This window comes from Afipia sp. OHSU_II-C1, assembly GCF_000497575.1.
In the GTDB taxonomy this organism is placed as follows: Bacteria; Pseudomonadota; Alphaproteobacteria; order Rhizobiales; family Xanthobacteraceae; genus Afipia.
Genome location: NZ_APJI01000020.1, coordinates 1 through 57,671 on the forward strand (window position 1 = coordinate 1; position 57,671 = coordinate 57,671).

Below are 57,671 nucleotides of genomic sequence, written 5' to 3' on the forward strand. Positions count from 1 at the left end.
ATCAGCGATTTACTTGGGGAATGTGGGCTAAGAGGTCAAAATAGTTGTTCGCGCGTATCGACACTTCGAGGCGCGAGACGCGCGGCCTGCCAGTATCTCCCGCCGCGGTTGGGCTGGAGTCTTTCGACGACGACAATTCACGAGCATGTACAAGACGCAGTGATCGCGTCATCGACCGAAATAACGATAGCGCTCTGAACTTAGGGACGAATGAGGGCTGTTTCTGATAGCGCTATACGTTGTTCACTTGGCCGTCGCCTCATCGCGTTTGTTGGCTACACGGAAGACTTAGGACAAACTTAGAAGCCTCACCATGAATCGCATTTATTTTATCGATGGACGCCGTAGTTACGTCACCGAACGGGATCACTTTGGCTCATCTTGCAACTTGATCGAACACACGGAGACGGATCATGCGCATTTTTTCAGTGGTGGTGGCTTCACTTTGTCTGGCAGCGACGATCGGTGTCTCCGCCGCCCATGCCGACGACGATGGTTGGCGACGACATGAATGGCGCGAGCATCATTGGCGGGGCGAGCATCGCTATCGCCATCATTCGGCCGAGCCGGGTCAGATTTATGTGGAGCGGCCACGCGTCTACTACGCACCCCCGCCGGTCTATTACGAGCCGCTCCCGAGGGCATTCGGCTTCGCCATCGGTCATGAAGATGACGACGATGAGGAGTAGAAGCCTGGAACGTCAATCCTTCTCGCTGGCGCGTCCAATAGAATCGTCGGCATGGAAGGGACCTCGGGAATACGCGGGCGCGTATAGCGTCCGTATTAACGGTCGGCGCGCCGCGTGAGCCCGATTTTCAGCCTTCGATGAAATATCGAGGCGCGGTACTTTGGCACCACGCCTTTCTAGTTGAATCTGTCCTAACCGAAATGCACGCCAATCCGTGTCGCCTTACGCCAGGCGACACGGCAAGGTTTCTGGACGTGATCAACCGCAATGATCAGCGTGAAGTGATCGGGAATCCCCACCGAGCTGACGACATCAAGAGCCGCGCCGGTCTCAGACAGATTGCGAACAGTGCAGTCGACGACTGCCCCACTAAACGCAATTTTGCCGGCTTTCAGAACACGGTGTCGCGTTGATTTGCGCTTCTCGTCCATCGGAAACCTGCCCTGTTGGCGGCACAATGCGGGGCATCTCCAGGTTGTCACCCCATGATCGAGGTGAAGATGCCCTTGCCACCCGCAAGCCGGAAAATCGTTCTGGGTGTGGCGATCCATCTTGCACACCCGAACTTAGCCGGGACTTAGCGCGGATCATGGGCAGCGAGCGTCTGTCGCTGAACGCTGCCCGGCCGCCGCCGGTACGGATTATTCGTAGTGGGTTGCCGGTTCAGAACGTGAACAAAATCGCCGTATACCAGGAATACCGATTTGCGGTCCGTGCGTTCTGAATGCCCTTCGCGGCGTAGCCGAGAAGATGGATATTGTCATTCAGATCGTATTTCGCACCGATGCCGAGGCTTGTCGTTGCCGGGTTTCCGATACCGTCGGCGGTTTGGTGGAAAAGTTCGATGCCGAGCTGTAATGTCGGCGCGATCTGCCGCGTCACGGTGCCGCCATAGAGGCAGAAATCATGCGAACGCCCGGCGGCACTGATCTGGCAACCGCCGCCTCCGAAGGCCGACCATTTGCCCCAGTCCTTCTGCACCCAGATCGGCAACAGAACAGACGCCTGGCGATCGCCGACCGATCGGGAACCGCTTGGCAGAAAGACGCGCGGAAACACGGCGACGTCAAACACAAATGTATCTTGATGGAGGATCCGGTACTTTGCCGCGAGTTCGATGTTGCTGAGGCCGAAGGCAGCCGGCCCGTTCGAAGGAAAATCGAAGCCGACGGGCAGCGTTGCTGTGAGCTGCAAGTTGGGGGCCGCGCCGTAGTTGAAGTCGATGCCGCTCGCTCCCGCAAGATCACCCTTTGAACGGGCTCCCGTGTTGAAAGTGTAGATTTCATAGTGGCGATACTCGGTCGGCTCTGGATCGTCGGATTGATAGGGCGGCCCGGCTATCGCCGGGGCGAGACACGTGACCGTCAGCCCCGCAGCGAGGGCGGCGGAACTGATCCGCCGCCCCATGTGTCTTCTTGGAGCTCTCCTCACAATGTCCGCAGACGCCCATCTTGTGTCGGTGCGAGGCAGCATATCGTTTCGTCCATGGTCATGCCGGGTGCCGGCCGGCGCGCTGAGGCAACAGCAAGATGAGGCCAATGATGATTGCCGCCAGCATTGCCGAAGCAAGCGGCCTGCTCAAGTCGAGACCGCCGTGGCTGATCGGTTTATCGAGGAAGTCACCTACGGTCGCCCCGAGCGGTCGCGTTAAAATAAAGGCCGCCCAGAACAAGAGCACGCGCGATACGTTCGTCCAGTAATAGAGCGCGGCGGTGACGGCCAGTGCCGCACCGAAAACGAGCGCGCCGCCCTGATAGCCGAGCCCGCCAGTATCAGCGAGCCAATCGCCGAGGGCAGTGCCGAGCGTCTGGGAAAAGGTGATCGTCACCCAATAGAAGATTTCGACTTTTGGCGTTGCGACGGTCATGACGTCCACGGAGCCCATGGCAAAATACCAGATCGCAAGAGAAGTTAGGACGAGACAAAAGAGGATCGACGCACCACCGGTGTAACCGATCCCCAGGGAGCGATCGAAGAAATCCGCCATGGCCGTGCCGACGGTCGTCGACGCCACGATGGCGATCCAGTAGACCCAGGCGTTGAATTTCTTCGTGGAGATCTGAGCCGCAACTGCGGCAATGAAGATGGCAAGGAATATTCCGGTGCCGATCAGATATCCGCCGTTGTGTGCATTCTTGTCAGCGTGGAAAACAGTCATTGTGAGCGCATCGCCGCCGGTTTCCCCGAGCGTCGTCGCAAGAATTTTGATGATCCAGAACCCGAGTGTGACTGCGGGGACCTTGCTCAAGCTTTCAGAGAGTTCAGTTTTCATGAGAGATGCCTCAATTGGTATCGTTGTTTCCAAACACGCGCGCGTCGTCTCAGCTTGGTCCGTTACACTCGATTCATAACAGCGACGAGACGGTTGATGGCGCTTCGGCAGGTTTCCTGGACCGGACTCGGTTCAGGCCACTAAGGTCTATGTCGGATAACTCCGCCGAATTAGGGAAAACTTAGATGCTGAGCGATGGATCAAGAAATTGAAGCCATCGGAGCTAAGGCGTCGCTAATTGTTCGATGGACTTATATGAAACCATTTCCGAACGCTGAGGCGGAGACCATCCCCAAAGCGAAAGGAGTACAGCCGCTGAAACAAGCCGATTTGGTTTCACGATTGGCCGAGAGACGTTCCAGCGCACCGTCGGCACGGAGTATTTCATGCTCGTTCTTGTGATTGGCGATCGCATGATTGGGGAGGCTACGATGCAGGCTCTCAGGGAGGCAACATATGTGGTGGATTGGGTCACGGACGGTCAAACCGCGATCGAAGCCGCGCGTGCAAAAGCCTACGATCTTGCGTTGCTCGGCCTGGGACTATCAGCTGCGAAGGGTACCGAGGTGCTGCGCGAATTCCGGAAGTTGAACGCTCAGTTGCCTGTCATCGTCGTGACCACGCGTGACGGGGTTGACGATCGAATCCACGCGCTCGATCTCGGCGCCGCCGATTGCCTCGTCATGCCTTTCGACATCCGAGAACTCCTGGCGCGCATGCGGGCCATCCTGCGACACAAGGGCAACGGCAATCCACTAATCTTGACCAATGGCCTGATAAGCCTGAACCCGGCAACTCACGAAGTCGTTCACAACGGCGCCAGAGTATACCTGACGGCACGCGAGTCCGCTCTTCTTCAGGCTCTCATGCTCCGTCCAGGAGCAATTTTGTCGCGCACCGACCTTGAACGACACATCTACGGCTGGAATGAGAGGATCGCGAGTAACGCCGTCGAGTTCTTGATCCACGCGATCCGCAGGAAGCTCGGAACATCGTCTATTCGCAACGTAAGAGGTCTCGGCTGGATGGTCGATGGAATATAACCATTCCTTGTTGCGCGGGCGGATTTAAGAGCCGCCTGTCGCCATCGTTAGAGCGACGCTTGCGACGGGTGAGCGCCTCCGCAAATGAGCGTCGATGAGGCGATCTCGCGACGCGCGCACCGCAGGTGCGGACAAACCAATGACCCCTGCCTGATTTTGCCAGTGATGGGATCGGCATCGCCGTTTACGCAGAGCCATGGGCAATTACTCCATGCGTCAACGCCATCGTATGCGCTCCTGAAATCTTCGGCGAACATACAGCTCAATCCTGGTCGGCGGAGTCTATCGAAATCGTTCGGCGGAGCCCTGCACTAATTCGGAGCTAAGTTTCGAGGGACATCAGTGACTGATCTGTTGAGGCGATTATCGCTCGAGGCCGGCGGTACATGTGATTGACGGAGCGCAGGCCGGAGCTATTCGCGATACGATAGGAGAATATAAATGCAACGGGTTCTGCGGATTGCTCTTGTTTTGGCGACGTTACCACTGGTCACTGTCTTTGCACCCCCGGCGCACGCCGGCGAAGACGATGGTGGAATAGCGGCCGGGGTCATTGGCGGCTTGGCGGCAGGAGCATTGCTTGGTGCAGCGGCAGCCGGCCCACACTACGAATACGACGATCCTCCTGCAGAAATCTATGTGACGCCGGAGCAAGAATCAGAATGCCATTGGGTCCGCGGCCGCGCCTACTGGGACGACGATAGCGACCGATGGGTCTACCCACGCGTCAGTATCTGCCATTGATTTCGATCCGACTGAGTCGCCGCTATCTCATCGAACGACGAGGCCGGCGCGATCGAACTGACGCGGAGTCCGAATTGACCGCTCGCGCAGCTTCAGACTGAGTCCACGATCGCGGAAATACGATCGTGCGATCTGTGTCGTTTGCAAATGCAAGGCTGCCTCTGCCGGGTGCAAAGACACTGATCTGACCTTCTGCCGGCAATGGTCTCGGTAAATCTCTGAACCCATCGTCGTCCCTCCCTTAATGTTGGCACCCTTGCGCGAAGATCCCCCAGACAATTTGTTATATCAATCGAACCTAGCGATCTCGTATCCGTCGGATCGCTACGCCACAGCCTGGCGTCGCAATATCATGCTTTGGCTTGATGGAGCTGAACCAGGTTGGGCTATTCCTGCGTTCTTGGTCGGCTTTGTTGCTATTTGGACCCTGACGCTTGTGCTGGCGTACTGGAATGCCGGTCTGCACCCGGATGTGTTGGAGACCTGGTCGGTCGGTCGAGATTGGGCCTGGGGAAACGCCAAGCATCCGCCGCTGATGGGTTGGGTGGTCCACGGCTGGACCTTAATTTTTCCCAAGGCCGACTGGTCCTTCCAGCTTCTGGCAACGGTGAACGCGGCTGTCGCGCTGTGGTCGGTGGACTTGATCGCAAGGCGGTTCGTGCGGGGCGACAAGCGGCTCATTGTTCTCTTATTATTGTTTCTACTCCCGGCCTACGATTTTCACGCGCAACGCTTCAATGCCAACAGCGTCCTGCTTGCGGCGTGGCCTCTGGCAACCTACGCATTCCTTCGGTCATTTGAGAAGCGCGATATATTTTGGTCAGTGCTGGCGGGGCTGCTCGGCGCTCTGGCCATGCTCGGCAAATACTATTCCGTATTTCTGCTTGCCGGCTTCTGTTTTGCGGCGCTCTGCCATCCGCGCCGTGCGCAATATTTCGGCTCAAAAGCGCCCTGGATTTCGATTGTCGCCGGGTTGATCGCTCTATCGCCTCACATTCTTTGGCTGCGGACCCATGGTGAACCGTCTTTCCATTACGCGCTCGATCACGCCGGACTTCCGTTCTCCGAGTCCGTATCCGATGTGGCGAAATTTTTCCTCGGAATCGCCGGTTTCATGATCTTGCCGACGATTGTGTGGATCGCAATGATTCGCTTCCGTTGGCACGAATGGCTGCACGATCTCGCCAACTTGGATGAATCGCTATGGTTGCTGGCCATGATATTCGTTGGAACCGTGCTGCTCGCGGGTACGACCGCTCTCGCATTTTCAAGTAGCCTCCCTGGGATTTGGCACCTTCAGGCGTTGTTCATGCCTGTCGTGGTTGCGGTCTGCGCCACACGTTTTCCTGTCGACCGGGTAGATACGACGAACCTTGCCGCGATCGTGCTTTCCCTACTGCTTATTTTTCTGGTCGGCTCGCCCTTCCATGCGCTTTACCGGAATTGGCATCCCTTCAAGGAGGGGCGCAACTACTATCAAGAAGCAGCCACCGTCGTGACGCAGCGTTGGCGTGCCGCCTTCGGCGTACCTCTATCTCGCGTTGGCGGGGACGACGGGCTGATTTATGCAACGGCTTTTTACAGTGCTGATCACCCGCGTTACAATCGGCCCCTCGAAACGCCGGATGCGCCTATGGTCAGTGATGGATGGACCGCTTTATGTTTCCGCGACGATCCAGTCTGCATGAGTTGGATGAAACAGACCCGCCAGCGCATTGGTCGTGGGTCTTGCCTGGAATTTCAGGCGACCACGCGACTCTGGGGGTATCCGGGACCGTCTCGAAAGGTTGCAGCGATGCTAGTGCCGCCTCTCTCGGCCAAGACCAAACAAGCTGCGATGTCAGGATGCAAATTTTGATCGTGAGCAGGAGCTGAACCGCTGTACGACACTCAAAACATCAAACAACGTGTTTTGAATTAGATGCTTTAGCGCCGTACGCGCGCCAAAGTGATCCAGACGCTGGAATTCGAATAATGTCGGTTGTCAAGGGATCGATTGTCCGGGCCTACGGAGGCAACCCGCCAGTAGCGAAATTGGCGGCTCGATCTTCCGCTTGTCTAAGCGAGAAGGACTGCTGCGACATGATCCGGCGAGTTCAGTCAACGTTACTCAAAACGCTGTGGCACTCGAGAACTATAAGCGAGCTGCGCTGTGTCAAGAAACGGAGCCTGATACGCGCGCGATCAATCCTTGGCGATCCGGGCCGTTGACGATCTCGATTTGAAAGCCATGACATCTGGCCACAGAGGCTGCGATTGCCAGACCTAAACCGCTACCTTCAACGTCCAACGGCGCGGCTCGGAAGAAGCGGTCGAACAGGCGCGGAATATCAGCCTCCGCCACGCCCGACCCGGTATCCGTCACCTCGACGACGAACCTGCCGTTCAGCCGCCGAATAGAGACGTTCACGACACCGCCTTTCGGCGTATAGCGAACCGCATTGTCGATCAGGTTGCCGAAAAGAAGCGCAAGATCGCTGCGTGAGCCCACGATCGATACCGGGTCGGATTGCACGATGCCGAGATCCACGCCCTTGGATTCGGCTATCGTAATCATATCCGCTACGCATTGCGTCACGACGTTCGAGAGCTCGATGACTTCTCGTGTTGAGGCATTCTCTGGTTCGTCTGAACGCGCAAGACGGAGCAATTGCTCGACCAATCGACGAGCGCGCGCCAAGCCATCCCGTAGCTTCGTGGTGGATGCGGGGTCTGTATCATTGTGCCGTGCATCCAGATTGTCGACCTGAATTTGAAGAGCAGTCAACGGCGTGCGAAGCTCATGAGCTGCATCGGCGACAAAACGCTTTTGTTGGTCCAAGGCGTCGCGCAGCCGGTTGGTGAGTCCATTCATCGCCTCAACCAACGGTACGATTTCGGCTGGCACGTCAGCTATTGGTACGGGCGCTCGACTGTCGAGGCTTTTCCCAGCGATATTCTCTGCGAGGCGCTGCAATCGGCCAGTCAATTGCCCGACGGACCATCCGACAACCAGCCAAGCCAACGGAATAAGGATCAGGATTGGGATCCCTGCCTGGATTGCCGCCGAGGCCGCTATTTCCCGACGAACCTCCATCTGTTGCGCGATTTGCACCGTTCGATCGGCATCTCGCGCCTGATACACACGCCAAGATACTCCCCCTGCGTCGATGGTCGCAAAACCTGCCGAATTCAGGCGCGGAACCGAAGGTGCGTTCGGCGTTCGGCGCAAAAGCGCTCCGGCGCGGGACCACACCTCGACAACAAGTTCATCCTCGGGATCCTGTGGCTCAGTTGGCGCAGGCGTTAACATCACGTTGTCACCGACGTTGTTGGCGATCTGCCGGAGTTGGCCGTCAAGAAAGTCAGCCACTTCCTGTTGCGCGATCACGTATGCGGCGATGAACGCGACTGCTCCGACAATCGTCAAGACGGCCGTCATCCAGATCAGCGCGGCCCGTCGTATTGAGATCATCGCGCGCTCCGCGGGATCATCCATCCGGCGCCGCGGACATTGCGGACGACGTCCTTATCGAATTTCTTCCGTATCGAGTGAATGAGGAAGTCGATCGCATTGCTCTCGACCTCCTCACCCCAGCCGTAAATGCATTCCTCGATGCGCGATCGTGACAAGATCGCGCCGGGTCTCTCGGCCAAGGCGTGCATCAGCGCGAATTCACGCGCCGGAAGCACGGCCGTTGTCCCACGATAGGTCGCTTCGTGGCTTTCGAGATCCAGCGTGACATCACCGGCAATCAGGATGGATTGAGCGGCGCCGGCATGGCGGCGCAACACCGCCCGCATCCGCGCCAGAAGCTCGCGCATTTCGAACGGCTTCACGATGTAATCGTCAGCACCGACATCCAGGCCGATGATCCGATCATCGACGCCATCGCGTGCAGTGATGATGAGGACAGGTGTGGAATTGCCTGCTCGCCGTGCATCTTTCAGCAGATCGACGCCAGATCGACCAGGCAAGCCGATATCCAGCAAAATGAGCCCGTGACCGCCGTTGGCCAGCGCGTCCTCACCATCGGCGCCGGTGCGAACCCAGTCGACCGTCATTCCTTCATGCTTCAGCGCCACGATCAGACTGTCGCCGATCATGCGGTCATCTTCGATCAACAGAACACGCATTTCATCTCCGGACCGCGCGAACACGCCTGCGATAGCTATCTTTGAAGACCCTTTGCATCGTCGCCGACATACATGGATAACGTGGCGGGAAGTAAAACTGCAATCGTCCGTCGATCATTGGGTGAACAATCCTAGAGTCGCTGGATTAGCTGGAAATGAGCGAAATCATCAGCACCCGATTCGGCTGAGCGGACATCTCCTGACCACGAGGCAAAATCCTTCAGCGAGTTTGCGAGCCTGACATCGGTAAATGCGCACCCTTTCCGGCCAATCTTTCGCGCAATTGGTTTAATTTTTTCAGGCTGGCGAGCGTTTGACGCGGCCTTGTTGCCGCGATTCCGACCAGAAGCGCCTCGATCAACCCAAGCGTGGCCGTATGCATGCTCAGCAAATCAGCGCGCCCTCGTGCCACGGGCAGAACGAGATCGACGCGGCGCCGCAGCCTGCCAGCAAGAGTATCCGTCAGGAGCAGCGACGCCAACCGGCGCCGTTCAATTTCTTCAAGGAGGACTGCCAGTTCCGCATAGACGCGCCCGTAGGCCAGGACGACGACGAGATCGCCTTCGCGCAGCTTCCGCAGGTCATCGGCGAAAAGGAGGCCTGTGTTGGTCAGACTCACAGCGTCCAAACCAAAGCGCCCAAGCTGGATGACGAGATAGGCTGCCATGGCGCTCGACGGCCCAAGGCCGAAGACCAGAACGCGCCGCGCTTTGGTGATGCTGCTTACCGCCCTCTCAAACTGATCGGCGGTGATGGTGCGACGGAGGCTTTCGAGCGATCGAAGATGAATCTCGAGCGTCATCTCGAACGCGTTAGAAAGACTTGGGCCGACCTCATTGAGTGTTCGCGTCAACCGCTCGGCCGGAGTGAGTAAACTGCGCAGCTCGCCGGCAAGGGTGCGGCGTAGGTCGTCGAGCCCGGCAAAGCCAAGCGCCTTTGCCGCCCGCACAATCGTAGCGTCACTGGTCTTCGCCCTGGCGGCCAATGCTGCTGCCGAGGCGATCAGCACTTCCTCCCGATTTTCCTGAAAGAATCGGACCGCACGCTGCTCCGCCGGGCTCATCCGTTCGAAACGGTCTGCAACTCGTTCATCAAACCTGATCGTCACATCGGTCCGCTTTCTTGGGTCAGCTTCCTTGAAATCGTCATAATTACTACGAGAATTGTATCATAACGTAGTATGTACTACAAAGCCATGGAGTGTTGAATGGATGCGGCAACCTGGGGTGTCGCAGCGCCGGCTATCGGCTCGGCGTTCCTCGCCTCACTCGTTGAGGTCGTGGAGGCGTTCACGATCGTCCTGGCCGTTGGCACGTTGCGCGGTTGGCGGCCAGCAGCCCTCGGTACGCTTTCGGCTCTCGCCGTACTCGGCCTAGCGGTCGTGCTTCTTGGCCCGTTGCTCGGCCGCGTCCCGATCCAGCTTCTCCAGCTTGTCATCGGTGTGCTCCTCCTTCTGTTCGGCATGGGATGGCTGCGCAAAGCGACCCTGCGGGCGGCCGGCGTCATCGCCCTGCACAACGAGGACGCCATTTTCACATCCGAGTCGGCTCAATTGTCCAAGACTGCCGATCAGCGACGAGCCTCGCTCGATTGGATCGCAGGTCTGACGGCATTCAAGGCGGTGCTGCTCGAAGGACTTGAGGTTGCATTCATCGTCATAGCGGTTGGTGCGGGTCGTGGTTTGCTGTGGCCCGCCGCATTGGGCGCCCTCGCGGCCTGCCTCGCGGTCCTGACAGTGGGTGTCGCCGTTCACAAACCGCTGGCGAAGGTCCCCGAGAACACCCTGAAATTCGGTGTCGGCGTCATGCTGTCGGCCTTCGGCGTTTTCTGGACAGGCGAGGGCCTGGGCATTGATTGGCCCGGTCACGACATCGCCCTGATTGCCTTTGCGGCGCTGTTCTTGGTTGTCGCTCTCGCAACGGCAGCTACGCTTCGACGCGTCCACCCGCGCCCGGTGACCGCACGATGAGTATTCTCGTCGATGTTGCCAAGGAGCTTCTCGGCATGTTCCTCGCCGACGCGAGGCTTGCTACAGCGACGCTGCTACTGGTCGCGATCGTGGCTGCTCTGCTCGCGGGACATGTCGAGCCGCTTTTGGGCGGTGCCGTCCTTCTCCTTGGGTGTCTCGCACTTCTGGTCGAAGCAACCGTCCGTGAGGCCAGACATCGAAGTATTTCATGAAGATGGTGACGAGCGCTTGGCCAAAGCGCGTACCAGGACAGCGACGGGTGATCGTCCATCCAATGTTGATGCATTGCTCTGTTGATCGAATCGAAGATCTGCTGGCCAATGTTTCGGCTGGCCCTGAGGGCGCTATCGAAAGCTCCCAGCTTTCCCACATTTTACCACGATCGAACCGTAATCCATTCAACCATGGTTCATTCGGCACGCTCTATGCTGCACTTAGCAACCGATGGAGGCTTCAATGCGAAAGATGTTTCTGGTTGTTACGTGTGCTGCGGCCCTGGGTGGCCTGCCCATGACAGCCGCCAATGCGATGCCGGTCGCTCCGGCGCTGCCCACAGCATCCAATGTGGATCAGGTTCGTTGGGTTTGTAATGAATGGGGCCGCTGCTGGTGGAGTCGGGATTACGATCGCGCTTACCGCTACTATCGTGACGACGACGATGACTGGCGTTGGCGCCGCTACCGGCATGGGAATGGCTATTACGGCTGGCCACATGATCGGGGGTGGCATGGCGGCTGGCATCGTCGCTGGAACGATGACGATTGATGTGCCGATAAGCAAGTATTCACCGGACAATCAGATACTTTCATCATTCTCTGGCACGGCAGCGTAGCCGTCGTGCCCCACCATCGTAGGGGCTCCATTCATGGCAAATCTGAAGACCACAGCGTTTATCGCCCTGCTCGGGGCAGTCCTGGCGGGCTGCGCGCAGACCTATGGAGAGCAGCGCACCGCTACTGGCGCCGTTCTGGGCGGGGCCACGGGCGCACTCCTTGGTCAGGCCATTGGCGGAAATACTGGAAGTACGCTCCTCGGCGCAGGTGCCGGTGCTTTGCTCGGAGCGGCCGTCGCCGATTCAACCAACCCGCGTCCAGGCGGTCCGCCAATGTGCCGCTACCGCGCCCCTGATGGACGCATCTATGTTGCCGAATGCGACGAACGCTATTACCGGGGACGGTACTGATAGCGGACGCCTCAAGCCAGGGGTGAGCCTTCCGCCTCGCTATACCGCAATGGCCCTACCGACACAAAAGCAGCGGCTATCCAACATGGAGGGGCATCGGAACGGGCCACCACACCTGCGTTCCAACGACCATACGCGTCGTTTCGGCGCTTGTTCGATTTGCTAAGTCGGCTACGGGTGGGGCGTTAGAAGCCTTTGAATCGGGTCGCCCACTCGCGCGACTTTCTAAGTTTCAGCTAAGTTGGCAAGCTTGGATTGAAGCTGGGTCGTCATCGCGTCTTAAAAATCGGCAAATGACGAACATCGCCTGACCACACTGGGTTTTCGCCCTCAGCTTGCTCAGTTGCTATGCCACGCAAAGCTGGAGAATTCCAACTTACTGATCGATTGTCGGACAGGCTACCATCAAAACCTCGCCATAATTTGGGTCACTTTCGCTCAGGGGTTGTTCATGGCCTCTTTGATAAGATGCACAGGGCATCTGCGATGATCGGAGCAAGATCCATGCGCTTCCTGGCTTGCATTGCATTCGTACTCGTCGCGTTCACATCACTGCCCCCGGCCAACGCGCAGCAAGCTGAAAAGCGCGTTGCTCTTGTCATCGGCAACGCCGCCTATCAGCCGGAAGCATTACCAACCACGGCAAACGATGCCGGCCTCATCGCCCAAACGCTACAGGCCGCCGGCTTCGACGTGGTCGGCGCGCGCGATCTCGATCAGGATACCCTGCGCCGCACATTCCGCGAGTTTCTCGACAAGGTCAGCGCGTCCGGCCCCGACACCGTCGCCTTCATCTATCTCGGCGGGTATGGCGTGCAGCTCGAGGGTGAGAATTACTTCGTGCCGGTCGATGCAAAGCTCGCGCGCGATACCGACGTGCCGTTGGAAGCCCTGCGGCTATCGGACTACATCCGGCCGCTGGCGGCGCTGAACATCAAAGCGGGCATCGTCGTCCTCGATGCCGCGCGCGCGAACCCGTTCGCCCAATCGGGCCAGCCGTTGGCCAGCGGTCTCGCTCTGGTGGAGCCGGAGCCGCACATGTTGATCGCCTTCAACGCGACGCCCGGCACCGTGGCTCCGAAGGAGCAGGGACCGTATGGCGCCTATGCTCAGGCCCTTGCGGAAATGATCCGCACCGGCGGCCTGCCGCTTGCCGAGGTGTTCGATCGGACCCGTCTGCGCGTCAATGAAACAACCAAGGGCGGCGAAGTCCCCTGGGACACGTCGAAGGTCGAAGCGCCGGTGATGTTCTTCGATCGCGCACCCGACGCACCGCCGCCTGCGGCATCCACCGCGCAGACCGCAACGATGCGCACCAAGCCGATCCGCGATCTCGACGCGCAGGATGCTTATGTCGCCGCTCTCGATCGCGACACGTTACGAGGCTATCTCGACTTCCTCGCCGCCTATCCCGACGACCCGATGGCGAGACGGGTTCGCGCCATCGTCGCCGCGCGCCGGGAAGCAATCACCTGGCGGCACACGCGGAATGTAGATACGCCGCAGGCCTATTGGTCGTATCTGCGCCGCTATCCGCGCGGCCCGCATGTCGCCGACGCCCATCGCCGCCTCGCGTATCTCGCCGCGGCATTCGAGCCTCCGCCGACCTTTGCGGCAATCAGCTATGATGTGCCGCCGCCGCCCGAGGACGAGGTGGTGTATTTCCGCCAGCCGGTTCTTGTTTTTGACGACCCGGATTACGATTTCGCGCCGCCACCGCCGCCACCGGTGTTCTTCCTGCCGCCGCCGCCGCCGGACTTCGTCGTGTTGGTGCCACCGCCCCCCGTATTCGCGGCGTTTGTCCTGCCGGTCCCCGATTACGTGCCGATGCCGGCATACTACAGCCCGCCGCCGTACATCGCGCCGCCGCCGCAAAACATCATCTACAACAACATTCATAATACCGTCGTGATCAACAACACCACCAACATGGTTACGATCACCAGGCCGGGCGGCCAGGCACAGACGGTCACGCCGGTGCAGGCGCTTGCTCCGCAACCGGCCGCGAACCCGACGGCAACCTCTCCTGCCGCGCCGCCACCGGGATTGCATCCGACGCCGAATACGCCGAGCGTCGCGGCCACTCCCTCGCATGGAGCCGCTGTCGGGATTGCGGCAGTCGGTGCGGCCGTCGCTGGCGCCGCTTTACTGGCGCCGTCGTTGCCGAAAACAGTGGCGAAAAAGGCGGCGATGACCATGCCGCAGCACAGTCCGCCAACACCCGCGCAGCAGACCAAGCCCCTGATGCCAGGACCACAACCTACGATCAAGCAGCCCGGCCAACTGCCCACCCCGTCGGGCCAACAGGTGCCTGCTTCACTGGATCGCAAAGCGGCTACATCTCCATTGCCGGGCACTCCCGGCGGACAACCGCTGCCGTCAACAAATGGTAAACCGCAAACCCCGCTTGCACCGAACGGCGGCAAAGCAACGGTGCAGCCACTATCAGGCGCCGCGGGCGCACACTCACTGCCTCCGGCGAACGGCAAGCCGCCGACCTCGACTCAGCCTCAACATCCGCGGGCGCAGCATGAAACACTGCCGCCATCGGCTGGGCCGTCCGTGCAGTCGGGCAGCAAAATTGCCGTCCCGCCATTGCCGAGTCAGCGCGGTCAAAGCGGTCGGCCGGCTTCGACGGTCCAACATCTGCAGCAAGAACGACGTCCGGTAACAACCATGTCGCCACGCATTGTGCGCCCGGCTCCGCCTCCAACGGCGCACGTCGTCTCACCGCCGAATGCGCGGGTGGCACCGCGACCCGCGCAGATGGCACGCCCCGCTCCGCCGCCCGCCGTCCGCCCTGTCCCACCGCGAGCGGTGGTTGCACGGCCGGCGCCTCCACCGATGGCGCGGCCGGCTCCTCCACGACCGCCTCAAATGTCGCGCCCTGTTCCGCCGGCTGTTGTGCGCCCGGCTCCGCATCCGGTTGCGGTTGCACGACCAGTCGTTCGTCCTGCGCCACCACCCGCGGACCGTCCGGCACCGCAAGCCGCCAAGCGTTGCGTCCAACCAAACGGACAGCCCTGTAAACGGTAAGGTGATCTTCGATCTGATACGACAGAGTTAGCCGAAACCCGGTCGAGGCGACCAAACAGGTGGGTGCGAAAAGCGGGCTGCGCGGGGCTCGTCGACCATACTGGTGCGCTGCCGCACCGTGTCAACGACTACTCCGCGTCGACCAGTTACGGCTTCCAGGAGGTGACGGTTAAGGACTTTGTCGATGAGGTTGTCATCCTGGGCGGCTGCGAGAAGATCGCCCAGCATCAGCGCTCCGATGGTTCGGGCACCAGGCCGTAGCACAAATGACAGACTTCCAAATATCGCAGCATCTCCCATCGTTTGGCACACTCATGACTCCTTAGACTAGAGATCGTCTGGTCCATTTATGCCGGTGCGAGCGAGATCGCGAAGCAATTTTCTGACAAATATGATGTTCATCCGCTGAAGGTGATGATTGTTGCCGAACTTGAATTGATTCGTTTCGGAGACAAACAGCCCATCATCCCGTTCCGCCAGTATTTCCCTTTTCTTCAGCTGGTTCGCGCGACGCCGTATGGTCTCGATCGGAAGGTTTAGAAACCGGGACAGCGTCGCTCGTGAGACGCCCTGCTTCACCGCGTCGGGTTCAGTCGCATGGATGCTCGCGAACCGCTTATCCAAAGCATCATCTTTCATCACGTTTAACACGTTAACATTCAGGACCGCATGAACGATCAGCAGGTCCAGTGGGTCGAAATCATAATGGCGGAATAGCTCGCTGATGGAGCACAGGACATACGCCAAGGTATGTCGTGAAACCGCCCTCACGAGATCGTCGGGCAGCGACTTTTCTTCTAAGACCATCAACGCTTGCTCCTGCCGTTCGTAGATATAAACCACCATGCCCAAAATGGGTAGTTCGAGTGTTGTCACGACGACAAAGCTGATTAATCAATCGGTCTCGCTTCAGTGCTTCATGATGATCCACGATAAACGGCAAAAGCCCCGCGTTCGATTTTCAAACGGTATGAAGGTGCAGATCGTCGCATCTGACGGCGCTTGGCAACATTCGTGCGAGATCATCGACATTTCGGAAACGGGAGCCAAGCTCTGGTTCTCCAACCTGCTCGAGATGGCTGAAATCGAGGAGTTTCTCCTTTTGCTCTCAAGCAATGGCGCCGCCGGTGTGCGCGCCTATCGGCGATGTAAAGTCAGATGGAGGATGAGCAACGAAATGGGCGTAGAATTCCTGCCAAAGGAATTGCCACCGATCAGTCGGCATTCATCCGGTTCGTTGAGGTAGACCGGAGCTTTGTTGCGTTCTGCAGAGTGTTTGGCGGTACTTTAATGCTGTCTGATCGGAGCGCTAGGTGAAGCGACGATGAGATTCGGCCGTGTCGCCCAAATTAGAGGAAGTTCGTCCAATGCCCGCGCACGACTCCACAAAGTGATCTGGTCTGGCCATCCTTGCCGGAAAGATCCGGGGCACGTCCGGCCAAAAGCTCACCCAACAGGTCTTTCTCGATCGCCGCCGTATGATGTGCCTCGTGCTTCATCACTGTGGCATCAAACACAAGGTTTCTGACTGTCCCCGAGAACCAGTCAAGTCGTCGTTTCCCCAAGAGGCCGATCGCGTACAAATGCACAGAGCAAGTTCATCGAGCGTTGCGCAAGCTCGACTATCGTCCCTCGAATCAAGAAGGTGGCTTAAGCAACGTCGGGAAATACTCTCAGTTCAAGCCCTGAGCTACGTTGCAGGCGCTCTCATTCTGTTGCTCTATGTGCATGCAGGGGCGATCCCGATCACTCTTCCAGCGGCATTTGTTCTTTCCGGCACTGGGCTAACGGCCATCTTTGCCGTCCTGTCGGAAATGAAGATCGGCGACAGATCCAACGATCATTTCCTTACGTTCTATCAGGCCGCGACCAATAGCGCGATGCAACTTGCATTTCTGGTCGTAGCCCCAGAAATCGGCATTGTTTTCCTTAGCGTCATTTTCGTGATTTTCGCATCGGCGGGCTTGCGTATGACTGCGCGAGAGGCCGCGACGCTGTGGGTTCTTACAGGTGGCTGCGTAGCAACAATACTCTTCGTCTTGAAAACGACAATTGCCGTTCCTCTGACAACTCCAGCCGAATGGCTAGCCGGAACCAGTCTGTTCGTGACAACAATCGGTCAGTGTGCGTACTTCGGTGTCATTGGCAATTCCGTAAATCGAAAGCTTCATCAACGTACCGTCGAACTCAAGGCCGCCTATCAACAAATCGAAGAGCTTGCCCAGCTGGATGAACTAACAGGAGTACGAAACAGGCGGAACATACTAAAATGCTTAAGCGAGGAGATTGCGCGCGTTCAACGCACCAAAGCTTCTTGCTCTCTCGCCATTATCGATCTGGATTTTTTTAAGAAGATCAACGATCAGTTCGGCCATCCAGCAGGTGATGAGGCGCTGCGCACTTTCGCGATTGCGATCTTTGCAAATATCAGGGCTATCGACAGACTGGGGCGCTATGGAGGAGAAGAGTTTCTCTTGGTTCTGCCAGACACTGCTCAGGACGAAGCAGTTCGGATGCTGGACCGGCTGCGATCGATTATCTCTGAGGTGGATTGGTCGGCAATCTCAGAAGACTTGAGATTGACCATGTCGGCTGGAATTTGCTCTATCCGACCAACGGATTCGACCGATGAGATTCTGTCTCGAGCGGACGCCGCACTTTATCAAGCAAAAGACGCTGGCCGAAATTGCGTTGTTGCGACTTAGCGCAAGCTTACATCGATGCTCAGGCTTGTTTCGCTATCGCCTTGAAGCGCATACATTCGGACATATTATCGCGATCCCCAAGCTTACATCAAAAAACTCAGCAACAAATGGACGGTGCGAAAGCTCCCTGTGACTCCCTGAAACACTATCTCGAAAACCTCCATCTCAGTAACATCATACACCAGTGGACCCGCCGATGTACCGCCCGCCGTATCCGTTCTCTACATAACCGACACAACCGACTTTCACCGGGCACGCCTACCCTGCATCTCTATCCGTGCAGGTGCGTGGGCCGCCCGTATAGTCGTGGATCGCACGGTGATCAGAGGGTGTCGCAACTCTAGATGTCCTCATGCTCAGCATTCTGAGCACATAGCGTGCAAGACCGTGCTGGCTTTTGTGCATAATATAGGGGCCTGATGAAGAAAGTAGATTTCGATTTGAAACGGACCTTGTCTACGGTCGCTGTAATCATCGGCGCCGCTGTTCCGGTAGAAATCTTCCGTCGCGGTATCTCGTAGTCGATTGAGTTCTTACTAATCGCACGCCATGATTGTCCGCCGGTTTCAACCGTCGGGAAGTCCCCGACCCATTTAGCGGGACCGTTCTTCGGCCTCCTAATCGTGAATGGGGCTTCGCTTTCCCAACCCCATTCTGGCGATACTTTTCCTTGATAGAGTTCGACCGGCTGATGCCGGCATGCAGCCTCAGGGCATGAGCATTAGCAAACGGCGAAAGTCAGCTGGCAGAGATGTTTTGGCCTTTTCAATTGCGTGGAGTATCTTGAAAGTCACGATATCCACAAACATTGCGGAGCCTTATGGAACTCCACGCCTGCGACGTCGTTTTTAACCGATCGCTGCTTAAGCTGCTGGAGCTCGTTTGAACCGTCGAAAATTTCTTTCAACCTCGGCCGCCTTGCCGGTCTTGGCACTTATTCCGCATGCGAGAGTTTCGGCTGCGTCATCGGCATCGGAACCCTTTGGCTCGTCCCGCGTACGTCAACTAGCGCGCGACGCGGCCGGCAAGGAGTTCGTGTCTCCGGATAGCTAACTTCCGGACGCGTTCAAGGATCTCGATTACGATCACTACCGTGCGATCCGCTTTCTGCCGGAACATGCCTTGTGGCATGGCGAAAAGCTGCCGTTCGAAGTCCAGTTCTTTCACCGCGGGTTTTTCTACAAGAACCGCGTTGACGTCTACGAGGTAGTCGACGGACAGGCGACGAAGATTCAATATCGGCCCGATTATTTTTCTTTCGGCGAGACCAAGCCACCGTCGCCTGACGCCGATCTCGGCTTTGCCGGCTTTCGAATCCATGCTCCCATCAACCGCCCTGACTATTATGACGAGGTCTGCGTGTTTCTTGGCGCAAGCTATTTTCGCGCGGTGGCGAAGGGCGAAATTTACGGGCTGTCGGCTCGTGGTCTTTCGATCAATACCGGCGAAGCAAAGGGCGAGGAATTTCCGCTGTTCAAGGCGTTCTGGATCGAAAAGCCCGTACCGAATGCAACCTCGATCGTTGTGCATGCCTTGCTCGATAGCAAGAGCGCCGCTGCATCCTACCGCTTCACCATCCGTCCGGGAGCGACGACCGTGTTCGACGTCGAGATGTCGCTCTATCCCCGCGTCGATCTTGATCACGCCGGACTTGCCCCGATGACCAGCATGTTCTTCTTCGGGCCGAACGATCGCAACGACGTCGACGATTTTCGTCCCGCGGTCCATGATTCGGATGGCCTTGCGATTTATAATGGGCAGGGCGAGCAGCTTTGGCGTCCGCTCAGCAATCCACGCGATCTCCAGATCAGCACCTTTGCCGACCTCAATCCACACGGATTTGGACTGATGCAGCGGGAGAAGAATTTCTTCGCGTATGAGGATCTGGAATCACAATTTGAGCGTCGGCCGAGTCTGTGGGTCGAGCCGATCGGAGACTGGGGAGAAGGATCCGTTCAGTTGATTGAGATTCCCACCAAAGAGGAGATCCACGACAATATCGCAGGGTTCTGGCATCCAAAATCGGCGCTGCAGTCAAAGGGAGAGCATAATTTCACCTATCGTCTGCACTGGGGGCCGGATGCGCCGAAGTCCCACGCATTGGCCAGGTTTTCCCGAACCGGCATCGGAATTCGCGGTGACAACAAGCTTTTCGTATTGGACCTGATCGGAGACATTCTGAAATCGGTCGACCCCAAGAAAGTCAAAGGCGCGGTCAGCGCCGAAAAGGCGGAGATCAAGAATATCGTCACCCAACCGAATCCCGATACTGGCGGCTGGCGATTGAGCTTCGAAATGCCGATCAAGGACAAGACGCCGGTCGAACTGCGGGCTTCACTGATGCAGGACGACAAGGCCCTCTCCGAGGTCTGGGTCTACCGATGGGCACCATAGACGCACCACGCTCGCCCATCGCTAACCGCGCCAAGGATGGATACGGCTTCCTGCCTGCCGCGAATCCATTGACCATGGTTCCATCGCAGCTTTGGAGTGCTGCGCCCCCGGGCCGCGCTCGGGACAAACCGACATCAACGATGCCGTTGCGGCGTATCTACATCTTCGTCGGGACCGCAGCCATGACGCTCGCCGGCGGCTACGAGATGTATGAAGTGCTTCAGGTTGGCGGAGTTACCATCTTGGAAGGTCTGGTCCTCGGGCTGTTTGTCCTGCTGTTCGCCTGGATCGCTTTTTCGTTCGTGTCCGCGCTCGCTGGCTTCGCCGTGTTGCTCCTCCGGAAACGCGAGGTTCTGCGAATCGACACCTTATGCCCCCTACCGACTGTCATCGGCCGAACAGCGATGCTCTTGCCGACATACAACGAGGATGCGCATCGCATCATGGCGCGTCTGCAGGCCATCTACGAATCCGTCGAAGAAACCGGAGTTAGCCATAGGTTCGACTGGTTCGTGTTGAGCGACACCACCGATCCCTCAATCTGGATCGCCGAGGAAGCGAGCTTCCTGCAACTGCGCCGGAACTGCGATACCGGCCGGTTATACTACCGCCATCGGGCCGACAACACCGCGCGGAAATCCGGCAACATTGCCGAGTGGATCGGGCGGTTCGGCGCAAGCTACGACCATATGATCATCCTCGATGCGGATAGTTTGATGTCCGGCGACACCATCGTGCGGCTGGCCGCGGCGATGGACTTTCATCCGGACGTCGCCCTCATCCAAACGCTACCCATTGTTGTCAACGCTCGCAGCCTTTTTTCGCGGCTCCAGCAATTCGCCGGCCGGCTTTACGGCCCCCTGATCGCGGCAGGAATCGCATGGTGGCACGGCTCGGACGGTAACTACTGGGGCCATAATGCCATCATCCGGGTACGTGCGTTTGCCCAGGATGCCGGGCTTCCGGAATTGCGCGGCCGCAAGCCGTTCGGCGGTCATATTTTGAGCCACGATTTTGTCGAGGCGGCGCTGATGCGGCGCGCTGGCTGGGCCATCCATATGGCGCCGACGCTTGGCGGCAGCTTTGAGGAATGCCCGCCGTCGCTGCTCGATTTCGCCGCGCGCGATCGCCGGTGGTGTCAGGGAAATCTCCAGCATCTGGCGGTATTGCCGGCACGTGGGCTGTATTGGATATCCCGACTGCACCTACTGACCGGAATCGGGTCATACCTTACTGCTCCGCTCTGGCTATTGTTCCTGTTGCTCGGGATCCTGATTTCACTGCAAGCGCAATTTGTCCGACCGGAATATTTCTCGAAAGGTTTTTCGCTGTTCCCTAAATGGCCGGCGCAGGATCCTGTTCTCGCGGCATGGGTGTTCGGGGGCACGATGGGCCTTCTGATCGTCCCGAAGATTCTGGCTTACGTTCTTCTTCTCACTCAACGCGACAATCGCCGAGCATTCGGGGGCGTGAGAGCCTTGGCTGGCATCGTGATTGAGACCTTGCTGTCCGCCCTGATCGCGCCCGTAATGATGATCTTTCAATCGACTGCGGTCGGTGAAATTCTTCTTGGAAGTGACTCGGGATGGCAGGTTCAGCGTCGCGACGACGGCGGAGTGACGCCACGTGAACTCTATCGCAAATATGCCGCCCCCACGCTGTGCGGTGTCGCGATGGCCCTCAGCGCTTACGCGGTCTCCGTGCCGCTGTTCTTATGGACATCTCCGGTAATCCTTGGCCTTCTGCTCGCCATCCCGCTGGGATTTGCTACTTCGGCTGGTTCGCGACCGGGCGGGCTGTTTGCGACGCCCGAGGAAACAGCGCCACCGCACGTGCTGCTTCGGGCAAATGAACTGGCGGCTGTTCCGGGGCCTCTTCCAACGGATGCGCTATCGACGCTCCGTGGCGATCCCGCGATGCTGAAACACCATCTGGATTCGATCGCTCCCCGCGTGGAGCGCATGCGCGGCCAGATTGACCCTCATCTCGCTATCGCCCGGGCCAAGATTGATGACGCAGAGACATTTGAGGAGGCCGTCGGCTACCTGACGATGCGAGAGACCGCCGCCGTCCTTAACGACCGACCCATGCTCGAGCGTATGATGACAATGGCACTGTCACTTCAAATCTCAGGTGACACAGCTAATACTATGACATGATAAAGTGCTTACTGCGCCGGTGACGGAAAGAATCGATCTCGCGGTCGTGCAGTCAACCAACAGTCCCACCCGCCCTTTTTCTCCCTGAATTATTGGAAAGTAATCCGATTCCGTGAGCTTTGGTTCGATCAAAATGATCTGCTGATTCATCACTCTCAGCACCGTCCGTATTCGCGCGGCCTTACCAATTAGCTATGAATCGCAGCACTGTTGGCCAAGCCGCACGACGCAATTCACGGTCACCCACGCGGCCAAGCAGAACAGGCCGGCCGAAGCCGGGACGCACTCATCGCAGCGCGGCCATCGACGACGAGGTAACGCGAGTTATCGACGTACTTGCCGATCCAGCAAGGTGCGTTCGTCTTAGGACGAGCGCGGCTCATAGACGGTGGCGTACATCGTCGGCCAGCCTGACGCTGGAATGGGTAGATGGTGGCGAGACGGGGAGCACCGGTTAACTCGCGCTCAGCTCCAATGGAAAATCAAGTTGAACGATTGTGCCGTTTGGCATGTTGGAGGCTACCGCAATACGACCGTCGAGCTGAGCGACCAAACTCTTGATGACCTTGAAGCCCAGGCTCGCCCGTGGCTGGTCGATATCGAAATCTTGCGGAAGACCAATTCCTTGATCCGATACCTCCACGTGCAGGTCGACTCCGCGCGGCTCGCCCGATACCTTAATCTCGCCGGATCCACCGGGGTATGCGTGCTTGGCAGAATTCGTTACGAGTTCGTTGATCAGAAGGCCGAGCGGAATCGCCCTGTCAGCAGAAATCATCAGATGGCCGAAAGCGAAGCTTACCTTATGTGCAACGGTTTCCTGCAGGTTCCTGCACAGTTCGCCCGCGAAGTCGGCGATGTCGACAAACCCGATTCTTGTGCTACGCCATAAATGATCGTGCACTTGGGCAATCGTGGTAATGCGAGAGGCAGCATCCTGAAGCGCATTCTGGACGTCCGCCGACTGCGCGTTGCGGCCTTGCACGCGGAGCAGCCCAACGACCGACGCCAGGCTGTTCTTGACGCGGTGGCTCATCTCGCGCGTCAACATGGCTTGGTGCTCGAGAGCCTTCTGAAGGTCCGCGTCGGCATGTTGGCGCTCGATGGCGATGCCAAGCAACCCAGCGAAGCCGGCAAGGAATTCCGCGTCCGCAACATCGAATTGCCCGGAGTCCGGACTATCGACTTCAAGGACTCCAAACGGCAGGAGACCTTCGCCACCTCGCGCGATCAGAACGTTGATCGCGCGCTTTATGCCATGATCCGACAGAAGTTTTGGCGTGCGAAAGCGGGTTTCTTGATGAAGATGATTGGAAATGACCGTTCGTCCAGTTTGGAACGCGTAGCCGGCAGGGGATTCCAGGTCGATCCCAAAAGACACTTGGCCAATCGTCCCTGGCGCCCAGCCGACGCCGGCGCACACCAACAGCCGTTTGTCGTCGGCGGTATACTCCAAGACTTTGGCGAACGGGGTTTCGAGGCCTTGGGCACAAAGCTCGGTGGCCCTCTGCAAGATTTGTCCGATGTCGCGGGTCTGCAGCGCGGAACGGCCGAACTCGCCCAGCAAGGACTGTTGCCGCAGGCGGTAAGGAAGCTCTTGCCTGGTGACATCGGTCGCTGCGGTAGGGACCGATACCGACTCCTTCCCTGGCGTGGCGGACATAACATTGTTTCCGTCAAATTGAGGTTGCAACCTGGGCACCCGACGACGTAGCACGGCGCGATTGAGAAAGCAGAGATTTTAGCCCAGAACCGTGCGTGTGCGGTAAGTTGCAACGATTGCGCCAATTTGTTGAGCTGGAAGGCACGCGTGATGCAAATTTCGCATTGATCTAAGCAGAGGACACTTGGCCACTGACCTCGATCGTGAGGTGGGACAAATCACGGAACTTGCTGAGATTGCGGCGATAATATTCGGCTCCACGGTGTTTCTCGGTCGTAACGGCGACGATTGCTCCGAGGTGCCCGGGCCCCAGCCGCCAGAGATGCAAATCGGTCACCCGATCTCCATCGCTCTCGATCGTCTGCCTGACCTTATCCGCCATGCGCGGGTCCGGGTTGCGGTCCAGCAGGATGCCACCTGTGTCCCGCAACAGGCCGAACGACCAGTTCGCAATAACGACCGCGCCGATCAAACCGGCGAGCGGATCCATCCAAAGCCATCCGAAGGTTCGCGCGAGAAGAAGTCCGACGATCACCAGCACCGAAACTGCGGCATCGGCCGCGACATGGACGATCGCAGCCCGCATATTGTTATCTCGATGATGGGCACTCCCAGACGCTTCGTGAGCGTGCTCTTCAAAGCTCTCTTCGAATTCCTTGAACTGATTGTCATGCTTCACACGAAGCTTGACCATGAACTCATGAGGTTCGGGAATCTCCTCGAGCGACTCCAGATATCCTTGGCGATTAGCGAATGTGAATGTCTGCCTGCCGCCAGCAGGTCTTATGGTTTCAACGGTGACGTGCGAAACATGCAACTGCAAACCATCCAGAAGCTGCAATCGGAAACGCGGCGGCACACCGTTTTCAAAAATCTCTAGTTCGACCACGCCGGCTTCGAGATCGATCCGACGAACATCCTCACCATCATCGTGTGGATGTTCGTTGCCATGCGAATGACCGTGTCCGTGGTCATGTCCGTGATGACCGCCGGACAGCAGCCACGCACTTGCCAGGTTGACGCCAAGACCGAGCACGGCGATCGGAATGGCCTCGTTGAAACTAATAGCGACCGGGGACAGAAAACGCGATACCGCCTCATAACCGATCAGCAATGCGATCATCGCCAATATGATCGCGCTGCTGTATCCGGCGAGATCTCCGAATTTTCCGGTACCGAAGGTGAAACTTCTGTCGCCGGCATGTCGCCGTGCATACGTGTAAGCCAACGCCGCCAACAGAAGCGCGCCGGCGTGCGTCGACATATGCAAACCGTCCGCGATCAGGGCCAACGATCCGAACAGTGCGCCGCCGACGATCTCCGCGATCATCATCGCGCCACACAGGACGATGACCGCCCAGGTCCGGCGCGCGGCCTTGTCATGATCTTCGCCAAGGAAAACGTGATCGTGTGCTGCAAAACGATCAATCGTTCGGTCGTCGGTCATGGCGTGTCCTTACTTCAGGTAGGTATGAACGACTTCGATCAATTGATCTGCCGCATCAGCATTGAGCGCGCCGGGGTTCTTCTGGGGATCGACGAGATGGGTGCGGATGTGATCTTCCACAACCTCAGCCATCAGACCCGCGACACTCCCGCGGACGCCGGCAATCATGTGCATGATGCGCTCGCACTCGGCTTCTTCGCTCAAGGCACGCTCGATGGCCTCGACCTGCCCGCGGATACGGCGGACGCGCGCAAGCAGCCTCTTTTTCTCTCGGATGGTATGGCTCATGCGACAATATAGCCTACCCCCCTATCCTTTTCAAGTCGCGGCTTTGGATTGGCTTATCCCCCTGGGGAGGATAAGCTCTGCGGATGGCAAAAGTTCATGTTCACGAAACTCATCCCAATATCGTCAAGCGACTCCGTCGCGCTGAAGGGCACCTTCGCCGGGTCATCGGCATGTTCGACGAAGGCCGGTCGTGCCTAGATCTGGCTCAGCAGCTTCATGCGGTCGAGAAGGCCGTCGGCGAGGCGAAGCGAACGCTGATCCACGACCACGTGGACCACTGCCTCGATATCGCCGTGAGCGGCCCCGGCAAATCGACAAGAACCGTCGTCGATGAGTTCAAGGCCATTTCCAAATATCTGTGACGGTGCCGCGCTGGCAGCACGTCGGAAGAGTATCATGATGAGTCGCTCGACAATCGTTGCGCTTGCGTTCGCGGCAGGAGCCGCGATTGTCGCGCTCACGCCGGGGCTGTCGACGATCGCCCAACGGGCGGTCGGAACAGGCCCCCAGTCGAAGATAGCAATTTCGCCGAAGCCGTCGGCACCTGAGCCGATCTCCGGCCTTCTTTCTATGAGCGATGAGCAAATCAAGCTCGCGCAGATCGATCTGGTCGATGTCGGACCGGCAGCAATCGCCAGGCGTCTCGTTGTTCCGGGTTCGGTCGTTCCCGACGCGAACCTGATCGCGCATGTCTCGGTCAAGCTATCCGGGACGGTCGCAGAGCTGCGCAAGAATATCGGTGAAGATGTCGCAAAGGATGAAGTGATCGCCGTCCTCGAAAGCCGCGAGGTCGCTGATGCCAAGAGCGAATACTTGGCAGCCAAACTCACAAACGATCTGCAACAGGATTTGTCCACGCGCGACAAGACGCTTTGGGACAGCCGTGTAGGCACCGAACAGCAATACCTGCGCTCACGCAACGCTGCGGCCCAAACCGAAATGCGCGTCAAGATCGCACGGCAGAAATTGCTCGCGCTGGGTCTCGGCGAAAGGGAGATCACCGCTGTGCCTGGAGCTCCAGAGGCTTCGCTCCGACGCCAGGATGTACGCTCGCCAATCTCCGGGCGGGTGGCCGAACGCAAGGTGGAGTTGGGCACAGCCGTTGGACGGGACAGTCTGGAGACCGAACTATTCGTCGTCGTCGACCTGAGCCGCGTCTGGGTCGAATTATCTGTCGCCTCCTCCGACCTCCCGTTGATCAAGGAAGGCCAATCGGTCAAAATTTTCGCGCGAGGTCTTGCCGAGACAAGTAGCGGCAAAATCGTCTTCGTGAGCCCGCTGATCGACAAGGATACGCGTACCGCGCGCGTTGTGGCTGAAATCCCCAATCCCGACCGGACTTGGCGTCCGGGATCGTTCGTCACGGCAGGGATCGTCCTCAACGAGCGCACCGTACCTGTCACTGTACCAGCGACCGCGATCCAGAAACTGGACGGCCAATCGATTGTGTTCGTCCGGACGAAAGACGGCTTCGAGAAGCGCAACGTCGTGCTTGGCGAGAGCGAGGATCAGACCCTCGAGATCGTGTCCGGCCTGAATCCCGGCGAGTCCATCGCAGCGACCAACACTTTTCCGCTCAAGGCCGAGCTTTCGAAGCCACGGGACGAGGACTGAGCGATGATCGAACGCGTCATCGATTTTTCGGTCCGGCGCCGATGGCTCGTCCTGCTGATCACGCTGGCGGCGGTCGCCTCGGGTTTCTGGTCGCTGACCAGGCTTCCGATCGATGCGGTTCCGGATGTCACCAACGTCCAGGTCCAGGTCAACGCGGTAGCTCCGGCATTGACGCCGGTCGAAATCGAGAAGCAGGTCACCGTGGCACTGGAGACGGTGCTGGCCGGCACGCCCGGTTTGGAATCGACGCGGTCGTTCTCGCGAAACGGCTTCGCCCAGATCACGGCCGTATTCACCGACCGCACCAACATTTACTTCGCGCGCCAGCAGGTCTCGGAGCGCATCAATGAGGCCAAGGCCAATCTTCCGCCCGGTGTGGACATCAAGCTCGGGCCGATTTCGACGGGACTTGGCGAGATCTACTGGTGGGCGGTTGAATACGCCAAGCCGGGCGCAATTGCGCCGGTGCGCGACGGGCAGCCCGGATGGCAATCCGACGGGACGTACCTGACGTCCGAAGGTGAGCGCCTGATCGACGATTTTCAGCGGACGGTATACCTGCGCACCGTGCAGGACTGGATCATCCGCCCGCAGATGAAGACGGTCCCCGGGGTAGCTGGCGCCGACGCCATCGGCGGTTTCGTCAAGCAGTTTCAGGTGCAGCCCGACCCGTCAAAGCTGATCAGCTTTGGGCTTTCGCTCAACCAAGTCATTGAAGCGATTGAGGCCAACAACGTCAGCCGCGGCGCCAACTACATCGAACAAAATGGCGAAGGTTACGTGGTCCGCGCGAGCGGCCGGGTCGAAAACATCGAAGACATCTCGCAAATCGTCGTGGCCACGCGAGCCGGAGTTCCGATCCGCGTCAAGGACGTTGCCAACGTCGTGATTGGTAAGGAGTTGCGCACCGGCAGCGCCAGCGTCAACGGCCGCGAGGTCGTCCTCGGAACGGCGCTGATGCTGATCGGAGGCAACAGCCGCACGGTCGCGGCCGCGGCGGATGCAAAGATCAAGGAGATCAGCCGCACGCTTCCGCCAGGCATCTATGCCCACACGGTACTCAACCGGACGCAATTGGTCGATGCCACGATCGAGACCGTCGCCACCAACCTGGCGGAAGGCGCCTTGCTCGTCATCGTCGTGCTGTTCCTCCTGTTGGGCAACCTGCGGGCCGCGGTGGTGACTGCGTGCGTCATCCCGGTCACCATGATGCTGACCGCAACGGGCATGCTGCAGGGCAAGATCAGCGCCAATCTGATGAGCCTGGGCGCCCTGGATTTCGGACTGATCGTCGACGGCGCGGTGATCATCGCCGAAAACAGTCTGCGCCACCTCGCCGAACGTCAGCGCGAGGTCGGGCGAGCGCTGACGTTGGACGAACGGCTCCAGACCGTCAAGAAATCCGCCATCGAGATGATCCGACCGACAGTCTACGGCCAGCTCATCATTATTCTGGTCTACGTGCCGCTGCTGACATTCACGGGCGTCGAGGGCAAGACGTTCGAGCCGATGGCGCTGACGGTCATCATCGCGCTCGTTGCGGCCTTCGTCGTTTCGCTGACGTTCGTCCCGGCCATGGTCGCCCTCACCGTCACCAAGCCGGTCAACGAGCAAGAAAACGTCATCATCCGCAAGCTGAAGGCGGGCTATGCGCCGCTGTTAACACGGGTGATCGCGTTGCCGCTGCCGGCTATCGGCATAGCCGCGGTGCTGTTCATCGCGGCGAGTTTGCTATTCACCCGGCTGGGCCAGGAATTCACGCCAACGCTGGATGAGAAGAACATCGTGATGGAGATCAAGCGGATCCCGAGTACGTCGATAACCCAATCGCAGGCGATGCAACTCCAGATCGAGAGTGTCGTGAGCAAGTTTCCCCAGGTGGCGTTCGTGTTCTCCCGCACCGGAACGCCGGACCTTGCCGCCGACCCGATGCCGCCGAACGCGTCCGACACCTATATTATCGTCAAACCACAGGCCGAGTGGCCCGACCCGTCGATGACAAAGGATGGCCTCATCAAGCAGATCGAAGCGGAAGCCTCGAAACTGCTGGGCAACAAGCTTGGCTTCTCTCAACCGATTGAAATGCGATTCAATGAGCTGATCGCCGGTGTACGCGAGGATCTGGCGGTCAAGGTGTTCGGCGATGATTTCGAAAAAATGCAGCAGACCGCGGGCAGCATCGCCAGTGTGCTTCGGCGCATCGACGGCGCCCAGAATGTGAAGGTGGAAGAGACCGCTGGTCTTCCGTTCCTGGAGATCAAGATCGACAAGGCTGAAATCGCCCGCCGCGGCCTCAGCCTGCTCGCGGTGCAGGATGTGATCGAAGCCGCGGTCGGCGGCCGGGTCGCCGGACTGGTATTCGAGGGCGATCGGCGTTTCCAGATCATCGTCAGGCTGAACGACAAACTGCGCAACGATATCGCGGCACTGGAAAATCTGCCGGTCCAACTGCCGCGACTGACGGCAAATGCCGCGGTGGCATCCGTGCCCCTTCGCGCTCTGGCAACATTCGAGCAAACCGAGGGTGCAAACCAGATCAGTCGTGAGAACGGTAAGCGGCGTGTCGTCGCGACCGCTGAAGTCCGTGGCCGGGATATCGGATCGTTGGTTGCCGAGGCGCAGACGGCCATTGGAGCAAAGGTCAAACTGGCGCCAGGGACTTGGCTCTCCTGGGGCGGGCAGTTCGAGAATTTCTCGATCGCTCGACAGCGTCTGATGTTCGTGGTCCCCGGATGTTTCCTCCTGATCTTCCTGCTGCTATTCGGCGCGCTCGGCTCCGCACGCGATGCATTACTGGTCTTCAGCGCGGTGCCCCTCGCGCTAACTGGCGGCATCGCCGCGCTTTGGCTGCGAGGAATGCCGTTCTCGATCTCGGCCGCCGTCGGCTTTATCGCACTTTCCGGAGTTGCCGTCCTGAACGGATTGGTGATGCTGAGCCAGATTCGAAGATTGATTTCGGAAGGTGTGGGTACGAGCGCCGCTATCAGCCAAGGCGCTCTGACGCGGTTTCGTCCGGTCATCATGACCGCGCTGGTCGCCTCGCTGGGCTTCGTGCCGATGGCGCTTGCGACCGGAACGGGAGCAGAAGTGCAGAAGCCGCTGGCGACCGTGGTGATCGGTGGCCTGTTGAGCGCGACACTGCTCACGCTGCTCGTTCTGCCGGCGCTTTATTCCTACTTCGCGTCCTTCGAAAGCCAGACAAAGCCCGACCGCGCGTTCATCCCGAGCCGGGCAGCAGAGTAGAGGCTCTGTTGGATTGCAAAGACGTACATTGCGTCTCCCGTTCATACGAATAGCGAGCGCGTTTCCGGAATCACCACGGCAGCATTCGCTGCATCACACGATCACGATGGATTAAGAGGTGTGCCATTGCCGCCGCAACGTGAACGCCGATCACTACGAGCAACGACCATTCCATAATTTGATGCCAGCCGTCGATCGCACGAACGCCTGAGGCACTTTCGGAGGCCAGCATCGGCAGACGGATCAAGAAGAAATACGACAGGCTCCATCCACGATACGAGGCAAACAGCCAGCCGGTTACGGTCGTTGCCAATACAAGCGCATAAAGCAGCCAGTGGACAGCTTCCGATGTCAGGCGTTGCCAGGGAGGAAGCGAGCCTTCCGGCGCCACCGGATGCGTGACTCGCCACCCGAAACGAACAACGATCAATGCGAGGATGGTGAACCCGAAAGAAACGTGAAACACCATGGCGCTGCCCGGCTGCGCGCCACGGTGAATGTCCGGCATGAACCAACCGATGGGATACTGCACCACCAGCAGCGCAACAATGAGCCAATGAAAGACTTTGGCCGTTTTTCCGTAGTACAATCGCTGGCCCATGATTATGCCGCTCCGATCAGGATGCCGACCGCCAGCACGATCGCGCCGCCAAGCACGATCTGGAATACCGCCTGCAGGAACGGCGTGTCCATGTACCGCGTGCGAATGTAGGCAATCGCCCACAATTCAAGGAAGACGACGACGCCGGCGATCGTTGTTGCGATCCAGAACGCATTAAGCCAGGAATCGGGAACCAGATAGGGCAGCGTGTGGCCGAGGCCGCCCAACGTCGTCATCAGTCCGCAGATAGCTCCGCGCAGCCACGGCGAACCACGTCCCGTCATCGATCCATCGTCTGACAGGGCCTCCGCGAACCCCATGCTGATGCCAGCGCCGATCGAGGCCGCGAGACCGACCAGGAATGTCTGCCAGTTATTGTGCGTCGCGAATGCCGCGGCGAAGAGCGGCGCAAGCGTCGACACCGAGCCGTCCATCAATCCGGCAAGACCCGGTTGAACGTATTGCAGCACGAACATTCGCTTGCGGGTTTTGTCCTCCTCCTCGCGGGCGTCAGGGCTGAGGTTGCCAGTCAGTCTCGCAGCGAAGCTTTCGTGACCTTTCTCAATCTCGGCAAGATCGCCAAGCAGCTTGCGGACTCCAATGTCGCGGGTCTGTTCGGCGGCTTTTGTATAAAAACGCTCAGCCTCGAACTCCATTGTTTCGGCTTCTTTGCGGATAGTATCGAGGGAGAGATTTTTGGTCAGCCAGATCGGACGGCGGCGCAGAAACCCGCGGACGTTGTTGCGCCGGATCGGCGGCAGATTGGGACCGAACCGTTGTTCGTACATTTCGAGCAGCAGGTGGCGATGGTTCTTTTCTTCCTCGGCCATCCGCTCGAAAATGCTGGCGGAGTCGGGATATCTGTTCATCAGATCTTCCGCGAAGCTCATGTAGATCCGGCTGTCCTCCTCCTCGCCCGAGATCGCGACGGCAAGCACTTCCCTTTCGGTCAGGTCCGCGAAATTCTTCATCGGAAGTTCCAGCGCACAATTTAGAATGATTCTAAGTTGAATAAGGATGCCGCAGCGACAGGTCAAGTCCAGAGTCGCGTTGCCATTCCGAGAACGATCAACGCGGTGTGTCGCGAGCGAGGGCAAAAATGCAGAAGGTCAAATATCGTCTGATCAACCCGCGGCTGGCGCCGCGACGGACCGAGTTGGAGCTACCTGGAGGGCGGGAGAGCTTCAGCCGCGCGCGAATGGTTCGCGCGAACAGGTCTGGCATTGTGTGCTCTTTTCGGAAGGCGCTCAGCACGGGATCGAGTTGCTTTTATCCTTACGACAACGAGCTTTGCGTGACTCGACGGTAATTTTGAACCAGCGGAATAGAGACTACTGCATCGCGCCGTTCCGATCCAGATGCTGCAGCGTTGGCGCCGATGTTTGCGGTGCCGGGGGCCGGTAGCTCAGCGATGAGTGCGGTCAGATCAGATCGTGTTGAAGCGCTTGCGCCATTGCACGATAACGACAAGGGCTTCCTTCAGGCAAGCTCGCGCGGGGCAGCTTTCTGACCTGGGACTGCCAGTTTGAGAGCTTCTCAGTCACGCGTCAGCGCCTGATGATTGCCGTGTCGGGCTGTTCCTGCTGATCTACCCTCTGCTATTCGGCGCATTGGGCTCTCTGCGGGATGCTCTTCTCAATTTCGGCCGCGGTCGACTTCATAGCGCTGTAAGGCATCACCGTTCTCAATCGCCTGGTGATGCTGACGCAGGTCCGCAAACTGATCAATGAGGGCCTTGATGCTGAAACGGCGATTGAAGAAGGCGCGCTGACACGCATCCGCCTCGCGTCATGACAGCGCGGGTCGCCTCGCTTGGTTTCGTTTCTATGGCACTCGCGACCGGAACCGGTGCGGAGGTAGAGAAGCCGCTGGCGACCGTCGTGATCGGCGGACTCATCACCGCTACGTTGATAACATTGGTCGTCCTTCCCGCACCGTACTCATGTTTTCTCGACTGGCGATGATCATCGAAGCTGATATCAAACCCAATCGTCGATACAAATGGACCGATGCAGCGCGCTCGTTGCTCGTGTCGTCCGACGATCGCTGGATTGCAGCTTCCCGCGAACTAAATATTTTTCCTTCCCCTGCGCAAGCTGGCGTGAATTCAGGATCTCGAAAGACTAGCATTTCGGCTGAATGAACTTTCCGATCTCATTGGGATTTGCAAAGATTACGGCCGCTCGATCGCCCATCATTCCCGCGGGCATGATTGCGGGGACATCTTTCTCCGGCCCATCCTTACTTGAATCGGTCATAAAACGGAGATTGCGTTCCCAGAACGTGCGCGTCTTCCCATCGACGGTGGTGACCCGATAGGTATCACGGCAATAGGTGAGCGCCTTCACCTGTCTGGCAGGCTCGATCTTTTTCAGGTTCGGGTCGCGACCGCCACTCACCATTCCGCCCATGCCCTTCATCGGCATCTGTGTGGATCGTTTCGGCGCGGCCCCCGGTTTGGTAGCCTCCTTGAGGAATGCCAAAAGATCGGCGCGAACCCCGGCTTCTTTGATACCCTCAAACGGCATGAGATTGTCCGGAACCATGTGCTGCGGATCGATCAACCATTCATCGAGAGTCTTGTCGTTCCAGACAATTCCGGACGACTTCAGCGCATCCGAATAGCGCTCGAAGCTCGCCAAGCTACCCGCCTTGCGACCCCAAAGATCGGCCAGGCTCGGTCCCGTCATGTTGCGACCCGGTTCGAGGGAATGGCACGCCGCGCATGCCCTGAAGTCGCTCCGTCCCCGATCGACGTCACCGGGTTGTGCAATCGCTCCGGAAGCAACGGCGACGCCAGCGAACACCAACATCCATAGCCTCTTCATCGGTCTCCTCCCTTGTTGGACGAGCGCAGATATTTGACGAGCGCCACCGCCGCGAGCAGCAGGACGATCACCACCAGCAGTCCGATGAGTCCCATTCCCAACATCATGCCGGGCGCCATTTCGTGCATCATGGATCATCTCCTCAGTTGGCAGGCTCTGGAATGCGTGGTCGCCGTTTCGATGTCGGGGTTGATGACGTCATCGGCCCGTGAGGACCTTCCGGCAACCGGAAGCCCTTGATCAGGCCGAAGATCGCCGGGATCACGACCAGCGTCAGCACTGTTGACGAGATCATGCCGCCGATCATCGGCACCGCGATCCTCTGCATGATTTCCGATCCGGTACCGGTGCTCCACATGATCGGCAGGAGGCCCGCCATGATAGCAACGACCGTCATCATCTTGGGGCGGACGCGCTCAACCGCGCCTTCCATGATGGCGTCGTAAAGATCCGCTCGCGTGACCAAGCGGCCCTCAGCCGTACGCTTTGTTTCGATCTCGGAATAGGCCTGATTGAGATAGATCAGCATGACGACACCGGTCTCGGCGGCAACGCCCGCAAGTGCGATGAACCCGACGGCGACGGCGACGGAAAGGTTGAAGCCGAGCCACCACATCAGCCAGAGGCCGCCCACTAAGGAGAACGGCAGCGACAGCATGACGATCATGGTCTCGGTGATCGAACGGAAGTTCAGATACAGCAGCAGGAAAATGATCAGCAACGTCACCGGGACAACGATCTTGAGGCGCGCGGTGGCACGCTCGAGGTATTCATACTGTCCGCTCCACATCACGTAGTAACCAGGCGGAAACTGAATGCTGGCCTGTACCGCCTTTTGCGCATCGGCGACATACCCGCCGAGATCGCGGTCACGAATATCGACGTAGACGTAGCTCGCGAGCTGCCCGTTTTCGGTCCGGATCGAGGTCGGCCCGGGATCTAGACTGATCTTGGCGACCTCGCCCAGTGGTACAGCGCCGCCCTGTGGCATTGGCACAAGCACGTCGGACGCGATCTTGCGGGGATTGTCGCGGAGGTCGCGAGGATACCGCATGTTGACCGTAAAGCGCTGACGGCCCTCGACGGTGGTGGTCACCGTCTGTCCGCCGAGGGCAGTGGCGATGGTGTCCTGCACGTCCTGGATCATGATGCCGTAACGCGCGAGCGCCATCCGATCAGGCGTGATGTCCAGATAGTAACCGCCGATGCCGCGCTCGGCATATGCGGAGGACGTGCCGGGCACAGCCTTCAGGACGCGCTCGACCTGCTTCGCCAGCTTGTCGATCTCCACCAGATCCAGACCGATCACCTTGACACCAACCGGGGTGCGAATTCCGGTTGACAGCATGTCGATGCGGGCCTTGATCGGCATGGTCCACGCATTGGAGACGCCCGGAAATTGTAACGCCTTGTCCATTTTGGCGATCAGACTATCGATGGTCACGCCGGGCGGCCACTGCTCCTTCGGCTTGAGATTGATGATGGTTTCAAACATTTCCGAAGGCGCCGGATCGGTCGCGGTCGCGGCACGCCCAGCCTTGCCGAACACCGAGGCCACTTCCGGGAACGAGCGAATGATCCGGTCTTGGGTCTGCAGCAGTTCGCCCGCCTTGGTGACGGAAATGCCCGGCAAGGTCGTCGGCATGTAGAGCAACGTGCCCTCGTTCAAGTTGGGCATGAATTCCGTGCCGAGTTGGCGCGCGGGCCACACGGTGACAGCGAGTATTGCGACGGCGAGAACGATGACCAGCGTCTTCGCCCGCATTACGCCCTTAATGACTGGTCGGTAGATCCAGATCAGAAAGCGGTTAATCGGATTCTTGTGCTCCGGAACGATCCGCCCGCGGACGAAGATCACCATCAACGCAGGCACCAGCGTTACCGACAAAAGGGCAGCCGCCGCCATCGCGAACGTCTTGGTGAAGGCCAGCGGGCTGAATAGCCGCCCCTCCTGCGATTCCAATGTGAAGATCGGCATAAAGGAGACAGTGATGATCAGTAGGCTGAAAAACAGCGCGGGCCCGACTTCGGATGCGGCATCGATCAGGATTTGGAGACGCGACTGACCGGGCACGGCACGTTCCAGACGTTTGTGCGCATTCTCGATCATCACGATCGCCGCATCTACCATGGCCCCGATCGCGATCGCGATGCCGCCGAGGCTCATGATGTTTGATCCGATGCCGAGCAGCTTCATCGCGCCGAACGCCATCAGTACGCCGACAGGCAGCATCAGAATGGCGACTAGCGCGCTCCTGACATGCAGCAGGAAGACGATACAGACCAGTGCGACGATGATGCTCTCCTCGAACAAGGTATGCTTGAGCGTCGCGATAGCGGCATTGATCAAGGTCGAGCGATCGTAGACCGGAACAATCTCGACCGACTTTGGCAGGCTGCTCGCGATCTCCTTGAACCGTTCCTTGACGTTGTTGATGACGTCGAGAGCGTTGAGGCCAAATCGTTGCAGAATGATGCCGCTGGTGACCTCTCCTTCTCCGTTTAATTCCGTAATGCCGCGCCGTTCGTCCGGGCCAAGTTCGACGCGGGCGACGTCGCGCAACAGCACGGGCGTGCCGTTGTCGGTCTTGAGCACAATGTTGCCGAGGTCGTTGATGTCCTTGATGTAGCCTCTGCCCCGGATGACATACTCGAACTCGGACAGTTCAACGGTTCGTCCGCCGACGTCGGCGTTGCTGGCGCGGATCGCGTCACGCATCTTCTGCATGGTGATGCCGCGGTCGCGCATGCGCTGTGGGTCGAGAACGACGTTGTATTGGCGCACGAAGCCGCCGGCGCTCGCGACCTCCGCGACGCCTCCCGCTTTCGCCAGCGCAAATTTCAGATTCCAGTCCTGAATGGCCCGCGTGTCTGCAAGATTGAGGTCCTTGGAGACCACGGCGTACTGGTAGACCCAGCCGACCCCGGTGGCGTCGGGGCCAATGGTCGGCGTCACGCCGGACGGCAATCGCGGCGCGGCACCGTTGAGGAATTCGAGCACGCGCGAGCGCGCCCAGTAGATGTCCGTTCCGTCCTCGAAGATCACGTAGACGAAGGACACGCCGAAGAACGAAAACCCGCGCACCACCTTCGATTTCGGTACCGTCAGCATCGCCGTCGCCAGCGGATAGGTTACCTGGTCTTCGACGACCTGCGGCGCCTGACCCGAATATTCCGTGTAGACGATGACCTGCGTGTCCGAGAGGTCCGGAATCGCATCCAGCGGCAGGTGCACCAATGCATAGATGCCTGCAGCAGCCGCGAAACCCGCGCCGAACAATACCAACAGCAGATTGCGGGCCGACCAGGCGATCAGGCGTGCGATCATGGCTGGCCTCCCGCTTCCGAGAAACCCTTCAGCGCAGCCTTCAGATTGCTTTCGGCATCGATCAGGAAGTTCGCCGACACCACCACGGGTTCGCCGTCGTGGAGACCGTCCTTCACCTCGACGTAACCGTTGCCACGCTGACCGAGCTTCACCTCCCGCGGCTCGAAGCGGCCCTGCCCCTTGTCCACCAACACCGACTGCCGCGTACCAGTATCGAGCACCGCACTTTCCGGAATCGCCAGAACCGGTGCCGGATCGCCCGTATCGATCTCGGCGTCGACGTACATGTCAGGAAGCAAGGCGAGATCAAGGTTGGAAAGTTCGACCCTGATCCGTGCGGTACGGGTTTCGCGGTTCACCTGCGGATAAATGACGCCGATCTTTCCGGAAAACGCACGCCCCGGAAAACTGCGTGCCCTCACGGTGACCGTTTGGCCTACGCGCACTGCACCGAGATCTCGTTCGGCCACATCCACCAGGGCCCACACCATGGAGACGTCGGCGACACGGAACAGGACATCCCCGGGCTGTGCCCGCATGCCCTCGATGGCGTTGCGTTCCAGCACGATGCCGTCACGTGGCGCGGACCATTCAATCGCAATCGGAACTGTGCGACTCTTTTCCATGGCGACGATCGCCGCGTCCGGAACGTCGAGATTCATCAAGCGTTGTCGCGATCCGCGACCGTATGGCCCGTTACCGCCTGTGGCCGAAGAATTGATCGTTGAAATGTAGTCCGCGGCCGCCGAGGAAATCGCTGGGCTGTAAATTTCCATCAGCGGCTGCCCTTTCTTGACGGCAGATCCGGTGGTGACGTTGGAAACCTTCTGCACCCAGCTTTCCGCGCGCATTGAAATGACGGATATCCGCCGCTCATCGAGCTGAATCGTGCCGGGCGCCCGAACCAGCGTTCGGACCACGCGGGGCGCGGCGCGTTCGGATTGCACGCCCGTGCGTTGGATCTTGCCCGGCGACAGCTTGACCGAGCCGTCGCCGGTGTCCTCGCCCTCATAGACGGGGATGTAATCCATGCCCATCGAATCCTTCTTCGGCACTGGCGACGTGTCCGGAAGGCCCATCGGGTTGCGGTAGTATTTGATCTTGCGCTCGATACCCTTGGTGTCGGCAACCTTGGTGCCGATCTCCTCGTGCACGGGATTATCAAAGCTGAGGTCCGCGCCGGACGGCACCGCGCGGTACGCCCGCCCATCCGCCGTTTTCTTCGGCGTCAACGAGTAGAACGGCTTGTCATCTGGATCCCGATAGTAAATCGGTGCCGCGGCGGACTCGGCCGCCGCCGACGTCGTGAAATGAACCAAGCCAACCCTGCGCACATGGTCGGCAATGAATGCGCCGCCGACCGCCGCAATTATTGCGCCGGCGGCAACACCTGTCAGGACAGCCCGGCTCATTTCTGCGCCGTGATGACGAGCTTGTTTTCGACAGTGCCGGTCTCGCCCTGCACCTTGGCGCCGAGCGACAATTGCCAACGGCCCGCCATGCCGAACGTCGCCTTGAACTTGTAGATGCCAGGCTCGCTTCCCGGCATCGGCGTGATCTTCGTCGCCATCTCCTGCATACCGTCTGGCGCCATATCGAGACGGATCGCGAAGATCACCGCGTCGGGGACCGGCTTTCCGGTCTTGTTATTGATCAACTTGACGGCGATGACCTTGTCAGGCCCAGCCTGGACGGCCTGATCGATCAGTTCAAACTTGTAGTCCTTAATGTCCGCAAAGGCTGCGGTGCTGGCAGCACCGATTACGGCCATAGCGATCAACGCACCCTGAAGGGTGCGCGTATAACCTGACATACTCATGTGTAAATCCTCGAACTTCGTTGGTCTGCCGTATGACGGCGCGCATCATCCGCGCAGGTTCGACCGCGCGGTATCGAACGGCGCTGATACGCCGATCAGACCAGGGTTCGAGGAGGATGGTCGGGCGGTGGACGATCGAGCCCGTCGCTCATGAGATCATCATGGAGCGCGATTTGGTGATGCCGAGCTACACGCACGACAATCGCCTCGACAGCGGGATGCGACGCCAAATTCTTCACTGCGCAAATCGCAAGCAGCGGGCAATCCTTGCAGTCATTCTTCTTTTGCGTGTCCGGACAACACGGCATGTCGCCAGCCATCGACGCCATGTCGGACATCGCGACGTTGGACGGCCCTATCTCGGCGGCTGGCGATACCAGCGGCGCTGCGACGAGCCCTACGATCGCGACGACCGCAAGCACTCGACCTATGAGATGGCGAATATCCATACTCTACCCTGACACGACCTCGGGAACCGGAAAAGTGGGAATCCTTCACATATTCGGCAACGACGGATCACTATGCCAAATGCAGAAGCCGAACTGGTTAATGAAATCGATCTGCTTTAGCCGACCGACCGCGTCCCCTCAAACTCCATGTAGGTACGTCGACCATCCGACCCGAACAGAACGACCGCGTATCGTTCGTGTGCTCCCCCCTCCATGCCGGGCGACCCCATTGGCATTCCCGGCACGGCCACGCCCGTCGCAACGGGACGCTCCCTCAACAAGCGCTGAATGGCCGCCACCGGAACATGTCCCTCGATGACGTAGCCGCCCGCTTCTGCCGTATGGCATGCGGCCAGATCGGTCGGGACTCCCAAGCGCTTTCGGATGTTCTGAAGGTTTCTCTCTTCCTGAACTGTGACGTTAAATCTTGCCACTTCCAGATGGCGCACCCACCCCGAGCAGCAACCGCAACTCGGATCCTTGTGAACACGGATGATGGTGCTCTCTACAGCCTCGGAAACCGTCGGAGCAATCAATGCCGCCGCGACAATTCCCAGTGCGCTCCGCCGCGATACGTTACCTGTGTTCACCTTGAGCCTCCTTCCAAGCGGATCATCCTTCACGTAATTCCATTGTCACTACCCGACGGCCGGCTGCATCGTACCGAGGATGCTGACCGCCAGGAGAACCATCCATCCCAAGACCTGCTCTCCGAGCACATGGTTGCGCAGCTTTGCGGACGACCTCGTCAATCCCTCAGCCGCATCCGTTCGAATCCTGCCCATCGATGGAACGAGCCAGAACCGATTCGCGACCGCGAGCGCGAGCATTCCACCGAACAGTGCAAGCTTCCCGAGAAGGATTTGGCCGTACGGCGTGTCCAGCAACCCGGACGGCGATCCGACCAGAAACCAGCCGTTGACGAGGCCCGACCCGATCAACGCAGCAACCGCAAGATATCCCATGCCGGAGAACCGGATCAGAATTCGGTCCATGTCCTTCGGTCCGACGTTAAGATCCGTTCCGAGATAGCGATGCAGGATCAACGCCAATGGAATAAGGCCGCCGAGCCAGGCTCCGGCAGCGAGAAGGTGTATGGCATCGGCAACAATGTGCACGACGCCAGCCCAGCCGTCCTCAATCTGAGCGTGACCCGTCCCGGCCAACGACGCCAAAAGGATTGCGGCCAGGAGCGGCATCATCCAGTTCTGGTGATGCGCCGCCACCTTCGAACGAAGGCCCCATGCCGCCACGCCAACCGTGAGTGTCGCAAGGAGCATGCGCGACGTCCAAACGGCACCGAAACCCGTGTCATGGAGGACCGCCCATACTGTCCCTGCATCGACGAGATCGGCCATGCTGCCGCTCATATTCGCGGCCGCAAACGCAAACCAGCCTAGGCCGCTGAACAGCGTCGCAACGGCGGTCCACAAAAGCCACCGTTGCCGCCAACGACCCAAGACGTCCGGTTCGGCTCCCGCATATGCATAGAGTGGAAACCACGACAGACCCGCGAGGGCCGTTGTCGCCAGATAGTGCAGGAACCGCGCGATGATAAGTCCGACCTCGATCATCAGCGGGTTACGCTGAATGAATAGGAGCCCTTGACGCGATGGGTGTCGTCCGAGACGGCGTGCCAATCGACCTTGTACTCACCGGGAGACAATTCCTCCTTCACTGGAACGACCAATCGCTTCTTGTCGGCCGGATCAACGGAAGACTTTCCGATGGCGACCGCCCGGCCCACCTTGTCTTTGATTTCGATCCCGGAGAATTTCGGTATCACCACTTCATTGAAGGTGATCCTGATCTGCTTGGGCGACGACGTCGTCGCGCCAGCGGCAGGATCTGACGTCTCGAGTTGCGGGTGAGCAAGAGCAACCCCGCCTGAAAGAATTGCTGTGATCAATGCAAGGCTCGTTGAGATCTTCGACATCATGTCTTCCTGTGTGGCTGTAAGACGGAGATTCATTTCACGTCGAGAACGAGCATCAGGCCTCCGCCGTCCTGCTGCTCGACATTGTTGTTCGCGGTGTGATGCGGGATGTGACAATGCACGAGCCATTTGCCCGGCTTGCGGGCGGTCCATATGACGTCATAGCGTTGGCCTGGGCCGACGTTGACGGTGTCCGCCTGATAACGCGCGCTTTCGTTCAACGTCACGCCATCGACCGCGACGACCTCGAACGGGCCGCCGTGGACATGCATGGGATGAATGAAGTTATTGTTGGTGCCGATGAACCGCAGCTTGATGGTTTGCCCGACCTTCATTGCAATCGTGTCGGTCGAAGGATAGGCCTTGCCGTTAATGGTGAAGTAGTTCGGCATCGCTCCTTCCATCGACATGGCGGGATAGGTCAGCCATTCGCGTTTCAGCCATTCCTGCAACTGGATCGTGTAATCCAGATCGGCTTTCACTTCGGTCAATGGATCCTTGGGCGCAATCAGCAATGCGCCGTAGAGCCCGAGCGCCTGCTGCCGGTCCGGGTGGTCGTGGCTGTGGTAAAAATACGTACCGCTTTGCCCGACCGTGAATTCGTAGGTGTAGGAACCGCCTGGAGGCACCGGATCCTGGGTGATCTTCGCCGGGCCATCCATTTTGTTCGGCACTATCAGGCCGTGCCAATGCACGGTCGTGGATTCCGGGAGATTGTTGTGAAAGTTGAAGCGGACGTGATCGCCCTCGGTCATCTGTAACCGGGGCCCCGGCACCTGATGATTGTAGGCGTAAGCATCGACGGCTTCGTCGGGAAGAATGTTCCAGCGAATGACGGACGCTTCCAAGTCAAACACTTTGACGCCGTTCTCGATCCGCGGTTGCAGCACCTGGTCGCCCTTTGCGTCGGGCGGAGCAATATAGGTAACCTGTCGCGGCTTCACAGCGGCCATGTCCTTCATGGCCTCACCGGGAAGATCGAACGTGTTGATCATACCCGGCGGCATGATGGAGGCATCGACGTCGCGGGCGCTGAGACTGAGGTTCACGGAAAAGCCGGGAATGACCATTCCGGATATCAGGAGAAACCCCGTCACGCCGGCGAGCGCCACCAACTGCGGGGTGGTTGCGTCGCCTCCCATCTGATGGTCGCTGCCGTGGGCCATCTTCTCCATGGCCGGCTTGTTTGTGTGGTCATCGTGGGCTTTTGCGTCATCATTGGACCGAACGGTCATCAGGCCGTGTTTGACCTTCTTCTTCACCATCCAGACGTTGAACGGGTACGCCGTCGTAAACCCAACCATGACACCGAGCGACATCACGCCCCAGAAAACCAATTCCAGCGGATCCATGGCGCGCATATCGCGGCCCATCATCAACAAGCTCATCGTTGGCGCCATTCCCGCCATCATGGCATTCATGCTGATGAATTCGGGCATGAAGCTCTTGCGCACGTTTTCCCAGTAGGTGCCGCCCATCATCTTTTTCATGAAGAGCGACTGGAAGATGAAAAGCCCGAACGAAAACCCGGCGATATATTCGACGATCAGGTCGATCCACATCGGCAGTCCGAGCGATGCCGTCACGACCGCCGCTAGAATAATCCCGGTGGCGTCGCCAGCGACACAGTGGATAGTGCTTCCGATCCCTTGTTTCCAAAGCGGCGCTGTGAACCGTTCGTGCTCACCGGGGCGCGGCTCCTTATCTGCCAGTACGTAGAGCAGCAGACCGAATGGCCCCATATAGAGCGTGACTAGAATGAAGCCCCACTTCATCACTACCGGTTCAGGGTTGCCATTGAATTGATCGAACGCAACGTACGCCGTGGAGGCGGCCGCGAGAACGAACCAGGCAATCAAGAAGTAGTCATATGGAAGGGCAATCATGGAGACCTCGCTCAAACCCAATCGCTGAACATGCGGACCATCGACCACAGGCGTGTTTCCGGTTGTCTTTTTGACGCCCGAGCTGCCTCATCGTTCTTTCCGAAGAAGGCCGCCCACGTCGCAAACCGTGATGACCGGTGGGTGCATCATTCATTCTCCCTTTTTCGGCTGATTGCCGCGCGTGACCGGCGCCTTGGGGGAACGCACGTCAAGAGTTCGGGACCACGTCCGATAGAGCGCGACGGTCGTCATCAGCAGAAGTCCGCCAACACTCACCCCGATTTGGGTAAGCAGACGGTCCGAATACATCTCCAGAATGAAATGCCCGACGAACGACAGGAAAATTCCTATGCAGAACACCTCCAGCGACCTCTGACCGCATACGATGATCGGACGCGCCAGCCTCGAACGAAGGCCGTTCCAGTCTCGCGGAACGACACGAACCACGATCACCGCAAGCGCCAGAAAATGAAGGATCCTGTAGGGAGCAAGATTGGTTTTCTCACTAAGGACATCGAACACGGGCGACAGCGACGTCGATAGACCGAGGCGAGCGCCGACCGTAACGACGAATGCGAAAACCACGAATGCCACGCTCGCAATCAGGACAATTCGGGACCGAGCCAACGCCTGCGCCCGCGCGGCACCGCCCAATGCCGCCCAAGCGCCCATCGTGAACAGAAGCTGCCATGTAAACGGATTGAAGTACCAGCCGCCGGAAGGATGCGCAGGGAAATTCCAGCCGAAATGGCGCGCCAGCAAATAGACCGCGGTTGCAGCAGTCAGCGCCGCGTCCGGGGCCCGCATCATCAGCATCAGCAACGGGGCAAAGCCCGCCATCAGCACGATGTACAAAGGTAGGACGTCTAGATTGAGCGGCTTGAACTTGAGAAGGAGGCCGTGTGTGAGAGTCGCTACCGGCTGCTGGATCAGTCCGGCCACGTTGAATTCGTCAAGCAGGTGGGAATGTCCGTAGCTTTGCGCCACATACCCGATGGCCGCGGCGTAGAACACGAACAACAGAACATGCGCCACATAGAGTTGCCACACGCGGCGGATCAGCAAGGCCATCCCCGCGAGGTATCCCTGCGCGGCCATCCTGCGTGCATAGATGAAGGCGGCGGTGTAACCGGAAATGAACACGAAGACGTCCGCGGCGTCGCTGAAGCCGTAGTTTCTCGTGGTCGCCCAGGCAACCGCGTTATTCGGAATGTGGTCCAGGAAGATCGCCCAATTCGCCAGTCCGCGGAACAGATCCAGCCGCAGGTCGCGCCCCAAGGATGATGATCTGCGTTCCCCAGCGATCGGCTTTTCCGCCCGAACGGATGCGCTTTGCGAGCGCCGCGCCGGACCCCGATCCTGTCTAGGCAGACTCATCGTCATCCTTCCAGTCTTCCAATGTTCCCTGCTGACTCGGCCGCTCGCCTTGGGGCGAGCCTTCCGGAACGGGCTGTCCAATCAGTCATTGCAAGTTCAATCTGAAAAGGAGGCTTCCGCCGACATGAGGAAGTTCGGGATGCCACGGTATCATGGCCCGGCGGACGCTCCGCTCCATGGCCTTCGGCGGTGCCTCCGCCGAGCGAACCTGCATTCGGATCGCGCCGCATGTCGCCCTCGGTCATCGGCGAATCCATTGCGCAGACTGCAATCGGTCTTCCCAAACCGGGCTTCGCGTGGCGAACACGTTGTAGCCGACCCAACGATATCGCTTCACGCGATCCAGCACCGCCGGACCTTCGACGCGAACGAAACGACAATCGGCGGGGTCGAAGATGTAGAGCCTCAACGCGGCCTCATTCATCAAATGATACGAAACACCGTGCGCCCGATCCGAGCCGCGATCCTCGCAGATCAAAAGCGAATCTCCGGACAACAAGTTCTTTGCGCCTTCGATTGCTTCGATCTCAACCCCTTTGACATCCAGCTTGATGACCGTCGGCGCCTGTGCATCGAGGACGCTGCCGAGTAGGCCGTCGAGCGAGACGCGTCTCACCGCTCCGTGATCGTCCTCCTTCGCCGCATACGTCGAAAATGCCTCGTGTCGTCGTCCCGCGACACGCACGAATCCGCCTGTGCTGCCGCCGATGGCCGCGTTCACGCAGCGATACCGGTTACCATTCAATCCGGCGTTCAATGCGAGCCGCGCGGCGTTATCGGGTGAGGCTTCGATCGCCAGGACGGTCTGGCGGCCGAACGGTTCGCTCGATGCGAGGACCGACCAGTAGCCGAAATTGGCCCCGCAATCGACGAAGGTGTACCTGATGTCGGCGACGCTCTTCAGAAACGCCTCGATCTCTTCTTCGTAGTCGTACCGACCGTTGAGGATTCGGCTCCAGTATCGATCACAAAACGGAATCGCAAATCTTGCATCTGCATTCAATCCAACGACGATGTCGCGTTGCGCGACGGCGCAGGAAACCACGTCGCACCCCCATCCGTAACCGCGGTGACCGACGGGCCGCGTAACGACGGAGCCGACCTGCAGTGCGCACACCGCCATTTGGTCGACCAGGCTTGCCCCACTTAGGCTGCCGCTCTGACGGTCGTAGAAAAACTCTGCATTGACCCCATCGTTACGACGCAACGATCCCTCCATCCTAAAACTCCTACTCCGCCGCATCCGACGCCGCCGAACCTGAGGCCGACGGCGTCGGAAAGCCGGGTGCTATTTCTGCTTCTCGATCTTGGTGACGGTGATGCCAGCCGTTGCCCGTTCGGCTTGGAATTGCACCTTGTCGCCGACCTTGACCTGTTTCAGCATCGCCGGGTCCTGGACGCGGAACACCATCGTCATGCCGTCCTCGTCCATGTCGAGGTTCTTGATCGGTCCGTGCTTCAAGGTGATCTTGCCGGCGGACTCGTCAATCTTCTTGACTTCGCCCTTGGCCATGTCGGCCTGCGCGATGGCGGCGGCGGACGACAAGGCGAAAGCGATCGCGAAAATTCCCGCCATGAAGTTGCGTGTTTTCATTTTCATTCCTCTTCAGTTACTTTGCCTTCCCTCGGAAGGCCTTCTTTCACGCTGCCAGCGCTGGATCCTGTTGCGCGCGTCGCGGAGGGCGAACAGTCCTCCCACGACCACGCGCGCGGTCACGTCGGGGCAGTAGTGAAATTCCCGGACGGCAAGCAGAACGCCTCGTTTGCCCGCGAGTCCCTTTTTGAATTGCCGAATTCCCGGATCACCGGGCCCGCCGAGTTCGTACCAGCGCACCTTCGTGTTTTCCCGCAGCCAGCGCATGACGTGCCATTGCAGGACGTATCCGGCATTCAACGCGGTTGCCTCATCACTGGTCGCACCGAAAACGTAGTAGGCGAGATCACCCACGACGCTGAATGCGATGCCGCCGATCGGCCTTCCCTCGTGATGCGCCAGCGCGATGCGCATCTTCATTCGCTCCGGAAGCCGCATCAGGTCCGGAATGGACGCGGGCAGATCGACGCCCGGATAGTTCAGGTTCTTGCGCCGAACCATCTCGGCATAGACGTCCTGGAAGGCCTTGATGTCGGCGGGAGCGTCACCGATGCGAACGTCGAGGTTGTGCGCAAGACCCTTGCGGAGATTGTAGCGCCATCGCTGGTCTAGGCTTTTCTGCTGCTCCGCTTCGTCCAGCGTCGCATCGACGAAATAGCGGTCAAGCATCGATGACGCGGAGCCTGCGAGACCCATTTCGCTCAGGATTTGCGCTTCGATCGGATAAAAGTCGGGATGCGGCCGCGGACGAAGGACGAGGTAAAGCTTTCGTCGTCGACAATATTCGTCCACCAACGCCGCCACTGCAGTCCGGTAACGCTCCGGATCGAGAGCACCGTCGAAAGAACGCCAGAACGGCGCGAAGCGCACGAGCGCCATGCCGCGACCGAGATAAGGCACCAGATAAAGGCCTACCCGAGCGCCTGCGACCGGAACCCCCTCGCGTTGCAAAAGAATGTGGCTCGAGCGCTCGCCCCGTTGCCCGGAGCCGTAAATTGCTGTCTGCTCGTAGTGAACGTCGGCAAACGTCGCCATCGCTGCGTGCCAGCCGTCGTCCGATACGCGATCGATCTGGTAGTCGTTCATGGCAGCCTCTTGCATGGCAAATGTCATCAGTTCACTTGACGACGACCGTGCCGATCATCCCGGCTTCGCGATGGCCAGGGATCAGACAGGAGTATTCGAAAGTGCCGCGCTTTGTGAATTTCCAGACGATCTCGCTCGTCTTCTTCGGCGCGAGGCGCTTGCCGTTCGGATCATCATGCTCCATGTCGGGATTCTTCTTCATCGACTCGGCATGCTTGAGATTTTCGGCGGTGGTCGCGAGAATGAACTCGTGGTCGAGTTCGCCGTTGTTGCGCAGCATGAACTTGATCTGCTCGCCCTTTTTGACCTCGATCTTGTTCGGCGTGAACGTCATCTTGCCGTCGGCTTCGCCCATCGTCACTTGAACGATCCGTGCTGGTTTGTTCGCCTCGCCCGGCTCACCAGCCGAAAACGTGTCGTCCTGATGTCCGGCAAGCGCTGCCCCGGCCCATGCCGGCGTCGCCAAGAGCAGCGTTGCAAATAGTGCGACGCCAGTTCGATGCAGTTCTTTCATGTCGCGTCTCCTTCGTTCGGTTGAAACATTCGGCCTGAACGCCGCGCTCACATCCCCTTCATCTTGATGCCTTTCATTCCCTTCATCCGTTTCATTTCCGTCGCCCCACCCTTGTCCTTGCCACCATCCTGCCGGGCCGGTTCCGCGGCTGGAGCATCGATCTCATAGGCGACGGTGCCAGGCGGATTCTTGTAGGGTCCGGGATCGCTGTAATCGTCGCGCGCCATGCCTTCGCGGATCTTCATCACCGTGAACATGCCGCCCATTTCGATCGGCCCGAATTGTCCGGAGCCCGTCATCATCGGCAGCGTGTTGTCCGGCGCGGGCATCTCCATTTCGCCCATCGCCATGCCCGTCGACCCCATCACCATCGCGTCGGGCGCCAGCTTGCCGACGGCTTTCGCCAGATCCTTCTTCGAGACGCCGATCATGTTGCGCATGTCGTGTCCCATGGCGTTCATGGTGTGATGCGACTTGTGGCAGTGAAACGCCCAGTCGCCAGGATTGTCGGCGACTACGTCGAACGCACGAACCGCGCCGACCGGTACGTCGGTCGTCGTCTCCGGCCATTGCGCGCTTTCAGGAACCCAGCCGCCGTCGGTGCAGCTGACGGCAAAGTGGTGTCCGTGGAGATGGATGGGATGGTTGGTCATGGTGAGATTGCCGATGCGGACACGAACCTTGTCGCCGAGACGGACCGGCAACGGATCGATCCCAGGAAACACGCGGCTGTTCCAGGTCCACATGTTGAAATCGGTCATCTCGTTGACCTTCGGCAGATAAGTGCCGGGATCGATGTCGTAGGTGCTCATGATGAAGACGAAGTCGCGATCCACGGGACGGAACGCCGGGTCGCGCGGGTGCACGATGACCATGCCCATCATGCCCATCGCCATCTGCACCATCTCGTCGGAATGCGGGTGGTACATGAACGTCCCGCTGTTCTTCATCTCGAACTCGTAGACGAAGGTCTTGCCGGGCTTGATATGCGGCTGATTGAGACCGCCGACGCCGTCCATGCCGTTCGGCACGATCATGCCGTGCCAATGCACGGTCGTATGCTCGGGCAGTTTGTTGGTGACGAAGATGCGGACCTTGTCGCCTTCGACGGCCTCGATCGTCGGGCCCGGCGCCTGGCCGTTGTAACCCCACAGATACGCCTTCATGCCGTCGGCGAACTCTCGCACCACGGGCTCCGCGACGAGATGGTATTCCTTCCAGTCGCCGTTCATGCGCCAGGGCAGCGACCAGCCGTTGAGGGTCACGACCGGGCGGTAATCGGGACCGCTGGTGGGATGCAGCGGCGGCTGCATCGTCACCTTGTCCATGTTCGGCGCTTCCGGAATATTCGCCGCCTGCACGCGGCCGCTCACGGCGCTGGCGCTCACCAACGCCGCGGTACCGAGAAATCCTCTTCGCGATAGCATGTTCGTCTCCATCAATGGCCGCCGCCGCCGCCAGCCTGGGCGGTCGTCGTCGGACGGGACTCCGTTGGTGTTTCTCCCGAGCCGCCACCGTTAACGGCGGTCTGCAGATCGGATTGGGCGAGCCAGAAGCCGCGCTTGGCATCGATTCCGGCCCGCAGCGACGCGATGCGCTGTCGCGCTTCCGTCAGCAGCGCGAACACGTCGACCTGCATGCTTGAAAAGCGCAGTTGCATTTCTTCGGTGATGATCTTCCGGAGTGGCAGAACCTCGCGCTCGTACTGCCGGGCGATCTCATAGCTCGATCGATACGTCCGGTACGCGTCGCGTGCTTCCGAGCGCACATTGATCGCCTTCTCGGTCAGGCGATTGAAGGCCTGATTGTAGGTCTCGCTCGCTTGTCGCACCCGGACTTCGCCGCCATCGAAGATCGGGATCTGGAACTGGATGTCGAAGCCGCGTTCACGGAACCGGGAGCCATCGGGATCCCTGGTGGTCTTCGCAATTCCTGCAACATCGAGCAGCGTGACGAAACGGCTCGCTTCCGTGAGATTGAGCGATTTCGCCAGCGCATCCAGTTCGATGCGTGCAATCTGCAGGTCGATCCGGTGCGTCACCGCATCCACTTCAATCGACGGCAGAGCGGAAGGACGTCGCGGCAATGGCGGAAGCGTCTTGGGCAGACGGAACGTAAGGTCGCCGTCCCAAAGCCCCATCAGTCGTGCGAGACGTTCGCGCGAACTGGTCGCCTCCTGACGTGCCGAGGCGAGATCGGCTGTCGTCTCCGCGTAGAAGACCTGCTCGCGGGCCTGATCGAGCTTGTTGAGCGAACCGGTCTCACCCAGCTTCGAGGCCAGCTTGGCGGTCGCCTCCGCCGTGGACTTGGCATCTGTCAGAAGGCCAACCATCTCGTTGGCGGCAACAGTACGGTAGTAGGATCGCCGCACATCAGACGCGAGCCTCAGGGTCTCCAATGCGGCCCGCAATTGGGCCTGGTGGAATCGTTTCCTGGCGATCTCGGAGCGGAATGGTAACGTCGCCAGCGCCAAAATGTCACCGACGACCTGACGCTCGATTTCGACCGCACCGCCGCCCGCGATCCTCGAAATCGAGAAGGTCGGATTGGGCGGAAGGCTTTCCTGGACAAGGTCGGTTTCCGCCAACGCCAATTCGTTGTAGGCGGCCTGCAAGCCGCGATTGTTGAGCAGCGCGACCTGGACGGCGGTTTCGACATTGAGCGTCCGGCGCAGCAGTCGCTTGACGGTGTCGTCAGCCTGCTGGGCTTCGTCCACGGAGCGGATCGCGACCACGTCCTTCTTGATCGTCTGGCCGGCGATCTCGGACACGACGCCCATTCCCCGATCCGGCGAGAACGTCGCACAGCCGGAAAGAAGCAGGGACACGGTGAGTGCCCACGCCGACCGATGGTGTCGGAGGCGGCTCAGATGGGGCGGCACGCCACGGATGATTTTCATGACGTGCTCCTAATGCTCGTGCCCGGATTTCGGTGACGGCGTGACGCGCTGGTTCTGTTCCTTCCAGCCGGAAGGCGTCGTCGGGCGAAGGCTGGTGTAAGGGGCGGTGGTCGACCGGTAGCCGACGCCCGCGACCTTTGCTCCGGGATCAGCGGGGTCCGCGCCGGCGAGCGGCGCCAGCGGTACTGCGCAGCCGCCGAGCGTCATGGCGGCCAAAGCCAATCCTGCGAATGCCCCAAGTTTTCTTTCGAATATTCCGCGCACCACCGAACCAACGGCGGCGGAAGTCGCCCCAATCTGCGCTGACATAAGACTTTCCTGAACTGACGATGAACCACAGGTACACGTGCCCTGAACGGGCGCGGCACCGCGTTACACTTGGGTCAGGTCAGGAAATGGGGGGGCGATAGCGCTGTGGGGGCGCGTTGTCGGTCAGCTTCCGGTAGCTTTCGGCCTCGCGCACGGCCTTCGGCACCAACGGCTTTGCCACGTCGACGAGCGTCGCGGGAAGCGCGGTGACACACATCAGGCCGCAGCAATTTCCATCCGCCGAATGCGGCGCCTTTGCCGGACCGGAATCGCTCTTCAACGCGACCGATTTCACATCATGATCCGCGGATGAATCCGCGTGGGTCTGGACCCCGGAATGATGATGGGCATGTCCGTCGTTGTGGACGTGCATCATGCCTTCATGATGCACGTGGACCATGCCCGGCACATGATCCTCGTCGGTCAGGCAATAGGGCGTGGCGTGACCGCCGGGCAATGCAAAGGACAGCGTCGGTGCCAGCACGCAAAACAGATAGGCCAGGGCGATGAGCCACCCTGCCTTAACCCGTTGCGTCCTGGTAAGTCCGACCAACATCAATGCGTCAATGCTTTCGATTTGCTGTACTCGGATTCGGAATCATAACTGCGAAATCTCGTGCCGCCAAGATGGAACCGAGAGGTTCATCGTTCTGCCCGTCCGACTACCGCCATCAATTCCGCGATCTTGCGGCGCTGATCCGCCTTGTCGCCGCTCGCGATTGCATGCTCGACGCAGTGGGCGACGTGGTCCTTCAACACCTCTTCCTCGACGCGGCGCAGGGCGGCACGAACGGCGGAGATCTGCGTTACGATATCGATGCAGTAGCGGTCCTCCTCCACCATCTTGGCGAGGCCGCGCACCTGCCCCTCAATTCGGCTGAGGCGTTTCTGGCATGACGTCTTGATGTCTTTTCGCATTCGCTTTATATACCCCTACCGGGTACCTGTTACAAGTCAATGAGGAGGCCTAAATGACCAGGTCGCGAAACGCAAGTTCCACGGGCCAGCCGGACACCTCCTCGATGGCAACTCACCAGCATGGCGGCCAAGCCCACGGCAATCACGGGCATCATCAACCTCCCGCGGAAAAGGAGAAAGTCCTCGACCCGGTTTGCGGGATGACCGTCGACCCGGCGACGAGCAAGCACCGGTTCGATTACCAAGGCCGCACCTACCATTTCTGTTCGGCAGGCTGTCGCACGAAGTTCGCGGCCGCTCCTGAAACCTACCTCGACAAGTCCAAGGCCGCACCGAAGGCGCCTGTTCCGGAAGGCACGGTCTACACGTGCCCGATGCATCCCGAGATCCGGCAGATCGGACCCGGCAACTGCCCCATCTGCGGAATGGCTCTGGAGCCCGAAGTGGCAACGCTGGACGCCGCACCGAATCCCGAACTGGCGGACATGACCCGACGGTTCTGGATCGGCCTCGTGCTGGCGCTGCCCGCAGTCGTCCTCGAGATGGGCGGGCATCTGGTCGGCGGCCATGGCTGGGTCGACCAAACGTTGTCGAACTGGATTCAACTCGTCTCGGCGACACCGGTCGTGATCTGGGCGGGCTGGCCGTTCTTCGTGCGCGGCTGGCAGTCGCTGGTGACCCGCAACCTCAACATGTTCACCCTGATCGCGATGGGAACCGGCGTCGCTTATGTCTACAGCCTCGTCGCGACCGTCGCCCCGCAGGTCTTTCCGCCCGCGTTTCGCGGGCATGACGGCGCCGTTGCCGTCTATTTCGAAGCGGCGGCGGTGATCACCGTCCTGGTACTGCTGGGCCAGGTGCTCGAATTGCGTGCTCGCGAGGCAACGTCGGGCGCGATCAAGGCTCTGCTCGACCTCGCGCCGAAGACGGCGCGCCTCGTTGCAGAGGACGGCACCGATCATGAAGTCCCGCTCGACGGCCTGAACGTGGGTGACAAACTGCGCGTCCGGCCCGGCGAAAAAGTCCCGGTCGACGGCATCATTCTTGAGGGGCGCTCATCGCTCGATGAGTCCCTGGTGACCGGGGAATCCATGCCCGTCACCAAAGAGGCCGACGCCAAGGTCGTCGCAGGCACCCTGAATCAATCCGGCAGTTTCGTGATGCGAGCCGAGAAGGTCGGGCGCGATACCATGTTGTCCCAGATCGTGCAGATGGTGGCGCAAGCGCAGCGCTCGCGCGCGCCGATTCAGCGGCTCGCGGATCAGGTTGCCGGGTGGTTCGTTCCAACCGTCATCGTCGCGGCGCTTGTCGCCTTCGCCGCCTGGTGGATTTTCGGGCCCGAACCGCGTCTGGCGTTCGGTCTGGTGGCGGCTGTCAGCGTGCTGATCATTGCCTGTCCTTGTGCCCTCGGGTTGGCGACGCCGATGTCGATCATGGTCGGCGTGGGACGCGGCGCCCATGCGGGCGTGTTGATCAAAAATGCTGAAGCGCTGGAGCGTCTGGAAAAGGTCGATACGCTGGTGGTCGATAAAACGGGAACGCTCACCGAAGGCAAGCCAAAGGTCGTCTCTATCGTTTCCGTCGCGGGATTTCGGGAGGACGATCTGCTCCGCCTCGCCGCGAGCGTCGAGCGCGCCAGCGAGCATCCGCTGGCCGATGCCGTTGTACGGGCGGCGAAAGAGCGCAATCTGACATTGATCAATGTAGAGGAATTCGACTCGCCAACAGGCAAAGGTGTGACCGGCAGGGTGGACGGCAAATCTGTCTTGCTTGGCAATGCGGCCTATTTGAAATCGTTAGGTGTCGAGACACAAACATTGGAGCCACAAGCCGAAATCCTGCGCGGTGAAGGTGCAACCGTGATCAATATCGCACTCGATGGACAATTGGCGGGCCTCTTTGCAATCGCCGATCCAGTGAAGCAATCCACGCCCGATGCCTTGAAGGCGCTGGCGGCGGACGGCATCAAGGTCATTATGTTGACCGGCGACAACAGGACGACGGCGAATGCGGTCGCGAAACGGCTCGGCATCTCGGAGGTCGAGGCGGAAGTGCTGCCCGACCAGAAGAGCGCCGTCGTGAGCAAGCTGCAGAAGTCCGGTCGCGTCGTCGCAATGGCCGGCGACGGCGTCAACGACGCCCCTGCCCTTGCCGCGGCCGAAGTCGGGATCGCGATGGGCACCGGCACCGATGTCGCGATGGAAAGCGCGGGCGCAACACTTCTCAAGGGCGACTTGATGGGAATCGTTCGCGCCCGCCGTCTCTCCGAAGCGACGATGAGCAACATCCGGCAGAACCTGTTCTTCGCGTTCATCTACAACGCCGCCGGAATACCGATTGCCGCCGGCGTGCTCTATCCGACGTTCGGACTGTTGCTGTCGCCGATCATCGCCGCGGCGGCGATGGCGCTATCTTCAGTCAGCGTCGTGGGCAATGCGCTCCGGTTGAAGTCCATAAACTTGTGAGGTGTGGCTGTTCGAACTTGGCGGACCTGCGATTGAGTACCCGCTGAGTTTGAAAGATAATCGAGCCTCAAGATGTTCATATCCGAGCCCTGATCATATCTGTCCTCTGGGAGACGTTGCGAGGGCAGTTGACCGAGTTCGGGTTGATAACACCCCAGGGCGTTTGGCGCATTCCCAAACTCCAGGCGTTGGCAACGACACTGCCCGGTTTTGTTCGGAAATAGCGCGCCATTTTTCGATTCAGTGCCAACACTTTACCGCGCACCAATTTGAGGCAAGCGATCTTGCTCTTCGCCGTATCGCCACTGTGTCGGATTTTCCCATCTTCGGCGTGCCGCGATTGGCCCTGCGACGAGCAGTCATTACTTCAAGGCCGCTTGATATTGATAATCCGAAGGTCGTAGGTTCAAACCTTGCCGCTGCATACAGCACTCGGTCGCTATTGCGTCATCCTACTCCCGGTTCACCGCGCGGAAGGACATTCTGTATAACATTGGCAGGCTCGGGATGATAAGCGGTGAGTTCGTCGATCGCCGGCTCGAACCGCCCGAAGCGCAATGCCAGCGTCGGCAGAACAAGCAGGTTCAAAACCATTGAGGTCAGGAGCCCGCCGAGAATGACGATGGCCATTGGCCCCTCGATCTCCCGCCCCGGTGCGCCACTGCCAATCGCCAATGGCAGAAGCCCAAGCCCGGTCACCAGTGTGGTCATCAGAATGGGCGTCAGCCGATCACCGGCGCCCTTGATTGCGGTCGCCAGCCCCCAACTCATACCTTCAGCCTCAACCAGATGCTCGTAATGGGAGATAATCAGGATCGAGTTGCGCACCGTTATTCCGAATACGGTCACGAATCCGATCATTGAGCCGAGCGTCAGCAGGCCGCCGGTGCCGAAAACCGCTAGGACGCCGCCGACGAGGGCGAACGGCAGATTAATCAGAACGAGAACAAGGTTGCGCCAGCCGCGCGTAACAATGGACAATAGTAGCACAATGGCGATGCCGCCGATGACGGAATTCAGGATCAGATCGCTCTGCGCCTGAGCCTGCGCCTGAGCGCTACCGGAAAACTGGATGTAGGTGCCGGCCGGCAGCTTGACTTGAGATGCAATGCTGGCACGTGCTGCCCGCACGACAGCGGCGGTCGATCCGCCGGCAACATTGAAGGTTACGCTCGCCATCCGCTGTCCGCCTTGGTGCATAATCTGATAGCGGCCGCTCGCTTCGTATATATCAGCGACCTCTTTGAGAAGGACGAGCATGCCGTCAGGAGCCCGCAGCGGGAGGTCGCCTATGTCGCTGACGCTTTTGCGATCCTTGGCGTCGAGGATCAGCATTACGTTGAAGACCTGATTGCCTTGGTACGTTTGTCCGACGGTATCGCCGGCATAGGCTGTCCGCACCGCGTCCAGCACCTCGGTTGGATCAAAGCCCCAACGGACCAGCGCGGCCTTGCGCAGGCTGATCGTCAATTGCGGCATGCCCGGAGGTGACTGTACCGTGACTTCCGTGACTCCCCTCATTCCGTTGAGCGCACGCGCGACCTCCTGCGCTTTCCGGTCGATGCCATCGAGATCGTTACCAAAGATGTTTACCGCTACCGCGGCTGTGTAGCCTGAGAGGGTCTCCTCGATCCGTTCGCTCAAGAAGGTCTTGACCGAAAAATTCACCCCAACGAAGCCTGCCAGTGCTTGCCGGATTTTTGCCTGCACGCCCTCCTGCTCGTCTCCCGAGAGGCTAGGTTTGAGGTCCACCTCGAATTCGCTGTAGTGCGTGCCGTATACATCGCCGGCAAGCTCCGCACGGCCCACCCGCTGCGCCACCGACCGTACCGCCGGGATATTTCGGAGCGCCGCCGACACACGCGCGCCGATCGCCAAGGATCGCTCAATCGACGTGCCGGGCACCGCCGACATGTGGATGATGAAATGGCCTTCCTTCAATTCGGGAATGAAGCTCGCGCCGAACAGCGGCAAGGTGGCGCAGCCAATGATGGTGAAGGCTGCCGCCAAGGCGATGACCACGCGCGGCCGGTTCGATATGCGCAGCAGCAGCGCTTCATAACGCGCGCGAGACCAGCGAACGACCGGAGGCTCGTCCGCCTTAGCACGCCGCGCCAGCAGGGCCATGCTCAACGCCGGCACGATGGTCAAGGCGACGGCGAGAGAGGCCAGCACCGCCAGGCTATAGCTGATCCCGAGCGGCGCAAACAGCGCGCCGGAAATGCCGGGCAGCAGAAGGATCGGCACGAATACGAGGAGCACTGCGAACGTGGCGTAGACGACGGGACTCCGGACTTCGAAAGTGGCGTCGAGGACGACTCGGGCGGCAGAGCGTGGATCGGGAAGTTGCCGGTTTTCGCGCAAACGCCGAACGATATTCTCGACCCCAATCACGGCGTCGTCGACCACCACGCCGACGGCAATCGCGAGGCCGCCCAGCGTCATTGTGTTCAGCGTGCCGCCAAGCCTTTCGAGAACGATGATACCCGCGAGCAGAGAAAGCGGTATGGCTACGACCGCAATCACCGCCGTGCGCAAATCGAAGAGGAAGAGGGTGAGGACAATGACGACGAGGACTCCGCCGATATACATGGAGCTGCGGATGTTGCTCATTGCCGTGTTGATGAAATTCGCCGGACGGAAGAGATTTTCGTGGAGGTCGATTGCTTGCGCCTTGAGTCCCGGCGCCAGGTCGGCGATGGCCGCTTCGACCCCGCGCGTCACTTCCACCGTATTCGACCCGTACTGCGCTTCGACGTTCATCACGACGCCGGGCTTGCCGTCGATGGCGGCGGCGCCGATCGGCGGCTCGGGCGCCTCCACCACCTTAGCGACATCGCCCAGCGTTACCCGGGCCGCTCCTTGGGAGAGCAAAACGGTGCGCGAGAGCTCGTCGGGAGTTAGCGATTGCCCTTCACTCTGAAAGACGATTCGCTGATTGGCCGTATCGATAAACCCCGCCCCGCGCACGCCCGTCGCCTTCTGGGCTGCCGCGAGCACGTCATTCAGCCCGAGCTGGTAGCGCGCGAGTTGGTCGGGACGAACTTGGATTTGGAGAGAGCGCGTGTCGCTGCCAAACACGGAGACATTGGCCACA

At 59.4% G+C, this 57,671-nt stretch carries 50 protein-coding genes and 4 pseudogenes (1 of these 54 running past the window's edge); 21 read left to right on the forward strand and 33 right to left on the reverse strand.

Annotated elements, in window-relative coordinates; translation table 11 throughout:
* Positions 1–413: 413 nt before the first annotated feature.
* The gene (locus tag I554_RS0120790) at positions 414–689 is read left to right on the forward strand and encodes a hypothetical protein (RefSeq protein WP_009337905.1); all 276 of its coding nucleotides are present in this window, start codon (positions 414–416) and stop codon (positions 687–689) included.
* Between the two features lie 191 nt (positions 690–880).
* Here I554_RS0120790 and I554_RS0120795 read toward each other — a convergent pair whose 3' ends face one another.
* From I554_RS0120795 to I554_RS0120805, 3 genes are all read right to left on the reverse strand, one after another.
* The gene (locus tag I554_RS0120795; protein WP_009337906.1) at positions 881–1,120 is read right to left on the reverse strand and encodes a PilZ domain-containing protein; all 240 of its coding nucleotides are present in this window, start codon (positions 1,118–1,120) and stop codon (positions 881–883) included.
* A 232-nt stretch (positions 1,121–1,352) separates the two neighbouring features.
* Positions 1,353–2,096 (reverse strand): transporter, encoded by a 744-nt coding sequence (locus tag I554_RS0120800; RefSeq protein ID WP_024574377.1) that lies wholly within the window; start codon positions 2,094–2,096, stop codon positions 1,353–1,355.
* 82 nt (positions 2,097–2,178) lie between these two features.
* Positions 2,179–2,961, reverse strand: a complete 783-nt coding sequence (locus I554_RS0120805; RefSeq protein WP_024574378.1) for a membrane protein — start codon at positions 2,959–2,961, stop codon at positions 2,179–2,181.
* A gap of 386 nt (positions 2,962–3,347) precedes the next feature.
* Between I554_RS0120805 and I554_RS0120810 the strand changes: the two genes are divergently transcribed.
* From I554_RS0120810 to I554_RS0120815, 3 genes are all read left to right on the forward strand, one after another.
* Positions 3,348–4,004: a response regulator transcription factor gene (locus I554_RS0120810; protein WP_024574379.1), complete on the forward strand. Its 657-nt coding sequence runs from the start codon at positions 3,348–3,350 to the stop codon at positions 4,002–4,004.
* Positions 4,005–4,445: 441 nt separating this feature from the next.
* A complete protein-coding gene (locus tag I554_RS26990) occupies positions 4,446–4,748 on the forward strand; it encodes a hypothetical protein (protein ID WP_034473435.1) in 303 nt (100 codons plus the stop codon).
* A gap of 256 nt (positions 4,749–5,004) precedes the next feature.
* Positions 5,005–6,606, forward strand: coding sequence for a glycosyltransferase family 39 protein (locus tag I554_RS0120815; RefSeq protein ID WP_244432809.1), 1,602 nt, complete (start codon positions 5,005–5,007; stop codon positions 6,604–6,606).
* Positions 6,607–6,903: 297 nt separating this feature from the next.
* On the opposite strand, the gene I554_RS0120820 is transcribed toward I554_RS0120815, so the two are convergent.
* From I554_RS0120820 to I554_RS0120830, 3 genes are all read right to left on the reverse strand, one after another.
* Positions 6,904–8,202, reverse strand: a complete 1,299-nt coding sequence (locus tag I554_RS0120820; protein ID WP_024574381.1) for an ATP-binding protein — start codon at positions 8,200–8,202, stop codon at positions 6,904–6,906.
* Entirely contained in the window at positions 8,199–8,864 is a 666-nt protein-coding gene (locus I554_RS0120825) for a response regulator transcription factor (protein ID WP_024574382.1), read from the reverse strand. Before I554_RS0120825 ends, I554_RS0120820 begins: the two co-directional genes overlap by 4 nt.
* Positions 8,865–9,084: 220 nt before the next feature.
* Positions 9,085–9,972, reverse strand: coding sequence for a MurR/RpiR family transcriptional regulator (locus I554_RS0120830; protein ID WP_024574383.1), 888 nt, complete (start codon positions 9,970–9,972; stop codon positions 9,085–9,087).
* Between the two features lie 99 nt (positions 9,973–10,071).
* Here I554_RS0120830 and I554_RS0120835 point away from each other — a divergent pair, with 99 nt between their 5' ends.
* The 6 genes and pseudogenes from I554_RS0120835 to I554_RS0120860 form a co-directional block, all read left to right on the forward strand.
* Positions 10,072–10,833, forward strand: coding sequence for a TMEM165/GDT1 family protein (locus tag I554_RS0120835; RefSeq protein WP_024574384.1), 762 nt, complete (start codon positions 10,072–10,074; stop codon positions 10,831–10,833).
* On the forward strand, positions 10,830–11,045 hold the full coding sequence (locus I554_RS0120840) for a hypothetical protein (RefSeq protein WP_009337917.1): 216 nt from the start codon (positions 10,830–10,832) through the stop codon (positions 11,043–11,045). The genes I554_RS0120835 and I554_RS0120840 overlap by 4 nt, the downstream gene beginning before the upstream one ends.
* 244 nt (positions 11,046–11,289) lie before the next feature.
* Positions 11,290–11,598, forward strand: a complete 309-nt coding sequence (locus I554_RS0120845; RefSeq protein ID WP_009337918.1) for a hypothetical protein — start codon at positions 11,290–11,292, stop codon at positions 11,596–11,598.
* A gap of 100 nt (positions 11,599–11,698) precedes the next feature.
* Complete coding sequence (locus I554_RS0120850) at positions 11,699–12,016, forward strand: YMGG-like glycine zipper-containing protein (protein WP_009337919.1); 318 nt, start codon at positions 11,699–11,701, stop codon at positions 12,014–12,016.
* Positions 12,017–12,520: 504 nt separating this feature from the next.
* The gene (locus I554_RS0120855) at positions 12,521–15,052 is read left to right on the forward strand and encodes a caspase family protein (protein ID WP_024574386.1); all 2,532 of its coding nucleotides are present in this window, start codon (positions 12,521–12,523) and stop codon (positions 15,050–15,052) included.
* A gap of 64 nt (positions 15,053–15,116) precedes the next feature.
* Positions 15,117–15,301 (forward strand): annotated as a pseudogene (locus I554_RS0120860) (IS21 family transposase); the annotation flags it as partial.
* Between the two features lie 78 nt (positions 15,302–15,379).
* Here the strand turns inward: I554_RS0120860 and I554_RS0120865 are convergent.
* On the reverse strand, positions 15,380–15,898 hold the full coding sequence (locus tag I554_RS0120865) for a hypothetical protein (RefSeq protein ID WP_244432810.1): 519 nt from the start codon (positions 15,896–15,898) through the stop codon (positions 15,380–15,382).
* On the opposite strand from I554_RS0120865, the gene I554_RS0120870 reads away from it, so the two are divergent.
* Complete coding sequence (locus tag I554_RS0120870; RefSeq protein ID WP_051358695.1) at positions 15,897–16,298, forward strand: PilZ domain-containing protein; 402 nt, start codon at positions 15,897–15,899, stop codon at positions 16,296–16,298. The two genes, I554_RS0120865 and I554_RS0120870, sit on opposite strands and share 2 nt — an antisense overlap.
* A 103-nt stretch (positions 16,299–16,401) precedes the next feature.
* Here the strand turns inward: I554_RS0120870 and I554_RS27500 are convergent, their stop codons facing one another.
* Complete coding sequence (locus tag I554_RS27500) at positions 16,402–16,551, reverse strand: hypothetical protein (RefSeq protein WP_204366239.1); 150 nt, start codon at positions 16,549–16,551, stop codon at positions 16,402–16,404.
* 225 nt (positions 16,552–16,776) lie between these two features.
* Between I554_RS27500 and I554_RS0120875 the strand changes: the two genes are divergently transcribed.
* The 3 genes and pseudogenes from I554_RS0120875 to mdoH all read left to right on the forward strand — a co-directional run bounded on the left by I554_RS0120875 (position 16,777) and on the right by mdoH (position 22,310).
* A complete protein-coding gene (locus I554_RS0120875) occupies positions 16,777–17,757 on the forward strand; it encodes a GGDEF domain-containing protein (protein ID WP_244432815.1) in 981 nt (326 codons plus the stop codon).
* Positions 17,758–18,639: 882 nt separating this feature from the next.
* Positions 18,640–20,151, forward strand: a pseudogene (locus I554_RS25770) (glucan biosynthesis protein G).
* The gene (mdoH, locus tag I554_RS0120890; protein ID WP_024574392.1) at positions 20,139–22,310 is read left to right on the forward strand and encodes a glucans biosynthesis glucosyltransferase MdoH; all 2,172 of its coding nucleotides are present in this window, start codon (positions 20,139–20,141) and stop codon (positions 22,308–22,310) included. The pseudogene I554_RS25770 and the gene mdoH overlap by 13 nt, the downstream one beginning before the upstream one ends.
* 454 nt (positions 22,311–22,764) lie before the next feature.
* Here mdoH and I554_RS0120895 read toward each other — a convergent pair whose 3' ends face one another.
* The 3 genes from I554_RS0120895 to I554_RS0120905 form a co-directional block, all read right to left on the reverse strand.
* Entirely contained in the window at positions 22,765–23,973 is a 1,209-nt protein-coding gene (locus I554_RS0120895) for a histidine kinase dimerization/phosphoacceptor domain -containing protein (RefSeq protein WP_024574393.1), read from the reverse strand.
* Positions 23,974–24,142: 169 nt separating this feature from the next.
* Complete coding sequence (gene dmeF, locus I554_RS0120900; protein ID WP_024574394.1) at positions 24,143–25,420, reverse strand: CDF family Co(II)/Ni(II) efflux transporter DmeF; 1,278 nt, start codon at positions 25,418–25,420, stop codon at positions 24,143–24,145.
* Positions 25,421–25,429: 9 nt separating this feature from the next.
* Complete coding sequence (locus tag I554_RS0120905; RefSeq protein WP_024574395.1) at positions 25,430–25,708, reverse strand: metal/formaldehyde-sensitive transcriptional repressor; 279 nt, start codon at positions 25,706–25,708, stop codon at positions 25,430–25,432.
* 83 nt (positions 25,709–25,791) lie between these two features.
* On the opposite strand from I554_RS0120905, the gene I554_RS0120910 reads away from it, so the two are divergent.
* From I554_RS0120910 to I554_RS0120920, 3 genes are read left to right on the forward strand one after another with little or no spacing between them, the layout of a single operon-like run.
* Positions 25,792–26,070, forward strand: coding sequence for a metal-sensing transcriptional repressor (locus I554_RS0120910; protein ID WP_009337929.1), 279 nt, complete (start codon positions 25,792–25,794; stop codon positions 26,068–26,070).
* A 37-nt stretch (positions 26,071–26,107) separates the two neighbouring features.
* A complete protein-coding gene (locus I554_RS0120915) occupies positions 26,108–27,322 on the forward strand; it encodes an efflux RND transporter periplasmic adaptor subunit (protein ID WP_081710835.1) in 1,215 nt (404 codons plus the stop codon).
* A 3-nt stretch (positions 27,323–27,325) separates the two neighbouring features.
* The gene (locus I554_RS0120920) at positions 27,326–30,565 is read left to right on the forward strand and encodes a CusA/CzcA family heavy metal efflux RND transporter (protein ID WP_024574397.1); all 3,240 of its coding nucleotides are present in this window, start codon (positions 27,326–27,328) and stop codon (positions 30,563–30,565) included.
* 70 nt (positions 30,566–30,635) lie between these two features.
* On the opposite strand, the gene I554_RS0120925 is transcribed toward I554_RS0120920, so the two are convergent.
* Both I554_RS0120925 and mbfA read right to left on the reverse strand, forming a co-directional pair.
* Positions 30,636–31,166 carry a cytochrome b gene (locus I554_RS0120925; protein WP_024574398.1) on the reverse strand — a complete coding sequence of 177 codons (531 nt, stop codon included), beginning with the start codon at positions 31,164–31,166 and terminating at the stop codon, positions 30,636–30,638.
* Between the two features lie 2 nt (positions 31,167–31,168).
* Positions 31,169–32,137, reverse strand: coding sequence for an iron exporter MbfA (gene mbfA / locus I554_RS0120930; protein ID WP_024574399.1), 969 nt, complete (start codon positions 32,135–32,137; stop codon positions 31,169–31,171).
* Between the two features lie 128 nt (positions 32,138–32,265).
* Here mbfA and I554_RS27660 point away from each other — a divergent pair.
* A pseudogene (locus I554_RS27660) lies at positions 32,266–32,472 on the forward strand (hypothetical protein); the annotation flags it as partial.
* Between the two features lie 191 nt (positions 32,473–32,663).
* Positions 32,664–33,130 (forward strand): annotated as a pseudogene (locus I554_RS26995) (efflux RND transporter permease subunit); the annotation flags it as partial.
* Between the two features lie 159 nt (positions 33,131–33,289).
* On the opposite strand, the gene I554_RS0120945 reads toward I554_RS26995, so the two are convergent.
* The 5 genes from I554_RS0120945 to I554_RS0120965 all read right to left on the reverse strand — a co-directional run bounded on the left by I554_RS0120945 (position 33,290) and on the right by I554_RS0120965 (position 39,141).
* Positions 33,290–33,808 carry a cytochrome c family protein gene (locus I554_RS0120945; protein ID WP_343205869.1) on the reverse strand — a complete coding sequence of 173 codons (519 nt, stop codon included), beginning with the start codon at positions 33,806–33,808 and terminating at the stop codon, positions 33,290–33,292.
* Between the two features lie 182 nt (positions 33,809–33,990).
* Positions 33,991–34,125 carry a hypothetical protein gene (locus I554_RS27750; protein WP_275450911.1) on the reverse strand — a complete coding sequence of 45 codons (135 nt, stop codon included), beginning with the start codon at positions 34,123–34,125 and terminating at the stop codon, positions 33,991–33,993.
* 11 nt (positions 34,126–34,136) lie between these two features.
* On the reverse strand, positions 34,137–37,322 hold the full coding sequence (locus I554_RS0120955) for an efflux RND transporter permease subunit (protein WP_024574401.1): 3,186 nt from the start codon (positions 37,320–37,322) through the stop codon (positions 34,137–34,139).
* A complete protein-coding gene (locus tag I554_RS0120960) occupies positions 37,319–38,734 on the reverse strand; it encodes an efflux RND transporter periplasmic adaptor subunit (RefSeq protein WP_024574402.1) in 1,416 nt (471 codons plus the stop codon). Before I554_RS0120960 ends, I554_RS0120955 begins: the two co-directional genes overlap by 4 nt.
* Entirely contained in the window at positions 38,731–39,141 is a 411-nt protein-coding gene (locus I554_RS0120965) for a FixH family protein (RefSeq protein WP_024574403.1), read from the reverse strand. The genes I554_RS0120960 and I554_RS0120965 overlap by 4 nt, the downstream gene beginning before the upstream one ends.
* A 161-nt stretch (positions 39,142–39,302) precedes the next feature.
* Here I554_RS0120965 and I554_RS27785 point away from each other — a divergent pair, with 161 nt between their 5' ends.
* Complete coding sequence (locus I554_RS27785; RefSeq protein ID WP_155848251.1) at positions 39,303–39,602, forward strand: hypothetical protein; 300 nt, start codon at positions 39,303–39,305, stop codon at positions 39,600–39,602.
* Positions 39,603–39,706: 104 nt separating this feature from the next.
* On the opposite strand, the gene I554_RS0120975 is transcribed toward I554_RS27785, so the two are convergent.
* The 14 genes from I554_RS0120975 to I554_RS0121040 form a co-directional block, all read right to left on the reverse strand.
* Positions 39,707–40,180: a DUF411 domain-containing protein gene (locus I554_RS0120975; RefSeq protein WP_024574405.1), complete on the reverse strand. Its 474-nt coding sequence runs from the start codon at positions 40,178–40,180 to the stop codon at positions 39,707–39,709.
* Between the two features lie 48 nt (positions 40,181–40,228).
* Positions 40,229–41,164: a copper homeostasis membrane protein CopD gene (copD, locus tag I554_RS0120980; RefSeq protein WP_024574406.1), complete on the reverse strand. Its 936-nt coding sequence runs from the start codon at positions 41,162–41,164 to the stop codon at positions 40,229–40,231.
* Complete coding sequence (gene copC, locus I554_RS0120985) at positions 41,164–41,526, reverse strand: copper homeostasis periplasmic binding protein CopC (protein ID WP_024574407.1); 363 nt, start codon at positions 41,524–41,526, stop codon at positions 41,164–41,166. The genes copD and copC overlap by 1 nt, the downstream gene beginning before the upstream one ends.
* 32 nt (positions 41,527–41,558) lie before the next feature.
* Entirely contained in the window at positions 41,559–43,412 is a 1,854-nt protein-coding gene (locus tag I554_RS0120990; protein ID WP_024574408.1) for a DUF4396 domain-containing protein, read from the reverse strand.
* A gap of 150 nt (positions 43,413–43,562) precedes the next feature.
* Positions 43,563–44,789: an OpgC domain-containing protein gene (locus I554_RS0120995; protein ID WP_244432811.1), complete on the reverse strand. Its 1,227-nt coding sequence runs from the start codon at positions 44,787–44,789 to the stop codon at positions 43,563–43,565.
* A gap of 241 nt (positions 44,790–45,030) precedes the next feature.
* Positions 45,031–46,008 (reverse strand): FkbM family methyltransferase, encoded by a 978-nt coding sequence (locus I554_RS0121000; protein WP_024574410.1) that lies wholly within the window; start codon positions 46,006–46,008, stop codon positions 45,031–45,033.
* Between the two features lie 69 nt (positions 46,009–46,077).
* Complete coding sequence (locus tag I554_RS0121005; protein WP_024574411.1) at positions 46,078–46,383, reverse strand: copper-binding protein; 306 nt, start codon at positions 46,381–46,383, stop codon at positions 46,078–46,080.
* Between the two features lie 12 nt (positions 46,384–46,395).
* Positions 46,396–47,469: a GNAT family N-acetyltransferase gene (locus I554_RS0121010; protein WP_244432812.1), complete on the reverse strand. Its 1,074-nt coding sequence runs from the start codon at positions 47,467–47,469 to the stop codon at positions 46,396–46,398.
* A 31-nt stretch (positions 47,470–47,500) separates the two neighbouring features.
* Entirely contained in the window at positions 47,501–47,983 is a 483-nt protein-coding gene (locus I554_RS0121015) for a cupredoxin family protein (protein WP_024574413.1), read from the reverse strand.
* A 47-nt stretch (positions 47,984–48,030) separates the two neighbouring features.
* Positions 48,031–49,410, reverse strand: a complete 1,380-nt coding sequence (locus tag I554_RS0121020) for a copper oxidase (protein ID WP_024574414.1) — start codon at positions 49,408–49,410, stop codon at positions 48,031–48,033.
* Positions 49,411–49,421: 11 nt separating this feature from the next.
* A complete protein-coding gene (locus tag I554_RS0121025; RefSeq protein ID WP_024574415.1) occupies positions 49,422–50,882 on the reverse strand; it encodes a TolC family protein in 1,461 nt (486 codons plus the stop codon).
* 9 nt (positions 50,883–50,891) lie between these two features.
* Complete coding sequence (locus I554_RS0121030) at positions 50,892–51,191, reverse strand: hypothetical protein (RefSeq protein WP_024574416.1); 300 nt, start codon at positions 51,189–51,191, stop codon at positions 50,892–50,894.
* A 79-nt stretch (positions 51,192–51,270) separates the two neighbouring features.
* Complete coding sequence (locus tag I554_RS0121035) at positions 51,271–51,747, reverse strand: hypothetical protein (RefSeq protein WP_024574417.1); 477 nt, start codon at positions 51,745–51,747, stop codon at positions 51,271–51,273.
* Between the two features lie 86 nt (positions 51,748–51,833).
* Positions 51,834–52,109 (reverse strand): metal-sensitive transcriptional regulator, encoded by a 276-nt coding sequence (locus I554_RS0121040; RefSeq protein ID WP_009337977.1) that lies wholly within the window; start codon positions 52,107–52,109, stop codon positions 51,834–51,836.
* A 53-nt stretch (positions 52,110–52,162) separates the two neighbouring features.
* On the opposite strand from I554_RS0121040, the gene I554_RS0121045 reads away from it, so the two are divergent.
* Entirely contained in the window at positions 52,163–54,574 is a 2,412-nt protein-coding gene (locus I554_RS0121045) for a heavy metal translocating P-type ATPase (protein WP_024574418.1), read from the forward strand.
* 447 nt (positions 54,575–55,021) lie between these two features.
* Here the strand turns inward: I554_RS0121045 and I554_RS0121050 are convergent, their stop codons facing one another.
* A protein-coding gene (locus I554_RS0121050; protein ID WP_024574419.1) for an efflux RND transporter permease subunit crosses the window boundary here: on the reverse strand, positions 55,022–57,671 show its 3' portion. 548 nt of this gene lie beyond the right edge of the window; 2,650 of the gene's 3,198 nt are visible here — the last part of the coding sequence; the start codon falls outside the window, past its right edge; the stop codon is at positions 55,022–55,024.

What these genes read in the sequence shown, in the direction of transcription:
- I554_RS0120790 (WP_009337905.1), top strand. Translation starts at nt 414, where the DNA reads ATGCGCATTTTTTCAGTGGTGGTGGCTTCACTTTGTCTGGCAGCGACG.
- I554_RS0120795 (WP_009337906.1), bottom strand. Translation starts at nt 1,120, where the DNA reads ATGGACGAGAAGCGCAAATCAACGCGACACCGTGTTCTGAAAGCCGGC.
- I554_RS0120800 (WP_024574377.1), bottom strand. Translation starts at nt 2,096, where the DNA reads ATGGGGCGGCGGATCAGTTCCGCCGCCCTCGCTGCGGGGCTGACGGTC.
- I554_RS0120805 (WP_024574378.1), bottom strand. Translation starts at nt 2,961, where the DNA reads ATGAAAACTGAACTCTCTGAAAGCTTGAGCAAGGTCCCCGCAGTCACA.
- I554_RS0120810 (WP_024574379.1), top strand. Translation starts at nt 3,348, where the DNA reads ATGCTCGTTCTTGTGATTGGCGATCGCATGATTGGGGAGGCTACGATG.
- I554_RS26990 (WP_034473435.1), top strand. Translation starts at nt 4,446, where the DNA reads ATGCAACGGGTTCTGCGGATTGCTCTTGTTTTGGCGACGTTACCACTG.
- I554_RS0120820 (WP_024574381.1), bottom strand. Translation starts at nt 8,202, where the DNA reads ATGATCTCAATACGACGGGCCGCGCTGATCTGGATGACGGCCGTCTTG.
- I554_RS0120825 (WP_024574382.1), bottom strand. Translation starts at nt 8,864, where the DNA reads ATGCGTGTTCTGTTGATCGAAGATGACCGCATGATCGGCGACAGTCTG.
- I554_RS0120835 (WP_024574384.1), top strand. Translation starts at nt 10,072, where the DNA reads ATGGATGCGGCAACCTGGGGTGTCGCAGCGCCGGCTATCGGCTCGGCG.
- I554_RS0120840 (WP_009337917.1), top strand. Translation starts at nt 10,830, where the DNA reads ATGAGTATTCTCGTCGATGTTGCCAAGGAGCTTCTCGGCATGTTCCTC.
- I554_RS0120845 (WP_009337918.1), top strand. Translation starts at nt 11,290, where the DNA reads ATGCGAAAGATGTTTCTGGTTGTTACGTGTGCTGCGGCCCTGGGTGGC.
- I554_RS0120850 (WP_009337919.1), top strand. Translation starts at nt 11,699, where the DNA reads ATGGCAAATCTGAAGACCACAGCGTTTATCGCCCTGCTCGGGGCAGTC.
- I554_RS0120855 (WP_024574386.1), top strand. Translation starts at nt 12,521, where the DNA reads ATGCGCTTCCTGGCTTGCATTGCATTCGTACTCGTCGCGTTCACATCA.
- I554_RS0120870 (WP_051358695.1), top strand. Translation starts at nt 15,897, where the DNA reads ATGCCCAAAATGGGTAGTTCGAGTGTTGTCACGACGACAAAGCTGATT.
- I554_RS0120865 (WP_244432810.1), bottom strand. Translation starts at nt 15,898, where the DNA reads ATGGTGGTTTATATCTACGAACGGCAGGAGCAAGCGTTGATGGTCTTA.
- I554_RS27500 (WP_204366239.1), bottom strand. Translation starts at nt 16,551, where the DNA reads ATGAAGCACGAGGCACATCATACGGCGGCGATCGAGAAAGACCTGTTG.
- mdoH (WP_024574392.1), top strand. Translation starts at nt 20,139, where the DNA reads ATGGGCACCATAGACGCACCACGCTCGCCCATCGCTAACCGCGCCAAG.
- I554_RS0120895 (WP_024574393.1), bottom strand. Translation starts at nt 23,973, where the DNA reads ATGTCCGCCACGCCAGGGAAGGAGTCGGTATCGGTCCCTACCGCAGCG.
- dmeF (WP_024574394.1), bottom strand. Translation starts at nt 25,420, where the DNA reads ATGACCGACGACCGAACGATTGATCGTTTTGCAGCACACGATCACGTT.
- I554_RS0120905 (WP_024574395.1), bottom strand. Translation starts at nt 25,708, where the DNA reads ATGAGCCATACCATCCGAGAGAAAAAGAGGCTGCTTGCGCGCGTCCGC.
- I554_RS0120910 (WP_009337929.1), top strand. Translation starts at nt 25,792, where the DNA reads ATGGCAAAAGTTCATGTTCACGAAACTCATCCCAATATCGTCAAGCGA.
- I554_RS0120915 (WP_081710835.1), top strand. Translation starts at nt 26,108, where the DNA reads ATGAGTCGCTCGACAATCGTTGCGCTTGCGTTCGCGGCAGGAGCCGCG.
- I554_RS0120920 (WP_024574397.1), top strand. Translation starts at nt 27,326, where the DNA reads ATGATCGAACGCGTCATCGATTTTTCGGTCCGGCGCCGATGGCTCGTC.
- I554_RS0120925 (WP_024574398.1), bottom strand. Translation starts at nt 31,166, where the DNA reads ATGGGCCAGCGATTGTACTACGGAAAAACGGCCAAAGTCTTTCATTGG.
- mbfA (WP_024574399.1), bottom strand. Translation starts at nt 32,137, where the DNA reads ATGAAGAATTTCGCGGACCTGACCGAAAGGGAAGTGCTTGCCGTCGCG.
- I554_RS27750 (WP_275450911.1), bottom strand. Translation starts at nt 34,125, where the DNA reads ATGATGCACGAAATGGCGCCCGGCATGATGTTGGGAATGGGACTCATC.
- I554_RS0120955 (WP_024574401.1), bottom strand. Translation starts at nt 37,322, where the DNA reads ATGATCGCACGCCTGATCGCCTGGTCGGCCCGCAATCTGCTGTTGGTA.
- I554_RS0120960 (WP_024574402.1), bottom strand. Translation starts at nt 38,734, where the DNA reads ATGAGCCGGGCTGTCCTGACAGGTGTTGCCGCCGGCGCAATAATTGCG.
- I554_RS0120965 (WP_024574403.1), bottom strand. Translation starts at nt 39,141, where the DNA reads ATGAGTATGTCAGGTTATACGCGCACCCTTCAGGGTGCGTTGATCGCT.
- I554_RS27785 (WP_155848251.1), top strand. Translation starts at nt 39,303, where the DNA reads ATGGAGCGCGATTTGGTGATGCCGAGCTACACGCACGACAATCGCCTC.
- copD (WP_024574406.1), bottom strand. Translation starts at nt 41,164, where the DNA reads ATGATCGAGGTCGGACTTATCATCGCGCGGTTCCTGCACTATCTGGCG.
- copC (WP_024574407.1), bottom strand. Translation starts at nt 41,526, where the DNA reads ATGTCGAAGATCTCAACGAGCCTTGCATTGATCACAGCAATTCTTTCA.
- I554_RS0120990 (WP_024574408.1), bottom strand. Translation starts at nt 43,412, where the DNA reads ATGATTGCCCTTCCATATGACTACTTCTTGATTGCCTGGTTCGTTCTC.
- I554_RS0120995 (WP_244432811.1), bottom strand. Translation starts at nt 44,789, where the DNA reads ATGAGTCTGCCTAGACAGGATCGGGGTCCGGCGCGGCGCTCGCAAAGC.
- I554_RS0121000 (WP_024574410.1), bottom strand. Translation starts at nt 46,008, where the DNA reads ATGGAGGGATCGTTGCGTCGTAACGATGGGGTCAATGCAGAGTTTTTC.
- I554_RS0121005 (WP_024574411.1), bottom strand. Translation starts at nt 46,383, where the DNA reads ATGAAAACACGCAACTTCATGGCGGGAATTTTCGCGATCGCTTTCGCC.
- I554_RS0121010 (WP_244432812.1), bottom strand. Translation starts at nt 47,469, where the DNA reads ATGAACGACTACCAGATCGATCGCGTATCGGACGACGGCTGGCACGCA.
- I554_RS0121015 (WP_024574413.1), bottom strand. Translation starts at nt 47,983, where the DNA reads ATGAAAGAACTGCATCGAACTGGCGTCGCACTATTTGCAACGCTGCTC.
- I554_RS0121020 (WP_024574414.1), bottom strand. Translation starts at nt 49,410, where the DNA reads ATGCTATCGCGAAGAGGATTTCTCGGTACCGCGGCGTTGGTGAGCGCC.
- I554_RS0121025 (WP_024574415.1), bottom strand. Translation starts at nt 50,882, where the DNA reads ATGAAAATCATCCGTGGCGTGCCGCCCCATCTGAGCCGCCTCCGACAC.
- I554_RS0121030 (WP_024574416.1), bottom strand. Translation starts at nt 51,191, where the DNA reads ATGTCAGCGCAGATTGGGGCGACTTCCGCCGCCGTTGGTTCGGTGGTG.
- I554_RS0121035 (WP_024574417.1), bottom strand. Translation starts at nt 51,747, where the DNA reads ATGTTGGTCGGACTTACCAGGACGCAACGGGTTAAGGCAGGGTGGCTC.
- I554_RS0121040 (WP_009337977.1), bottom strand. Translation starts at nt 52,109, where the DNA reads ATGCGAAAAGACATCAAGACGTCATGCCAGAAACGCCTCAGCCGAATT.
- I554_RS0121045 (WP_024574418.1), top strand. Translation starts at nt 52,163, where the DNA reads ATGACCAGGTCGCGAAACGCAAGTTCCACGGGCCAGCCGGACACCTCC.